This window comes from Bradyrhizobium sp. GW821-FHT13H06, assembly GCF_058803975.1.
In genome coordinates this window covers 741839-797973 of sequence record NZ_JBXAPN010000004.1, presented here as the reverse complement: position 1 = coordinate 797973, position 56135 = coordinate 741839, and the positions used below count along the sequence as shown (strand labels likewise).

The window sequence follows — 56135 nt, the reverse complement described above, 5'->3', positions numbered from 1 at the left end:
GCCCCGAAGGTCCCGGATGTGTGGCGCTCATCCAGGCCACGACTGCGTTTTTCTTGTGCAGCCCAGAGACCGCGGAAAGAATTTATGGCGCCGGGATCGACAGCAGGCTGGAGATGCCGCGGCCGCGGATGTCGTAGACGCGGGCGAACACCACGTCGTCGCGCTTGATCTCGACCATGACGGGCGCGGTGAGGCCCTTGCAGTAGAACTCGCCGAGCGTCATGGCGAAATCGGCCGCGTTGGAATCCCAGCCGATGGTGAAGTCGGGCCCGAGCGCGACCTGGGCCGGGCGTTGCGGACCGCACACGGCGACCTTCCATTTGCGATTGCTGGGCGGCACTTCCTGGCGCTCGACGAGCTGCTCGCGCAGTTCGTCGGAGGCCTGCTTCAAGGCGAGCCCCCAATAGTCCAGCATGAAGCGGTCGTCGGCGCCGCGAACGGTCCCCGCGATATGGTTGAAATGCGTGTATTGGTAGGGATGCAGCCGGATCATCTCGGCGAGCGACAGCGCGAGGCCGAAGCAGAAGGTGGCGAGCACGACCGGCTGCCAGGTGCGGTGATTGGCGCGCAGGCGCTCCATGGCCCAGGCGAACGCGACGCCGCCGAGCACCGCCATCGGCGGGATCACGAAGACGAAATGACGGATGCCGTTGTACAGCGCCGGGCGCTTCACCATCGCGATCGCGAGCGGCAGGGTAGCGGCCAGCGTCAGCATCAAGAGGATGGTCTTGCGGCGCGCCGGAACCCCGCGTCGCGGCAGCATGGCGAAGGTGCTGAACACGGCGCCGGCCGTCAGCACCAGCATGACCTCCGGCAGCTGCAGTGCGAACAGCGTCGGCAGATAGGACCAGGGCATGTCGGGCACCGACACGATCGCGCCGTCGAACATCTCCTTCCACGGCTTCTCGAAAAAATGCGAGAAGTAGGTCAGCGCGTCGAAGGGATTGCCGGGCTCCATGATCGACCACGGCCAGATCAGGCCCATCACGAGATAGCCGAGCACGAGGCCGGGCAGCAGCACATAGACGACATGGGCAAAGCGGCGGACCGACTCGCGCAAACCCTCAGTGCGCAGTTCCTCCAGGAGCAGCGGTATGAAGCCGACCACGGCGTAGACGAGTGCGAGCCCGCCGAGAATGCGGCAGCCCAGCGAAAGGCCGGCACCCAGGCCGACGATGAGGACCGTGCGCGGCGACGGCCGCGGATATTCCTCGGCGAGACGGACGAGGCCGAGCATCAGGATGATCATGGCCACCGCGAAGGGCGCATCCTTCGGGTTCATGAACATGTGGCCGTAGAAGATCGGGCAGAGCGCGAGCAGCAGGAGCGAGGCAAGACCCGCAAGAGGTCCGCCGATGCGGCGGCCGAGCCGCCACGTCACCGCAAGGCCGATCACGCCGACGATGGCGCCGACCAGGCGGCGCGTCTCGAACAATTCGAGCGGGATGACCTTGTGCAGGAGGGCCGCGACCATGTCGAAGCCGCCGCCATACATGTAGAGATTGGCGAAGGAGAGCGCCGCGGTGTCCTTGAAGCCGGAACCGAACATGCGCAGCAGCAGGTCGGCGTATTCAGCGTGGGTGTAGTCGTCCCAGCCGAGCCCGTAGTCGCGGAACGTCAAGCCTGCGATGACGGCGACCGCAGCCAGCACCAGCATGGCGAGATCGTCGCAAGTCCGCTCAACCGAGCGCCGCAGGGGCGTGTCGATCACCGAAGTCGTGATGGATGTCATAGCGGTCGGTGCCCCGGGATCCCCTCTTGGCCCTGCCGGTGCGCGCGGGCCTGCTCCCCGGACTCCCTATAGCGCAGTTCCATTACCAAGTAATTGGGCATTATGGCTAAAATCCTGATGCGACGCAGCAATTCCCATTCCTCGGAGGACCCCTGAGCAGTACCGAGCCGGAGCTGAAGGGAATGTGAATAAGTCCCTGATTTCCTTCCCTTTAGGAACACCGCCTACAATTGGCCGTTGGCGTGGAACATCGTATGACGGTATCGTGGCGTAGCGGTTGTCGCGTGTGGATGCGCGGCCGGGGGTGAGTTCGATGAGCTTGGCATTGTTGATCGTGGGGATTTGCGCCTTCCTGGCGGGTCTCCTTGCGATCATTTTCGGCCTGACGATCAGGGAATTCAGCCTCGGAGGAACTCTCATAATCTCCGGCGCCATCGGCGTCTGCTCCGGAATGTTACTGGTCGGCCTGTATCTCGTGCTGCTCGAGCTCAAGGGCATCGCGCGCCGGCTGGCCGCCGCGATTGCGCCGTCCGATGTTCGGGTCAGGCCCGTGCTGCCGGGCCTCGCCGTATCAGGCACGGGCATGCCCGAGCCGGCGCCGCCGCCACCACCGTCCGCAGGCCCGCGGCCGTGGCAGAGCGAAGCTGCCGCGCGCGAGCGTCCGCGGGTCGAGGGACCGCAGGAGGCGGAAGCTCCTGCGCCGCCACCCGCCCCGGAAGCGCCGCGCCGGCGCAACCTGCTGTTCACCTCGACCTCGCGCAAGGAGCGCGAGCGCGCGGAGAAGGGCACCGAAGGCGCGGCGTCGCAGCTGCCTGCGGAGGAGCCCGGTGAGGCGCCGGACCATCCGCCCGCGAGCTTTGACGTGGCCTGGCCGAAGCCGGATCGTATGCGCCCGCAGGAGCCGCCGGCTCCTCCCCCGCGCCGTCCGCCGCCGCGTTCCCCCTCGACCTTTGCGGAGGCCGCCCCACCGCCTGCACCCGAGCCGCCGCCACCCGTCGAGCCGGCACCCGTGACCGTGCTCAAATCCGGCGTCGTCGACGGCATGGCCTATTCGCTCTATTCCGACGGCTCGATCGAGGCGCAGATGCCGGAAGGCATGATGCGCTTTGCCTCGATCGACGAGCTCCGCGCCCATCTCGACCAGCGCGGTTGAGGCTGCCGCGCGTAAGTAAAGCAGCGCCGTTCACCAGTAATCAGCGCATCATCGTCCGTTATCTTATTTCAGCCGAACGTATTGTTGACATGGAATACTCTGGCGTCGTCAATCCCGTGAGACGCAAGGTGGAGGGAGGGCGGCCGATGTCGGACGCGGGGGCCAGGAATTTCATCGAGCTGACGGCAAGCATCGTGTCGGCCTATCTCAGCAACAATCCGACGCCGGCGGCTGAGATTCCGAACCTGATCAGCCAGGTGCATGCCGCTCTGGTGCGGGTGTCGTCGGGCCGCACCGAGGCGGCGCCGCTCGAGCCCGCCAAGCCGGCCGTGTCGCTGAAGAAGTCGATCGCGCCCGATTATCTGGTCTGTCTGGAAGACGGCAAGCGCTTCAAGTCGCTGAAGCGCCATTTGCGCACGCAGTACAACATGACGCCGGAACAATACCGCGAGAAGTGGGGCTTGCCGGCCGACTATCCCATGGTCGCCCCGAACTATGCGGTGGCGCGCTCGCAGCTGGCCAAGCAGATGGGCCTCGGACAGCAGCAGCGAAAGCGGAAGTGATTTCCTACGACGCCTCCGCGAGCGCCGCTTTCGCGTCTCTCTTGATGCGCTCGACCATCGAGCGCAGGCCATTGGAGCGCTGCGGCGTCAGATGATCGCGAAAGCCGAACTCGTTGAACACGGCGATCGCGTCGGTATCGAGGATCTGCTGCGGCGTGCGACCCGAATAGAGCGCAAGCACGATCGCGACCAGCCCGCGCACGATATGCGCGTCGCTGTCGCCGCGATATCTCAGGATCGGTTCGCCATTGCTGCGGTCGACAAGCTTCTGGAGCCAGACCTGGCTGACGCAGCCCTGCACCTTGTTGGCGGCGGAGTGTTCCGCCTCCGGCATCGGTTCCAGGGTGCGGCCAAGCTCGATGACATACCGGTAGCGGTCGTCCCACTCGTCCAGAAGCTCGAAATTGTCCCTGATTTCGTCGATCGTCGTCATGCTGGCCCGTGTTCGTGTTCAGGCCAATATAAGGTCGCGAAGCCGTGAAATCGATAGGGTTTGGCCGCTAATTCGGGACCTGGGGTCCGCGCCATTCGAGCGCAAGGTCGTCCTGGGTCAGGGTATCGCGCGGCGCCTCGCTTGCGGCATTGTCGCCTTCGCCGGCCATGGCGATCGAGCCGGTATGGTCGGGCGCCTTCTTGTCGGTCTTGTCGGTCTTCTCGTTCTTGTCGTTGGTGATCTGCTCTTTCTTGTCGTTGATGATCTGGTAGAGCTTCTTGGCGCCGTCCTGGGCCCGCTGGCCGATGATGGTCGCGGCCTGTCCGCCGACCTCGCAGGCGGCCGGCTGGCGCTTGCAGAAATGGGTCATGTCGGAGACGGCCGCAGTCGCAGCCTGCACCGCGTCGGCGGCGCCGATCTGCGGCAGCTTCTCCGATTCGGGCGTCTTGTCCCGCGGCAGGAGCACCAGCACCAGCCCGAGCCAGAATGTGATGCGAAGCAGAAAGCGCATCTTGCGACCTGTCCGTTGGATTCCGCCCGCGGCGATCTCCGCGGAAGTCGGACCTAGCAACTCTCGATAAATCGCAAGTGATTGCCTTGAGCTTAATTCGCGGAAAATTTGCGCAGGATTCTTCGAAGCCGACGGTGTCGTAAATTTTCGATTGACGCCCGCGCCCGTGATTCCGCCGGCTGCCCGCATCCACCAATTCGAAACCATGCGGAGGAAGGTGAAACCCTGTGTTCACCATCCTGACCGAAGACGTCGCCAAATCGTCTAAAAAGCTTCGCGATCGCGCGGTGTCCGGCCGCACGCGGCGTCGCCTTAGCACTCGTTTAAGGTCGCTCTGACACGGTGGCTCAACGACAAGGAGGCGTTCCGGCGCGTCTTCCAAGAGACGATTGAGCCGAAGCGCGAGACCCGTGACAGTTTTGAGTATCATCCGCGATTGTCTCGATGCGCTGCTGCATCCCTCCGCGCGCTACGATGCGCTGATGCGAGCGCGCCATCGTGCCTTCATGGCGCCGCGGCTGCTCGGCAGCCTGGCCGCCTTTGCCGCATTCCCGGTTTATCTCGCCATGCGCGGTGCGCCGAGCGCGGTCGAGGTCGCGGCCTTTGCCTGGCTGATCGCGCCCATCATGCTGGCCTGGTTCCTCTCGCGCACCGGACGCTACGAAGGCGCGCATGTGCTGTCGTCGCTCGCGCTCGCCGGCCTGATCATGGCGGTCGCGGTCACGACGGGCGGCATCCAATCATTCGCCGCGGTCTGGCTGATCGTGGTTCCACTCGAAGCTGCGCTGTCGGCCTCGCGCCGCGTCGCGGCCTTCGCCTCGCTGCTCGCGCTGTCCTGTGCCGGAATGCTGATCCTGATCAGCCAGCTCGGTTGGCTGCCGGTGGAGGAGCCGAGCGCGGCCGAGCGCGGCGTGCTGATGGCCTTCGGCATCGCGTCTGCGACTCTCTATGCCGCAGGGCTTGCCTTCGGCGCGGAATCGCTCGCGCGCACCAGTGTCGCGCTCTTGTCGCGCGAGGAGGAGCGTTACCGCCTGCTCGCGCGCAACATGAGCGACGTGATTTCGCGGCATCAGCGTAACGGCGCCGTGCAGTTCATCTCGCCGGCGGTGGAGGCCATGCTCGGCCTGCAAGTGGCGCAACTGCTCGGCCACGGCCTGTTCGACCGCGTCCATGTCGCCGATCGGCCAGCCTATCTCACCGCTCTGTCGGATGCGGCGCGCGGCGATGTCGCAAGCGTCGAGTTCCGGCTGCGGCGGGAGCCCGTTGGTTCCGAGCGCGGTGAGGTCGATTTCATCTGGGTCGAGATGCGCTGCCGCCCGCTCGACCTGGATCTCGGCCGCCAGGATACCGATCGTGACACAACCCGCGAAGCCGAAGTCGTCGCGGTGATGCGTGACGTCACCGACCGCAAGCTTTTCGAGCAGGCGCTGGATCAGGCGCGCAGCGCCGCCGAGACGGCCGATGCCGCCAAGACCCGCTTCCTCGCCACCATGAGCCATGAGCTGCGCACGCCGCTCAACGCCATCATCGGCTTCTCCGAGATGATCGCGCAGGAGCAGAGCCTGATGCTGGGGGCGGCCCAGCGCAAGGAATATGCCCAGCTCATCAACGATTCCGGCCAGCATCTGCTGTCGGTCGTCAACGGCATCCTGGACATGTCGAAGATGGAGTCGGGCAATTTCGAGATTGCCTCCGAGCCGTTCGCACCGCGCGCCTCGCTGCTCCATTGCTGCAATCTGCTGGCGCTGAAGGCGCGGGAGAACGGCATCGACCTGATCACCGACGCGCCGCAGGACCTGCCCGTCATGACCGGCGATCCCAGGGCCTTCAAGCAGATCGTGCTCAACCTCGTCGCCAATGCGATCAAGTTCACCGAGCGCGGCGGCCAGGTCTCCGTATCAGCCGCGGTGTCGGGTTCGCAGCTGACGCTGCGCGTCAGCGACACCGGCGTCGGCATCGCGCCCGACGATCTCAAGCGCATCGGCGCGCCGTTCTTCCAGGCCGGCAGGACCTATCAGCGCCGTCACGAAGGCACCGGTCTTGGACTTTCGATCGTCAAGAGTCTCGTGGCGTTGCATCTCGGCGAATTGACGGTACAAAGCAGGTTGGGAGAGGGCACCGCCGTCACCGTCAAGCTGCCGCTCGTCTACACGCCGCCGCAAGTCAGGCCGGCCGAGGGCAAGATCGCGACGCTGACGCCGGTGCTGCGCCAGGACCTTCACGACCAAACTCACGACCAGCCTCAGGACCAACCCGCTCTGGTGAAGAAAAGTGCCTAGGAAGTCTGCAAAGGACGAAGCCGCTCCGCGCCGTCGTGGCGCCAAGGCTGCGGTCGTCGATGTCGAGACCGAGCGCAACCTCGTGCTGCGCGTGCTGCTGCACAGCCCCAAGGATACGCTGGCCGGCCTCGTCGCCGCCGCCGCGATCAGTGCGATCGTTGCCAATGCGCTGTTCCTCCAGACCGGCCGACATCCCGCGCCGATGTTCGGCACGGTGATCAATCTTCCCGCGCCGTCGTCCGTGCCGCTGGCAAACCCGTTGCCGCGTCCGCGCCCCGTCGGCGCCGATAGCTCGCCGCTCGAGCCGCGCGCGACGGAGTTCCGCGTCGAGCCCAAACCTGCCGAGCGTGCCGTCGAGAAGGCGCCCGAAAAGCCCGTCGAGGCAACCGCCTCGACGCGCGCGAGCGATCCGATGACGAACCTGGTCAAGTCGACGACCTCGGCGCCGCCCTCGGCCCTGCGTCCGCCGGCGCCGATTCCGGCGCAAAGCCCGGCCGCGCGGCGTATCGCCGGCGTGCAGCGCGCGCTGTCCGAATATGGCTACGGCAATCTGAAGATCACGGGCACGATGGGCGGCGAGACCCAGTCCGCGATCCAGAAGTTCGAGCGCGAGCACAAGATGCCCGTCACCGGGCAGGTGTCCGATCGGCTGCTGCGCGAGCTCGGCGCCGCGATCGGCCATCCCGTCGAGTAGCCGTACCGCCTGTCATTGACGTCGATCAATTCCGCATATCGCGCGTCCGCACATCAGCTCGGCGTCCGCGGGCGCGGGGATTTGCTGGGGATCAATGACGGCCGGCGGATTCGGGGAACATGATCGCTCATCCTCATCAGGGAAGAGAGAGGTCGTCATGTTCAAGGTTTCGATTCTGGTCTGGATCATGTTGGGAACCACGTTGGCTGGAATCAGTCTGATCGTGGTGCTGATGGTGCCGAGCCTTGCGGCGGATGCCATCAAGAACATTCCCTACGCCGTGGCCGTGGGATTCGCGCTGGCGATGCCGCTGTCGTATTTCGTCGCGACCCAGATTCGCGGCGGCCAGGAGAGCACGCGCAGGGCGTGAGATGGACGAAGTGAGGCTGGCGTGAGACCTCGCGCTGGCCTATCGTCGAATTCATGCGTTTGAAATCCAACATTTGGGTGGCCGCTTACTTGCGCCGCTGCCAGACCGAGGGCGTGTTCGGCGCCGTGCGACGCCGCGGCGCCGAGGAGGCGGGCGCGGTGTTCGTCAAGGTGTCGCTGCTCGACGGCAATGCGATGCTGTACGCGCCGGCGCCGCAGACCGTCTATGACGACGGCCGGCCCATCGATCGCTTCTTCGTGCCCGTGTCGCCGCAGCCTCTGCCGGAGCACACGATCGAGGAGCGGCTGACCAAGGAGATCCGCTTCGATTCCGACGCCTGGATCGTCGAGACCGAAGACCGTGCCGGACGGCATTTTCTGGAATTGGCAAAGATGTAACTATCGCGCCCCGCCGTCATTGCGAGGAGCAAAGCGACGAAGCAATCCAGAATCTTTCTACGGAGGATTGCTTCGCTGCGCTCGCAATGACGAGCTTGAACAGGCGTTGCGCACCCCACATCCAATGTCGCTGCCTCATGGCCGGCTTTACCGGTCCGACGAACCGGTACCCTTCCGCACCGTCGGGCTGGAGCCGGGCTGCGCGCCCGGCCGCACCTGGCTCGCGCCCGCACGCGCGCGCTGGCGTTCGCCGTCATGCAGCGCTGCCTGGTACTTTGCGCGCGTGACGGCGAGCGTCGAGCCACGCCAGGCCGCCAGCATCACCAGCGCCGAGCGCTCGGCGAGTCGGTCGTAGAGCCGCGACAGCCGGTACACGGCGTTCACGGACGTGCCGATCTCCGGCTTGAAGAACAGCAGGATGCGCTGGAAGACCGGGCTCGGCATATCGAGGGCGCGCGCGGCGACCGCGAGCGCCTCGCCGCTGGTATCGTCGACGATCTGGGCTGCGACGCGCGAGGGCAGGATCAGGCTGTCGCCGAGCTCGAAGGTGAAGTTCTCGACGTCGCCCGCGATCCCTGCCATTTCCAAGATCTGGATCGCGCGCTTGGCGCGCACGGTCGGGATGCGGGGGGCGGCCTTCAGCGGGGTCTGTGCCAGATTGTGCAGGATCAGCGCGCGCTCGGAGGCGCCGGCGCGGAAGAACATGTCGTGGATCTCGGCCGCCTCCTTCGGCTGCATCGCCATGTCGGCGGTCATGCGCTGCTCGGGCTCGGCGGGCGCGCGCGCCGGAGAGGGAGGTAATGGAACCCTGCGGCCTTCCTGTGCCGCGACCAGCCCGAGCTTCTGCAGGACCGGGACGGGCGTGTGCGGATAGACCGCGAGCCGCGCCTTGACGGCCGCGCGCGTCGCATCGTCGACCTGGTCGATCAGCCGCGTGGCGAGCTCGACGAACTGCCGCTGCTCGTCCTCGCTGTGGGTGCCGGTCTGGACATACAGGTCGGTCAGCACGCGCAGCAGCGTTGGACGGACGTCGACACCTTCGCGACGGGACAGGTTCATCAGCCCGTCGAATCCGGGAAACAGCGACTTGGTCATGGAGGCGTACGCAACTCGGAAAAGATACTTGCGAGCGAACCTAGCGCAGGTTCTTTTAAAGCCTCGTTAAGGAAAATGAGGCGTGAAGCCGGCCCTGCAATTCAAGGCGTTGTCGTACCGCAACGGGACGGCGCGGCGCGCCCGTGCGGTTACGGTCCAAGGCCGCGCGTTTACATCCCGTTAACCATGAACTGATCTTAATGATCGCCACGTTGCAGAGGCGCGTTCGGTCGCACGGCAATTGAGAGAGCTGACATGGGGACCATCATCGAATTTCCGGCCGGTCGCCGGGTGGGCTCGTCGGGGGATGTCGCTCCACGCGCGGACATGGGAACGGTCGTGATCCTTCCCGTGATCCGGATCGAGCGTGAGGCGGACGAAACCAGCGGCGATCGCGGGCCGGAGCAGGGCGCAGCGCCGGGGCGCCGTCGTCGCCGCCGCTGACATCCGGCTTCACGCAATGCCGGAATCCATCCGCCAGATCCGGCCTGTCCTTTCGGCCGTGCTGCTCGCCCTGCTTGGCGCGGGGCTGTGCGCCTGCAGCGGCGGCGATTTCGGCCGCACGCGCGCCGACATGCGCAGCGACGACATGCACCGCTGGCTGGGCGCGGAGGTCACCTCCAGCGTCGGCCTGCAGCCCTCGCAATTCCAGCTCACCGACGAAGAGCGCCAGCTTCGCGATCTCGCCTATCCCATGATCGAGCCGCCGCTGTCGCGGCCGGCCTGGAAGAGCGTGTTCGGCGACTACAAGGCGCTGCCCTCGCCCTGGCGGCAGAAGGTCGTGTTCGACCGCACCATGTACGGACGCACGCTGATCGACGAGCCGCACCGCTCGCATTCCTCGCGCTATGCGCAGCTGATCGAGGACGTCCGCAACGACATCACGCGGTTCGAGCCGTTCTTCGGCAGCGCGATCCGCGTCATCGATCTCGACAGGAAGCGCAATGCCAGCATGGCACGCGTCTCCGCGCTCTCACCAAGGGAGAGGGACGATGCGGTCGCTCGCATGCAGGAGAACTCGCTGATCATCCAGTGGGTGCAGCAGTGCCTGGAGCAGCGCATCTCGTCCTACCGCTGGGCGCTGGAACGCCTGGTGATCCAGGCTCCCGACGGCATGGCCGCCGATGCCGACCGCCTGATCGGCGAACTCGCCGCCCAGACCGCCAATCCACCGGTCGCGGCACAGCCGCCCTACGGCCGGGCGGTCGTCTCGAAGGGCTGACCATACAACCCGTTGCCGGCCGAGCGCAGCCATCTCGCCCTTGCAGCCAGGTCAGCGAAGCTAGCCTGAAGCCGCCGCCACCTCATGCCGGCCGCAACCGCCTGGTCCGTTGAGGCATCCGGGAACCGCCTTGATTGCCCTTGTCCTTCCCTACGGTCCGGATAGGATGGTCCCGTTTCTTCAAGTTATTTTTTCAAAGGTTGTTCGAGATGCGCTTGGACACCATTGGTCCGTTTAAGAGCCGTCTGGACCTTAGCCCACGCCAACTGCTGACCTTTGCCCTTCTGCTAGGGTCAACCGGCTCTGCAACCGCGCTGACCAAGGAAGCGGCGCTCGAGAATTGTCGGATGACGGTCGGCAGGCCGATCGTGCAGGCCTGCATGCGCGCAGGTGGAGGGCCGGCCGGCGGTGCCAATCTCGAAGCTTGCCGCGCCAAGGCCTCGCCCCAGGTCAGGGCCTGCGTGATGGCGGCACTGAATGCCGCCAATGGCCGCGCCAATGTCGCAGTCGAGCTTCCCAAGGAAATGGGACCCAAGCTCGAGGCAGGCACCGCGCTCCCGAAGGATTTCGTCGCGCCGCCCCGCAGCATCGCCGACATCACGGCGATCCTCGACGGCGACAAGCCCGACGAGAAGACGATCGCGAAATTGAAATCGGACGCCGAAGCCGCACCGACCGGCAAGGAATCCCGTCAGGATCTCGCCGAGCTTTATTTCGATCGCGCCAACGCGCGCGCGCAGCTCGGCCGGCTCGCCGAGGCGATGTCCGACGCCGACAAGGCCGTGGAAGTCGGGCGCGGCGCCGTCAGTCCGAATTTGCTGGCGCGGATGTTGCAGCTTCAGTCGCTGCAGCACGCTCTTGCGGGGGACCCGAAGCGCGCGCTCGAGATCATGCAGAGGCTTCTGCGCGAAGCGGCCAGTATGCCGGGCGCCAAGGGATGGCAGTTCAACACCAACCGCGGGGTCGCGGCCGTCCTCATCCAGATGGGCGACGTCGCGCAGGCTGAAGCCTATCTGCGTCGCAGCCAGACCGCGATCCAGGAGGCCCGGACCAGCGGCCATCCCAATTGGCGATCGGCTTATTCCAGGTTCGGCCAGAGCTGGGAAGGCGAGCTGGAGCTGGCTCGCGCCCTGATTTTCGAGGCGCGCGGACAGTTTGCCGACGCCGAGACCGCCTATCGCAATGCGGAGGTGCGCAAGCGCGCAAGCACGAAGGCGATCATGGAGTCGGACAACGCGCCGGCGGAAACACTCCTGCAGCAGGCGATCGACGGCACCGTGTTGAACCAGGCGCGGATGAAGGCGAAGCAGGGCCGGCTCGCCGAGGCCGAGGCGGACGCGCGTCGCGCGCTGCTCTCGCGCCTGAAGGACACCGGCAAGTACAATCCCGTCACGCCGCGTTTCGTGATGGGGCTGGCGGGCATTCTGGTCGATCAGGGCCGTTACGAGGAGGCCGAGAAGCTCGGTCGTGTGGCGCTCGAGATCAACAAGAGCGTGGGTGTGCCGGAGGACTCGCAGACGACGGTACAATTGCTGTCGCAGCTCGCCGGCATTCTGACGCTTCGGCGCCAGAATGCCGAAGCGAACGAGATGTTTGCGAGGATCGACAAGGCCGTGGCCGGCTGGGATCCGCAGCGCCGTCAGGTGTTCGAACTCAATCCGTCCCGGATCCTCTCGCTTTACGGCTCCGGTCAGTTGGACGCAGGCATCGCCGCGGCCGAGCAGCTCGTGAAGAAGCAGGTCGCCCGGGTCGGCGAGAATCATTTCGATTCCGCCTCGGCGCGCGGCACGCTGGCGGTCGGACTGATGCGCGCACGCCGCGATGCTGAAGCTATCCGGGAGTTCAAGGCTGCCATCCCGGTCATGGTGGCGAGCGCCGGAGAAAACGCCGACGATGAGAACACGACGGTGGTAGCCGCGCGCAGCCAGCGGCTGCAGACCATCGTGGAGAGCTATCTGCTGCTGCTTGCCAGGGCCGTAGGAACCGGCAAGGAGGTTGGCGAAGAGACGTTCGGCCTCGCTGATGCTGTCCGCGGCCGTTCGGTGCAGCAGGCGCTGGCCGCTTCGAGCGCGCGTGCGGCGGCAAAGGACCCTGCGCTTGCCGAGCTCGTGCGCAAGGAGCAGGACCTCACCAAGCAGGTCAACGCCCAGCTCGGCACGCTCAACAACGTGCTTGCGCTCCCCGCGGCGGAGCGGGACGAGAAGGGCGTTGCACAAATCCAGGCTTCGATTGGCGCCTTGCGCGGGCAGCGCGACAAGGCGCGCCAGGAGATCAAGCAGAAGTTTCCGATTTACGCCGATCTCGTTTCGCCCAGGCCGCCGAGCGTCGCCGAGATCCGCGCCACGCTGGCCGACGATGAGGCCATGCTGTCGTTCTATTTCGGCCAGAACGGCAGTTTCGTCTGGGCCGTGCCGAAGTCCGGGCCGGTGGCGTTCGCCGCCGTGCAGGCCAGGATCGGCGACATCGAGACGAAGATCCGCAAGCTGCGCGAAGCGCTCGAGCCGCAAGCTGCGATGATCTCTGACATTCCGCCCTTCGACCTCAAGCTCGGCCACGAGCTCTACGAACTGCTGCTCAAGCCGGTCGAGAGCGGCTGGAAGCCGGCCAGGAACGTGATCGTCGTGACCAACGGCGCGCTGGGATTGTTGCCGCTGTCCTTGTTGCCGACGGCGCCGGCGGAAGTGTCTGCCGACGAGGACCCGCTCTTCATCGGTTATCGCAATGTGCCGTGGCTGGCGCGAACCCATGCCGTGTCGACGGTGCCTTCGGCGGCGGCGCTGCGCACGCTGCGGCAATTGCCGCCGGGCAAGCCCGGCCGCGGCGACCTCGTGGCCTTTGGCGATCCCTATTTCAACAGCGAGCAGCAGGCCGAGGCGGAAGGCGGAGGCGAGAAGATTCAGGTCGCCGACGCCGGCGGCAACATCACCCGCGGCGGCCCGCTGAAGCGGCGCAACAGTCCCAAGCTCGAAGGCGTCGACAGCGCCGAGCTCGGCCTCTTGCCCCGTCTGCCCGATACCGCCGACGAGTTGAAATCGATCGCGCTGGCCTTGCAGGCGGACCCCTCCAAGGTGCTGTTTCTCGGCAAGAGCGCGACCGAGAGCGCGGTGAAGACCATGAATCTGTCTGGCTTCAGGATCCTCGCCTTTGCAACCCATGGACTGGTCCCGGGCGAGCTGAACGGGCTGACGCAGCCGGCGCTCGCTTTGTCGTCGCCGGCGGTGACGGGTGAGGGCGGCGACGGCCTCCTGACCATGGAGGAGATCCTGGGCCTCAAGCTGGATGCGGACTGGGTCATCCTGTCGGCCTGCAACACCGGCGCCGGTGCCGGAGCAGGGGCGGAGGCGGCATCCGGCCTTGGGCGCGCGTTTTTCTACGCCGGAACGCGCGCGCTGCTGGTGACGAACTGGTCGGTCCACTCACAGTCGGCGCGACAATTGGTGACCGACCTGTTCAAGCGGCAGGCCGACGATCCCAAGCTGTCGCGCAGCGAGGCGCTGCGCCAGGCGGCGATGGCTCTCGTCGATGGGCCGGGCTATCTCAACAGCGAGGGCAAGACCGAGTTCGCCTATGCGCATCCGCTGTTCTGGGCGCCTTACACCATCATCGGCGATGGCGGCTTGCGTTGACGAACGGGGAAGGGGGGCAGGGAAATGAAGCGGAAAGTCTTGTTGGGCCTTGTGGCTGCAGGTTTGTCGTTCTCGGCACCATCGCGCGCCACGCTGTTGATCACGGAGGAGGAAGCGAAATTGCCGCCGCCGAAGGGCGCAGTTGCCGTCGATCAGCGCGGCATCCTGCGCGGTCCCAAGGTCGAGTTCGTCTCGCCGGGCGGCTCGGCGAGCTCACCTCTCCGGCTGGTGTTGAAATTTCAATCCTATGGCGGGGCCAAGATCGATCCGGAGTCGGTCAAGGTGATCTTCCTCCGGACGCCGAACGTCGACCTGACCCCTCGGGTCAAGCCCTTCGTGCAGGCCGACGGCATCAACATGCAGGATGCGGAGCTGCCGCCCGGCGAATACACGGTGCGCGTCGATATCAAGGACAGTGATGGCCGACCGGGTACGGCAATGTTCACCCTCAAGGTGGCGCCCAAGTGACGTGCCCCTACTGCCGGTCCGAAAGTGCAGAGGGCGCGCTGGTTTGCGCCTCGTGCGGGCGCGACATCGCCGTCCCCGCCACGCTGATTGCCGAGCGCGACGATCTCCTGCGCAAGCGCGAGGAGCTGCGCGATGAACTGCGGCGGGCCAGGGACGAGGTCGAAGCCATCATGAAGCGGAGAAAGTCGCGCTAGCGATGGAGTGTCCGTTCTGCTCCGAGACGATCAAGGACGAAGCCATCGCGTGCAAGCATTGTTCGCGAGACTTGCGCGTCGTACGGCCGACGCTGCTCGAGATTGACGAGATCGTCGCCGAGCTGGACAAGCTCAGGCGCGATCTCGATCGCGTCAATGTCCGCCTCGAGCGCTACAACAACCCGCTGCGTTATTATGGAACGCATGCGGTGCTCTATGTCTTGATTCCGTCCCTGCTGCTAGTGATTGCGCATGTGCTCGTGACCATCACCTTCAACGTGTCGCCGATCCCGCTTCGGATTGCATCGATCGTCATCCCGCTCCTGTTCGGATTCGTGGCCTATCCGCTGCACCGGGTCTCCGCCCTGACGGCATTCGTGCTGGCGTTCCTGGCCGCAGGCGTCAGCATCCTGGCGATGCTGACGGTCACCGGCCTGCACGATGATGTCCCGATCCTGCCAACGATCTGGATCGAGTGGCGCGAGGTTTTCGAATATGGCGCCAGCATCCTGCTCGCTTTCGTTTCGGGAAACATTCTCAGCGTCGTGATCTTCCAGATCCTGCCGCGTGTGCTGACCCAGGGCGGCAAGCCGAATGCGTTCGCCTTCCGCGTGGCGCGACTGCTCGGGCAGCACGTCGGCGAGGAGCAGCTGCGCCGCCGGGCTCGCTTGATCCAGGACCTCATGCAGACCGCGGGGCCGCTGGCCGGCGTCGCTGCGACCGGCGTCGGGTCGATCTACGCAGGATTGAAGGGCTTGCTCGGATAGCTCCGCGTTCAACGCGGACGCTTGGTCCGGGCCGGCGTGGCCCCGGGAAAAGATGCAAGCCTATCGCGCCTCGACCACTTCGCCGTCTTCCTTCACGAAGCGGCCAACCGGATTGTCCAGGATATCCATCACGGCCTCCGACGGCCGGCACAGGCGCGTGCCCTTTGGCGTCACCACGATCGGGCGGTTGATCAGAATGGGATGTGCGATCATGAAATCCAGGAGCTCGTCGTCGGTCCATTTGGGATCGTCCAGGCCGAGCTCCTTGTATGGCGTTCCCTTCTCACGCAGCAGCGCGCGGACCGGAATGCCCATCGTTGCGATCAATTCCTCGAGCTTCTCCCGCGAGGGCGGTGTCTTGAGATATTCGATGACGACGGGCTCAGTGCCGCTCTGCCGGATCATCGCCAGCGTGTTGCGTGAGGTGCCGCAAGCCGGGTTGTGATAGATCGTGACGCTCATCGACTTGTCTCCGTGACTGGCAGACCGGCATCGATCGCTGCCGCACCGCCGCCGGCAAATGATGAGTTCATTGGCGGGCCTCGGCAGCCGTCGGGACTTTGCCAGTCCCCGCTTCGTACCAGCCCCGCGTGGCCTTGACGATGCGGACGACGGACAGCATCACCGGGACCTCGACGAGGACGCCGACCACGGTCGCCAGCGCCGCGCCGGAGTCCAGGCCGAACAGGCTGATCGCGGCGGCGACCGCCAGCTCGAAGAAGTTGCTCGCGCCGATGAGGGCAGCTGGAGCCGCGACGCACCAGGCCACGCCGAACCGCCGGCTCAGCCAATAGGCCAGGCCCGCATTGAAATAGACTTGCACCAGGATCGGGACGGCAAGGATCGCGATGACGCCGGGCTGCCTGACGATCTGCTCTCCCTGGAAGCCGAAGAGCAGCACCAATGTCGCGAGGAGCGCGACAAGCGAGAGAGGCTGCAGCATCCGCATGACGCGGTTGAAGCTGGCGTCGCCGCCTCGCAGCAGCATCTTGCGCCACAGCTGAGCGACAATCACGGGAACAACGATGTAAAGCAGGACCGACAGAAGCAGCGTGTCCCAGGGGACGCTGATCGAGGCCACTCCGAGCAGCAACCCCACGAGCGGCGCGAACAGGAAAACCATGATCACGTCGTTGAGTGCGACCTGGCTCAGAGTGTAGTGGGGCTCACCTTCGCACAAATTGGACCACACGAACACCATCGCAGTGCAGGGGGCAGCCGCAAGCAGGATCAAGCCGGCGATGTAGGACGGGATCTGGTCGGACGGCAGCCACGGTGCGAAGACGTGACCGATGAAGAAGGAGCCCAGCAGCGCCATCGAGAACGGCTTCACGGCCCAATTGATGAAGAGGGTGACGCCGACGCCGCGCCAATGCTCCCGGACCTGGCCCAGTGAGCCGAAGTCGATCTTCAACAACATCGGCACGATCATGAGCCAGATCAGTATCGCGACCGGCAGGTTGACCTTGGCGACCTCAGCGGCTGCAACCGCGCCGAAGAAGCCGGGCATGACGTGCCCCAATGCGACGCCGACCACGATGCAAAGCGCGACCCACAAAGTGAGGTATCGTTCGAAGATGCTCATGGTCACGCCACGTCGCTCTTGCCCGAGGTTGCCCCCTCGGAGCGGCCGATTTCCCGCAGCTTGGTCCCCAGCGAAAGCCGGTCGATGCCGCTGAGGGGCAGGTTCACGAACGCGCCGATGCGGTTCTTCAGGTAGCGGAAGGCCGTCGAGAAGGCCGCAAGTCTTTCAATCTCGGTGCCTTCGACGGCCGCAGGATCTTCGATGCCCCAATGCGCAGTCGTCGGTTGACCCGGCCAGACCGGACAGGATTCGCCAGCTGCGTTGTCGCAGACGGTGAAGACGAAATCCATCACCGGCGCATCGGGCGCGGCGAACTCGAGCCAGCTCTTCGAGCGCATCCCGTCGGTCGGATAGTCCATGCTCTGCAGCGTGCGCAGCGCCAGCGGATGCACGGCGCCTTTCGGCGTGCTCCCCGCGGAGTAGGACCGGAAGCGCCCGGCACCGTCCTTGCGAAGGATCGATTCCGCGAGCACGGAACGGGCCGAGTTGCCCGTACAGAGGAACAGCACATTGTAGACGCGGTCAGGCATGGACCTTCTTCCTTCGCTTGGGAGCGCAGCACGATTGCAAAGTCTCGACGACGGGCTCGCAGACTTCCGGCCGTCCGCCGCAGCAATCGCGCAGCAGGAAGACGGCGACGTCGCGAAATTCACCGAGGTTGGCGCGGTAGACGATCGAACGGCTGTGCCGCTCGGACATCACGAGGCGCGCGCGGCTCAGAATCGACAGATGCGCCGAGAGCGTGTTCTGGGGGACTTCCAGCAGACGCGCGAGATCGCCGGCCGCAAGACCGTCAGGCTCGTGTCTGACCAGCGCCCGGAACGCCTCCAGACGGGTCGGTTGAGACAGCGCGGCGAGCGCCAGGACGGCTTCTTCTGTTTCCATATATCCAGATTTATGGAATTATGAGGGTCGCGTCAACCTGAAATCCGGGACCTCGTGAGTCCATATTTCGAATATTCTAGAAATAGCGTTTGACAGATGATGTGGCACGGGTGCATCCTGGCCTCATGAAGATCGATGACGCAGCAGCGCGTTTGGAGGCCCTGGGGAATCGGACCCGGCTTCAGATCTACCGCGCATTGGTCCGGGCCGGGCACGCGGGCATGCCGGTTGGCCGCTTGCAGGACAAGCTGAAGATCCCGGCGTCAACGCTGTCGCACCACATCAAGACCCTGGTCGCGGTCGGACTGGTCAGTCAGGTCAGGGAATCGACGACCCTGATCTGCCACGCCAACTTCGACGCCATGCGGGGCCTGGTCGACTATCTGGTCGCGGAGTGCTGCGCGGACGAAGCCGGATGCAAGGATGCTCAGACGGCAGCCTGATTCATTTGACGATTTATTCCATAATTCTAGAAATATAGGAGAAAACGACATGAGCAAGAAAACGGTGGCCATCATCGGGGCGGGGCCGGTCGGTCTCGCCGCCGCCGCGCACGTGCTCGAACGCGGCATGTCCCCCGTCGTGCTCGAGGCCGGATCCGAAGCCGGGCATGCGGTGCGGCAGTGGCGGCACGTCCAGCTCTTCTCGCCGTGGGAATACAATGTCGACAAGGCGGCGGCGCGCCTGCTCGCGCCGACGGGCTGGAATTCGCCGGACCCGCAATCCTATCCGACCGGCGGCGAACTGATCGAGCGCTACCTCGCGCCGCTCGCAACGCGAACGCCGTTGCGCGAGACGATCCGGACGTCGAGCCGCGTCACGGCGATCAGCCGCGTGGGCTTCGACAAGGCGAAGACCAGGGGCCGCGAGCAGGCGCCCTTCGAACTCCGCTATCAGAACGGCAGGGGCCCCGAGGTGCTGCGCGCCGATGCCGTCATCGACGTGTCAGGCACGTGGTTCTCGCCCAATCCGGCCGGCAGCAACGGTCTGCCTGCGATCGGCGAACGCGAGCGCAGCGATCGCATCGCCTATGGCATGCCGGATGTGCGAGGTGCTGCGCGCGACAAATATGCCGGCAAGACCGTGGCCGTGCTCGGTGGCGGCCATTCCGCGCTGGGCACGCTGATCGAACTCGCACGGCTCGCCGAGGAGGTGCCCGGCACGCAGCCCGTTTGGCTGTTGCGCGGCGACGATCCTGCAAAAGCCTTCGGCGGCGGCAGCAACGACAAGCTTGCCGCGCGCGGCGAGCTGGGATCCACCTTCGCCGCGCTCGTGGCTGACGGAAAGATCAAGGTCGAGACCGACTTCGGTGTCACCCATCTTTCGGAGGTCGAAGGACGTCTCAGGATTTCGGCAGGTGCCTGCTGCGGTGCGCGCAGTGTGGTTGCGGATGAGCTGGTGGTGTCGACCGGTTTCCGTCCCGATCTCTCGTTCCTGTCCGAGCTGCGGCTTCGGCTCGACCCGGCGATCGAGGCGCCCGTCGCACTTGCGCCGCTGATCGATCCCAACGAGCACAGCTGCGGAACAGTGCGGCCTCACGGCGCTCGCGAACTGGCGCATGACGAGCCGGGCTTCTATCTCGCCGGCATGAAATCCTACGGCCGGGCGCCGACCTTCCTGATGACCACTGGATACGAGCAGGTCCGCTCGATCGTCGCCGAGATCGCGGGCGACAAGGAGGCTGCGGCACGGGTCGAGCTCGTGCTGCCCGAGACCGGTGTCTGCACGCGGGCCGGCGTCGAGTCCGCCGGCGCAGCGGGATGCTGCGGCGGTCCGGCCAAGGCCGAACCCTCGGCCTGCTGTGCCGCCGATGAATCCGCCATGAGGGCAGGCAGTGCGGGATGCGGTTGCTCATGACGGGAGGCACTGCGAGCCCGCTCGCTGTCGTCGTCGCGCTCGGCAGCGCCCAGACCATTGCGTGGGCGTCGAGCTACTACCTCCCTGCGATCCTGGCTGCGCCGATTGCGCACGATCTCGGTCTCGCGCCGACTTACCTGTTCGGCGCGCTGTCGGGAGCGCTCGTCATCTCCGGCCTGCTCGGCCCGAGAGTCGGGCATGCCATCGACACGTTCGGAGGGCGCGGCCTGCTTGCCGTCTCGAATCTCGTCTTCGCGGCAGGCTTGCTCCTGCTCTCCGTGTCCCATGGCGTGGTGCTGCTGATCACGGCCTGGATCCTGCTCGGGATCGGCATGGGCATGGGCCTCTATGAAGCGGCGTTCGCGACGCTTGCGCGCATCTACGGCACCAATGCGCGAGCAACGATCACCGGCATTACGCTGATCGCCGGTTTCGCCTCTACCCTCGGCTGGCCTCTCACGACGTGGCTCGCTTCGGAGTACGGCTGGCGCGCAGCCTGCCAGGTGTGGGCGCTAGTCCATATCGGCGTTGCCTTGCCGCTCAATCTTTCGCTGCCCCGTGCCGCTCCATTGGACCAGGAGCCCCGACCGGGCACGGACGCGAGCCAACACTCCGGCCGCCAGAGCGAAAGCTTCGCGATGATGCTGCTGGCGTACATCTTTGCGGCGGCAAGCTTCGTCAGCTCCGGAGTCTCGGCCATCCTGCCGACCATGCTGGTTGCGTTCGGCGCCACGCCGGCACAGGCCTTGTTCGCAGGAGCATTGGTCGGACCTGCGCAAGTCGGCGCCCGCCTTCTGGAGGCAGGATGGCTCAGCCGGTTTCATCCGCTGCTGTCGGCAAGGCTTGCCATGCTCATGAATCCGATCGGCGTGCTTGCGCTGGTCGCGGGCGGCCCTTGGCTCGCGCCGGCCTTCACGGTGCTGTATGGCGCGGGCAACGGCATCATCACCATAGCCCGTGGTACGCTGCCACTGGCGTTGTTCGGGCCGGCGGGATTCGGCAGGCGGGTCGGCATGATCTCGCTGCCGTCGAGGGCAACAGGTGCCTTCGCGCCGCTTGCGCTGGGACTGATGGTGGAGCATTTCGGCAGCAGCGCACTCTGGATCAGCGCGTTGGCCTCGACTTCGGCCTTCGTCGCGCTGCTGCTGCTTCGTGCAGATCGGACGACGTGAGCACCCACGGGATGGGAGGAGAGCATTCGTAGCTTGCGCGGCTGGCCGCTGATTGCGGCAATGTGCATCGGTCAGCTCGGCAATCTCCTGCCGCATGTGACGTTGTCCGCGAATCTGGCGCAGCACCTGATGCCGGCGTGGGGGTTGTCCGCCGCGGAAGGCGGGCTGATGGCGAGCGGCTACGCGTTCGGCTACATGCTGGCGGTGCCCGTGCTCACGACCTTGACCGATCGCATCGATGCACGACTCGTGCTCCTGGGCGGCTCTGTCGTCAGCGGAGTCGCGACCGTCGCGTTCGGGATCTTCGCGCAAGGGTTCTGGTCGGGGACCATCATCTGGTCGCTCGCGGGTTTGGGTTTTGCCGGTGCCTACATGCCAGGGCTCAAGGCGCTGACCGACCGGTTGCCGGCCGGCGACACCTCACGGGCGGTAACGCTGTACACGTCGAGCTTCTCGGTCGGCGTCGGCCTGTCCTTCCTGATCGCGCAAATCCTCGCCGATCGCTGGGGGTGGCGGACGGCATTCTACGTGACGGGTATCGGGCCGATTGCGATGGTGGTCGCGTGTCTTGCGATCGAGGGCCGCCGCCCCACTCCCAGAGCAGGACGCCTGCTGAACTTTGCACCCGTTTTCGCCAACCGCGAGGCGCTCGGCTACATCTTCGGTTACGGCGCTCACTGCTTCGAGCTCTATGGCATTCGCACCTGGCTGGTCGGATTCTGGACCTTCGTCGTTGCGCATCAAGGCGCGCCCTCATGGCTCTCTCCGGTCCTGATGAGCTTCTGCTTCGCGGTGATCTCGATGCCGGCCAGTATCCTCGGCAATGAGGCCGCCCTGAAATTCGGGCGGCATCGTGCGATCACGGTGGTGATGATCGCTTCGGCCTGCGTTGCGCTCGCCATCGGCCTCAACGCGACGGCTCCGGCATGGGGGCTGGCGTTGCTGCTGATGATCTATGGCCTGACGGTGCCGGCGGATTCAGGCGCGCTGACGGCGGGCATGTCGGCTGCGGCTGTTTCCGAGCATCGCGGGGCGACCCTGGCCCTGCATTCGACGGTTGGCTTCGGCCTGTCCGCGATTGGAGCGTGGGGAACCGGGGCTGCGCTCGATGCTGCTGGCGGTCCGCAGAGTGCGAAGGGCTGGTTGCTCGTTTTCATCGTGCTCGCGGCCGGAATCGCGTTGGGCCCGCTCGCATTGCTGTGGGCGCGCATGACTCCGTCGGAGAAGCATCTATCGAGGTCAAGATAGCGAACCCGGGAGTTCGCTGCTCGGTCGGGGGTGATCGCGGTGACAGGTGCCGAACCCGCGGTCACGAATGCTTGACCCGGATCAAAGAATGCTTTCGGCAGCGGGATATGTTACAAACGCTGCGGTTCCAGAAAGTGTCCCAACAGTTAAAAGCAGATTAATGCGGATCGTCCGTACCATCCTGGCATTCGCCATCGCCCTATCCCTGGCGATGCTGCCGGTTGGCGTGTCCGCTTCCAGCCTCGCCATGTCGTCGGACGACATGCCGGCGACCATGGTCATGAGCGGCCACGGAGAAATGTCGATGGACGATTGCTGTCCCGACATGAAGGGAACGGGCTCCGACACCGGCGGCTACAAGTGCGGGATGGGGTTCTGCTGTGTCGGCAGCACCATCGCACTTGCGGATATCCGTCCTCTGGCTTTCGCATTCCTTGCCATAGCGTCGGGGGAAACCGTCATTCCCGACGATCAGGTCGTCGCCTTCCGCGGCGGCAGTCCTCCCTTCCGGCCCCCTCGAATCTGATCTCGCCAATTTGACGACGCGTGCGCACGGCTGCGCGCGTCGATGGCTGACGTGCGCGCGTCATGCGTCACGGCGGAAGATCAATTCATGAGGACAGGACAATGCTTTCCAGATTCAGCGCTGCGGCTCTTGCCGCCACCCTTTCGCTTGCCGCTTCGATCGCCATGGCGGGCGCGGGCGATTACGCTTTCGAGCCGGTCAATCCCGAGATGAAGAAGGGCGACGACGTCACGCTCGCCGTTCGCCTCACCAACAAGCAGACCGGCAAGCCGGTCTCCGACGCGGTGATCTTCAGGACTCGCGTGGACATGGCGCCTGACGGCATGGCCGACATGGAGTCGGCCGTCGCGCCGCTGCCGTCCCAAGAGCCGGGCGTCTATGCCTTCAAGACCGACCTGCCGATGGCCGGCCGCTATCAGGTCACGCTCTCGGCGAAGGTGCAGGGCGAGCCTGAGACGGTCACCAGCAAGGTCATCGTCAAGGCGACGAAGTGAGCCTTCGGGCGCCGCCGGACGGCGCCCGAACTTCTCTTTCCCGTTTACATGGACGCGCGCCCGCGGCGCGCGGTATCTGGCGATGAACACGCAACGTCTTCTCACCGCACTCGCGCTCACTGGCAGCCTGGCCCTGGGCGTTTTCTGGCTCATGAACGACGGCGGCTCGTCCGTCCATGCCGAGGTCGTCTCGGCCACGGCAGGCGGTGCCAAAACTCCGTTCTATTACCGCGATCCGAGCGGCGCGCCGCTCTGGTCGGCCGGGCCGCGGAAGGACGAGCGGGGGCGGGACTATCTGCCGGTCTACGATGACGATCAGGCAGCCCCTGCAGAGTCGAAGCCATCGCAAGCGGCCGCGTCGCGAAAAATTCTCTACTACCGCAATCCCATGGGGCTGCCCGACACCTCGCCCGTGCCGAAGAAGGATCCGATGGGAATGAACTACATCCCCGTTTACGAAGGTGACGACGTTGACGACGGGACGGTGAAGCTGTCGCCCGGCAAGATCCAGCGCACCGGCGTGAAGTCCGAGCCGGTGGCGCGGCGCGCGATCCGCGTCGCGGTCAAGGCGCCCGGCACAATTCAGCTGGACGAACGCCGCGTCTCGGTGATCGCGATGCGCGCCGAAAGCTTCGTGCAGAAGGTCGCGGACGTCACCACCGGCACCCGCGTGAAGGCGGGCCAGCCGGTGATGGAGATCTACAGCGCGGCGGTCGCGTCTGCGGCTGCCGAGTATCTCGCGACGATCACCTCGAAGACCGTCGGCGGCGTCGAGTCGTACGGCCGTGGCTCGCGGCAGCGGCTGGTCAATCTCGACGTTCCCGAGCAGGTGATCGCCGAGATGGAGAAGACGCGCGTCGCGCCCGTCACCATCCATTGGTCGGCGCCGCGCGACGGGATCGTGCTCGAGCGCAACGCGATCGAAGGCATGCGTGCCAATCCCGGCGACGTGCTGTTCCGGATCGCTGACACCTCGCTGGTCTGGGCGCTGGTCGACGTCGCCGAGCGCGATCTCGGCAATATCGGGGTGGGGCAGTCCGTTGCGGTGCGCGCGCGAAGCTTTCCCGGCCGCGCGTTCACCGGCAAGATCGCCGTGATCTATCCGCAGGTGAACCGCGAGACCCGGACGGTTCGCGTCCGGATCGAGCTCGCCAATCCCGACGCGGCGCTGCTGCCGGACATGTATGTTGATGCCGACATCGACACGGCAGATGGCGCGCCGGTCCTGGCGGTACAGGATAGCTCGGTGCTCGACACCGGCACGCGCCAGGCCGTTCTCGTCGACAAGGGGGACGGGCGCTTCGAGCCGCGGGACGTGAAGCTCGGCCGGCGCGGCGGCGGTTATATCGAGGTGCGGGACGGTCTTGCGGACGGCGAGGCGGTGGTCACATCCGCCAACTTCCTGATCGATGCGGAGAGCAATCTAAAGGCCGCGCTCAAAGGCTTCGCCGAGGCTGCTCCTCAGGCCTCCGACGCGGGCCATGCGGCGGGAGAGCACAAATGATCGCCCGCATCATCGCCTGGTCGGCGCGCAACCTGCTGCTGGTGCTGTTCGGCACCGGTTTTGCGGCCGCCGCCGGCCTCTACGCGCTGCTGCACCTGCCGCTGGATGCGATCCCGGACCTCTCGGACACCCAGGTCATCGTCTACACCGAATATCCCGGCCAGGCGCCGCAGGTGATCGAGGACCAGGTCACCTATCCCTTGACGACCGCGATGCTGACGGTGCCGAAATCGAAGGTGGTGCGCGGCTTCTCCTTCTTCGGCGTGTCATTCGTCTACGTCATCTTCGAGGACGGCACCGACATCTACTGGGCGCGCTCGCGCGTCATGGAATTCCTGAACGGCGCGTCGTCCAGGCTTCCCGCCGGCGTCACCCCGACCATCGGGCCAGACGCGACCGGCGTCGGCTGGGTCTACCAGTACGCCGTGATATCGAGGGAATTGAACCTCGCCGACACGCGCACGATCCAGGACTGGAATCTGAAGTTCGCACTGGCCAAGGCGGAAGGCGTCGCCGAGGTCGCCAGCATCGGCGGTTTCGTCAAGCAATACAACGTTGTCCTCGATCCGCAGCGGATGCGCGATCGCGGCATCAGCATGCAGAAGATCCGTGAAGCCATCCGCGCCAGCAATGCCGATGTCGGCGGGCGCACCGTCGAGCTGTCGGAGTTCGAATACGTCATTCGCGGCAAGGGCTACGTCAAGAGCGTCAACGATCTCGGCAACATCGTGCTGAAGACGAGCAACGGCACGCCGGTGCTGCTTCGGGACGTCGCCAATGTCGAGCTCGGGCCGGATGAGCGGCGCGGCATCGCCGAGCTGAACGGCGAAGGCGAGGTCGCAAGCGGCATCGTATTGCAGCGTTTCGGCGTCAACGCCCTCGACGTGATCGAGAACGTCAAGAAGCGCTTCAAGGAGATCGCGAGCAGCCTGCCGAAGTCGGTCGAGATCGTCCCGGTCTACGATCGCTCCAACCTGATCTACGCGGCCATCGACACGCTCAAGCACACGCTGGTCGAGGAGAGCATCGTCGTCGCGCTCGTCTGCATCGTGTTCCTGCTCCATGTCCGCAGCGCGCTGGTCGCCATCTTGATGCTGCTGGTCGGCGTGCTGATGGCGTTCGGCGCCATGAAGTTGCTGGGGCTGGGATCGAACATCATGAGCCTGGGGGGCATCGCGATTGCGATCGGTGCCATGGTGGATGCCGCGATCGTCATGATCGAGAACGCCCACAAGCACCTCGAACGCGCCAAGCCCGATCAGTCGCGCGTCCAGATCCTGATCGACGCGGCCTCCGAGGTCGGCCCTGCGCTGTTCTTCAGCCTGCTGATCATCACCGTGTCGTTCATGCCGATCTTCACGCTGGAATCGCAGGAGGGGCGGCTGTTCAGCCCGCTGGCGTTCACGAAAACCTTCGCGATGGCTGCTGCGGCCCTGCTGTCCGTCACCCTGGTGCCGGCGCTGATGGTGATCTTCGTCCGCGGCAGGATCGTGCCGGAGCACAGGAATTTTATCAACCGCTTCCTGATCTGGATCTACCGGCCGGTCATCAAGGGCGTGCTGCGTACCAAGACGCTGGTGATCCTGGCCTCGCTTGTCGTGCTCGCCGTCACGATCTGGCCGGCCCGGCAGCTCGGTACCGAGTTCATGCCGACGCTGAACGAGGGCACGCTGCTCTACATGCCGACGACGCTACCCGGCATCTCGGTCACCAAGGCGGCCGAGCTGATGCAGACGCAGGACCGCATCATTAAGTCGTTCCCGGAGGTCGCGTCCGTCTACGGCAAGGCGGGACGGGCGGCGACCGCGACCGATCCGGCGCCGACCGAGATGTTCGAGACAATCGTCAACCTGAAGCCGAAGGAGCAATGGCGTCCCGGCGTCACGGTCGACAGCCTGGTCGCGGAGATGGACAAGGCGCTGCAGTTTCCGGGCGTCTCCAACGCCTGGACCATGCCGATCAAGGCGCGCATCGACATGCTGTCCACCGGCATCCGCACGCCAGTCGGCGTCAAGGTGATGGGCACCGACCTCGTCGAGATCGACCGGCTGGCGAAGCAGGTCGAGCGGGTGATCAAGGCCGTTCCGGGCACGTCCTCGGCTTACGCCGAGCGCGGCATCGGCGGGTACTATCTCGAGATCGTGCCGGACCGCGAGGCGCTTGCCCGCTATGGCATCCTGATCCAGGACGTCCAGGACACCATCGCGGCCGCGCTCGGCGGCCAGACGGTCACGACGACGGTCGAAGGCCGGCAGCGGTTCACGGTGAACATGCGCTATCCGCGCGATCTGCGCGACAATCCGAAGGCCATCGCCAGCGATATCCTGGTGCCGATGCCGGCGGGCGGCGCGGTGCCGCTCGGCGAGGTCGCGAAGGTCGAGCCGGCGCGGGGGCCGACGTCGATCCGGACCGAGAACGGCCAGCTCGCGACCTACGTCTACGTCGACATCCGCGACCGTGACATCGGCAGCTACGTCGCCGACGCGCAACGCGCGGTGTCGGAAAGCATCGCGTTCCCGCCCGGATACTATGTTGTCTGGAGTGGTCAGTACGAGTATTTGCAGCGCGCCGCCGCCCGCCTGAAGATCGTCGTTCCGGTAACGCTCACGATCATCTTCCTGCTGCTGTACCTGAACTTCAGGGCCATGACCGAGACACTCATCGTGATGCTGTCGCTGCCCTTCGCGCTGGTCGGCGGCATCTGGATGATGTGGTGGCTCGGCTTCAACCTGTCGGTGGCCGTCGCCGTCGGCTTCATTGCGCTCGCCGGTGTCGCCGCCGAGACCGGCGTCGTGATGCTGATCTACCTCGAGCACGCGCTGGCCGAGCTGAAGGCGAAGCGCAGCGCCGAGGGCAGGGTCTTCACCCGGCGCGATCTCCACGAGGCCATCATGGAGGGCGCCGTCGAGCGCGTCCGTCCCAAGATGATGACGGTGGTCGCCATCATGGCGGGCCTGTTGCCGATCATGTGGAGCACCGGCACCGGGTCGGAGATCATGCAGCGCATCGCGGTGCCGATGATCGGCGGGATGATCTCGTCGACGCTGCTGACGCTGATCGTGATCCCCGCGATCTTCGGGTTGGTCAAGGGCTTCCACCTGTCTCCCGAGTCCGAGGACAAGGGACAACCGACCGAAATGTCAAAGCCGATCAGTCCGAGATTGCGGGTGCTGCAGTCTGCCGAATGAGGTCAGTCATGTTGAACGGCTGTCAGGAACGTTGGGGCGATGGAATTGATCACCGCATTGGTCGTCATCGCGCTAATATTGGGGACGGCGCTGGCATGAGAGGCGAACGTGCGGCGGTGACCTTTGCCGCACCTGAGGAGATCGGCTGGACCATTGAGCGGCGATGCCAGGAGATGCGCGCATGGGCTTCTACAACGACGTCATTCTGCCACGGCTTTGCGACCTTGCGATGCGCAACAAGGAACTTGCGCCCTACCGGCAGCGCGCGGCCCGTGCGGCCCAGGGCCGGGTCCTCGAGATCGGCGTCGGGTCCGGCCGCAACCTGCCGTTCTACGGAGCTACGGTGACGCAGCTTGTGGGTCTCGAGCCCGCTCCAAGGCTTCTCGAAATGGCGCGGCACGCGCCGCATCCGGACACTCCGGTCGATCTCGTTGAAGCGTCGGCCGAGGCTATGCCGATCGAGGACCGCAGCATCGACACGGTCCTGACGACCTGGACCATGTGCAGCATTCCGGACGTCGATCGCGCGATGACAGAGGCGCGGCGCGTGCTGAAACCGGGAGGGAAGCTGGTCTTCGTCGAGCATGGCCGCGCGCCCGAGCCGAACGTGCGCTGGTGGCAAGATCGCCTGACCCCCGCATGGATGCGCATCTCGGGCGGTTGCCATCTCAACCGGGACATCGCTGACGTCTTGACCCGGAACGGCTTTCGCATCGACGAGATGCGCACCGGCTATATGAACGGGCTGAAGCCCATGACGTTCATGTACGAGGGCCAGGCGAGCCCTCGTTGATGCCTTGAGATCCAGCGATGAGGAAAGGAATCCGAAGATGAGGGAACGCGGACATGTGATGACCCGTCGGTCGCTTGCAGGGCTGATGGCGGCGGCAGCGGCGGCAGTCCTGGCGAGGCCTGCCGTTGCGGCGCAGGCCGGAGAAACGACCGTCATGGTGCATAGGGATCCGAGCTGCGGCTGTTGCGCGGGCTGGGTGCAGCATCTCCGGGACGCAGGATTTGTCGTCCAGGTGGAGGAGACTGCCGATCTCGACGCGGTTCGGAATCGTCTCGGCATCCCCTCGGACCTGGCCGCGTGTCACACGGCAGAGGTCGCAGGTTATCTCATCGAGGGACATGTGCCGGCCGCAGCCGTGCGGCGCCTCCTCTCGGAGCGCCCCATTGCGAAAGGGCTCGCTGTGCCGGGCATGCCGGTCGGATCGCCCGGGATGGAAGGCGGCAAGCCGGAGCCTTACACGGTCGTGCTGTTCGGTGCCGATGGTCAAAGGCCATTCATGCGCTTTATCGGCTCGCAGGCGATCGGTTGAGAGCGCCTTGATCAGGGAGCGCTCCCAGCCGCCGCCGTCATGGAAACCGAGATCGCAACCTGCAAGGTCCCGCGTAGATCACCGGCGATGTTGCCGTTTACGCCATCGCCGAGTCATGATTGGTTGACGTCCTGCAACATGGGTAGAAAGTCATGAAGATCGTCGTTTTGATCATCGCCTTGTTCGCGCCCGCTGCCGCTTGGGCGCAGACGCCGTACGCCGGCATGCAGTCCCGCCACGTCAAGGCGCTTTCGGACCAGCAGATCGGCGATCTGCGGGCGGGGCGCGGCATGGGGCTCGCACTCGCGGCCGAGCTCAATGGTTATCCCGGGCCCTCCCACGTGCTCGAACTCGCGGACCAATTGGGATTGAACCCGGAGCAGCGGAGCAAGGTCGAGGCGATGTTCTCCGAGATGAAGGCCGAGACCACTCCCATCGGCGGCAGATTGATCGAGAACGAGGCGGAGCTGGATCGGCAGTTCGCCAGCCGCACGATCACCGACGAGAGCCTGGGATCCGCCACCGCGGCGATCGCGAAGACTCAGGGAGAGCTGCGGCAAGCCCATCTCAAATATCACCTGCGCACCGCGGCGGTTCTCGATCAGGCGCAATTGGCAAGATACGCCGAGCTGCGCGGGTACACGTCCGGCGGCGCGTCGCAGCGCCATCGTCACCATCAATGAGCTGGCGCACGGGCCGAGCGTTGCCGATCCCTGGATGACGCCAAAAGAGCCGGTGTCATCTTCCGCCGCTACGGCTGTGGAGGATAGCGGTCGAACGCCGGCAGTTCGTGCGCATGCTCCATCCAGCGAAGACGCTCGGCGACCTGGATCTGCATCGTTGCCGGCACGACCTCGGGATCGTCATAGGTCGCGCTCTGGATGTCGATGATTCCGGGCATGATGTTGGCATTGAAATAGAACAGGCCGGTGCCGCAGTCGCCGCAGAAGTGCCGCCGGCCATGTTCCGAGGAGTGGTACACCTTCGGCTCGCCCTTGGTCACCTTGACGGCATTGTCCGGATACATCGTCCAGCCGACGACCGGGGCGCCGGCGTGAAGTCGGCAGTCGCGGCAGTGGCACAGCGCGTGCACGATCGCGTCACCCTCGACCTCATAACGGATTGCGCCGCAGTGACAGCCGCCGGTGATGGTGCTCATGCGTTCCTCCGATCGAAAATGGTTTTGCCGATCGATAGCTCTCGAGGCGAGCCGCTTCAACGCCGCAATCGATCTGTGGTTGCGTCCTACTGTCGCCTGACAGCTGCTGCCATCACTCGCTAGAGCATGATCCGGACCCCAAGGGCCGCGTTAACGCATAGTGTGCAGCGGTTTTCCGAAAAGATCATGCTCAAGCAACAACCCAAAGCACGATGACGATTCATCCCGATCTCATCGCGCTTTGGTGTCAGATTGGACCGTGAGTTCAGGCTTCCGCGGATGCATCGCTTCTTCCATCCTCGTCGGCCTGGAGGATGGTTTCCGAAAGGAGTTCCGCGGCCTTCTGAAGCGGCGCGATGAACCGATCGAGTGCGGTGAAGCTCACCCGCGCCACGGGAACGGACACGCCCAGGCACGCGATCAGTTCGCGATCCGGGGACAGGATGGGAACTGCGCAGCCGACGACGCCTCTCACATATTCTTCGTTGGTCTTGGCCCAGCCCCGTCTGCGGGTTTCATCGAGCACCTTCATCAGGCTCTCGACATCGACGATCGTCGTTTCGGTATATCTGGTCAGAGCAAGGGCACGGCACAGCTTCTCTCGCGCGCGCTCGGGCAAGCGGCTCATGTAGATCTTGCCGGTCGACGTGCAGTGGAGTGGCGCCGCTTCTCCCGGATTGAATTGCAGGCCTTGAGGTTGCGAGACGCGGACGCTGTCGACATACGAAACGACATTGTCACGCACGACGCCGATCTCGCATTGCTCGCCGATCTCCGCGGCGACAGCGCGGAGCACGGCGTGCCGGCGAGCGGTCCGGAACGCTGCGCCGATCACCCGGGCCGACAACGTGACCAGTTGATTGCCGACCACATAGCGCTTTGTCCCCAGGGCTTTCTGCAGAAGCCCGCGCAGCTCCAGATTGCCGATCAGCCGGTGCGCAGTCGGCAGCGGCAGTGACAAGGCGCTCGCGATTTCCGCGACCGAGGCCGCTCTGGTCTGGCCGGCGACGTAACCGACGATCGCGAAGGCGCGGTCGAGCGGTCCGTTGAGGCTGGCTTCCGACATCTTCTTTCCCTCTATCAAACTTCGGAATCAAAAATTATCATTTTTCGGAATAAAAACTACTGAAATATGAAAATCAAAGTAGCCGGTTCGACGCTCTGCCCATATCGTTGGCGCTGCCCGGCGGTGAGCAGGAATTGTGCAGTGCGAGCCGCCGCGGACGCGCTCAGGAGAATGGGATGTCAGGACATTACGATGTTGATGCCGTGCGGAAGGAGTTTCCGGCTGCCGAGCGGATGACCTATCTCGACTCCGGCTTCCAGACGCCGCTCGCACGTCCCGTCAAAGCCGCGATCGACCGTTTCCTGAGCGAAGGTCTGGAGAGCGCAGGCCCCAAGAGCGTGTGGCTCGATCGCGTCGAGCAGACCCGCGCGAAGCTGGCGCGGCTCCTCGGTGCAGCGGCAGATGAGATCGCCTTCACCAAGAACACCTCGGAGAGCATGAACATCGCCGCGAACGCGCTGCCCCTGCACGCTGGCGACAAGGTCCTCATGATCCACGGCGATCATCCGAACAACGCGTACGCATTCCTCAATCTGCGACGCAAGGGCGTCGCGGTCGAATTTGTGCCGATGACCGAGGTCGTTGACGCCGCGAGCCTTCGTCCGCACGTCGATGCGAACACGAGGGCGATCTCGATGTCGCAGGTGACATTCCATGCCGGCCACCGCTTCGACGTCGAAAGCATCGGCGCGCTGTGCCGGGAGAGAGGCCTCTATTTCGTCGTCGACGTGATGCAGGCGATCGGCGTCGTGCCGATCGACGCCAAGGCGATGCACGCGACCTTCATCGGTTCGGGCAGTCACAAGGGACTGCTCGTGCCGCAGGGGCTGGGTCTGTTGTATTGGGACAAGTCCAGGACCGAACTCGAGCCGGCCTATCTGGCGGCTGCGAGCCTGGCGGAGATACCGGGCGATCTCATCGCCCGCGTCGACAGGCTCGATCCGGCCCCAAGCGCGCGTCGCTTCGAGCTTGGCAATTTCAATCTTCCGGCGATCCATGCACTCGGTGCCTCGCTCGACATGATCGAAGCGTTAGGCGTGCAGAACATCCGGAACCATTGCTTCGATCTCGGCGATCATCTCATCGCCCGGCTCGACGCGCTGGGCGTTCGTCTCGTCGGTCCTCGCGAGCGGCAGCATCGCGCGCCGCACATCTACGTCATCGCGCTGCCTGCCGCCGAATGGCTGGGCCATTTCGAGGAGAACGGGGTCCGCGTGTCGCCGGAGCGGGGCGGCATTCGCGTGTCGTTCGGGATGTTCAATACGTTCGCGGACGTCGACCGCCTGATCGAGATCATCCAGCGGCGCGGCGTGAAGCCATCATCGAGGGCCGCATAGGCCGTCCATCAAGGAGACGTACATGACGAACGTTGCGCGTGTCTTGAGCATTCTGTCCGGCCTCGCGGTCCTGGCCGCCATCAGCGGACCCTCGGTTGCCGCCGACAGTCCCACGCTTGCCAGGATCAAGTCGACCGGCGCCATCACCATCGGCCACCGCGAAGCCTCGATACCGTTCTCCTATCTCGGTCCTGACCAGAAGCCGATCGGCTTCTCGCTCGATCTCTGCGCAGCCATCGTCGAGCGCATCAAGGCGGAGACCGGCCTGCCCAATCTGAGGGTCAATTACGTTCCGGTGAACTCGTCCAACCGCATCCCGCTGATCCAGAGCGGCACCGTCGATATCGAGTGCGGAGGCACGGCGAACGACAGGAAGCGGCAGGAGCAGGTTTCGTTTTCCGTCGCCACTTTCGTGAGCCAGCCGCGCTGGCTGATCAAGGCGGACAGCGGCCTGAAGACGGCCGGCGATCTCAAGGGAAAGACGATCGTGGTGACCCAGGGCTCCAATGCCGTCGGCTTCGCGCAGGGCGTGAATGCGAGGGAGCAGCTCGGCTTCAACATCGTCCAGGCCAAGGATCATGCCGAATCCTTCTTGATGCTGAACACGGGCCGCGCGGCCGCCTTCATGGAAGACGACATCCTTCTCGCGGGCCTGAAGGCCGCTGCGCCGAAGCCGGATGCGCTGATATTTCTCCCCGAGGGCTACGCCAAGATCTATTATGGCCTGATGTTCACGAAGGGCGATACCGGCTTCAAGGCGCTCGTCGATGATGTCCTCTCCAATCAGATGGCGTCGGGTCAGTTCGAGAAGACCTACGCCAAGTGGTTCACCAGGCCGATCCCGCCCAAGGGCGAGAACTTGGCGTTCCCGCTGACGGTCGAGCTCACGGAACGGATCGCGCATCCCAGCGACGCCGTCGACTAGAGCGTCTTCGAGCGAAATGGATTCCGGTTCGTGTCAAGAAACGCGTGAAAACAAGAATCCACTTCGCGGCAAGGCGGAGAGTGTCCCGCAAACCGAGCCCTGAGGTTCGCCATGTTTGCAGTGCTTCTTGAACAGACGGCGGATGGCCAACGCTATATCGACTGGCTTCTGTCGGGCCTCGGCTGGACTCTGGCGCTGGCGTTCTTCGGTTGGTGGATCGCCTTCGCGGTCGGGGTCATCGTCGGCATCGGCCGCACCGTTCAGAACCGGATCGTTGCGGCCGTCGCGCGGTTGTATGTGGAAATCTTCCGCAACGTTCCTGTGCTCGTGCAGATGTTCCTCTGGTACTTCGTCCTGCCGGAGATTCTGCCCGTTGCGCTCGGAAATGCCATCAAGCAGATTCCTCCGCCTTGGGGATCATTCTTCCCGGCGCTCGTGTGCCTGGGACTCTACACTGCCGCCCGCATCGCCGAACAGGTTCGTGCCGGGATAGAGGCGTTGCCGAAGGGGCAAGTCGAGGCGGCAAGCGCGCTCGGGCTCAGCGGATATCTGCCCTATCGCCATATCATCCTGCCGCAGGCGCTGCGCTTGATCATACCGAGCCTGACCAGCGAGGTGATGGGCATCTACAAGAACACCTCCGTCGCACTCACGATCGGGCTGATGGAGCTGACGGCGCAGGCCCGGCAGATCAGCGAAGCGACGTTCCAGACCTTCACGGCTTTCGGCGCCGCGACGCTGATTTATCTCGCGCTGGCTCTGATTGCCTATCAGGGAATGGCGCTGATCGACAGGGCCGTGCGCATTCCGGGCACCGGGCGTGCGGAGAATGCGATCGAACCGGCCCCGACGCGCGCTGCCCAACAGGTCAGCTCCTTGCCCGACGCAATGGAGGTCGTGAAATGAACAGCCTCGATTTCTCCGTTGTTCTTCAGGCGTGGCCTTACCTCTGGTCGGGCCTGTTGTTTTCGCTGGCGCTGACCGCCATTGCATTCGTGGTCGGCCTGATCCTCGGGACCTGTTTCGCCCTGGTGCAGCACTTTGAAGTGCCTGTGATCGGTAAGCTCGTACGTGGCTATGTCGCCTTGATGCGCTCTATCCCGCTGATCCTCGTCCTGTTCTGGTTCTTCTTTCTGGTGCCGATCGTGCTTGGCCATCTCGGCGGGAGTGGCCGCCCCGTCCCGATCGGTGCCACCTGGACGGCGTTTATCACTTTCGGCCTGTTCGAGGCAGCCTACTATTCGGAAATCATCCGCGTCGGATTGAGGGCCGTGAACCGGGGGCAGTTCGAGGCGTGCCAGGCGCTCGCATTGTCCACCTTCGACACCTATCGCTCTGTGATCCTGCCGCAGGTGCTTCGCGTCGCGAGCCCGATCATTCTGAGCCAGACCATCATCCTGTTCCAGGACACCTCGCTAGTCTACGTTCTGTCGCTCACCGATCTACTCGGCGCAGCCTCGAAGCTTGCGCAGCTCAACGGCCGTCTCGTCGAGATGTATCTGGCCATTGCAGTGGTCTACCTCGCAATCAGCTCGGCGGCATCGCAATGCGTGGCATCCCTGCGCAGGCGCTATGCGATTGCGGGAACGCACCGGTAGCGGACCGAACGAAAAATCCTGTTCTTGGGAGAGGAAAATGCTTCAGCACACTGCCGGGAATGAGTCCAGCCGGTCGGCGTCGATCGTCGTCGTGGAGCATCTGGTGAAGCGGTTCGGCCACTTCACGGCCCTGAACGATGTCAATCTCAATGTCGCGGCAGGGGAGAAGATCGTGCTGTGTGGCCCCTCGGGCTCAGGCAAGTCGACGCTGATCCGCTGCATCAACCATATCGAGAAGCACGACGGCGGCCGGATCGTCGTCGATGGCGTCGAACTGACGGGCCGAATCCACGACATCAATGGCGTCCGCCGCGAGGTCGGCATGGTGTTCCAGAGCTTCAATCTGTTTCCGCATCTCTCGGTCGTCGAGAACTGCATGCTGGCGCCGATGAAGGTGCGGGGCTTGTCCCGCACGGATGCGCATGAGCGTGCGATCGCTGTTTTGCGGAAAGTGCGCATCCACGATCAGGCGAACAAATATCCGGGACAGCTCTCCGGCGGTCAGCAGCAGCGCGTTGCCATCGCGCGTGCGCTGTGCATGCAGCCGAAGATCATGCTGTTCGACGAGCCCACCTCTGCGCTCGATCCGGAGACGGTCAAGGAAGTGCTCGACACCATGGTGGCGCTCGCGCGTGACGGCATGACGATGGTTTGCGTCACGCATGAGATGGGCTTTGCCCGCGAGATCGCGGATCGGGTGGTGTTCATGGATCGCGGATCCATCGTCGAGGAAGCCGATCCTGAAACTTTCTTCCGTGCGCCCAGGACTGAGCGCGCGCGGGATTTTCTCGGCCAGATTATCCATTAGGTCGAATGACGTCAGGTCCCGGCCTCCGGCTTTGCATGCGCCTCGCAGCCCGCGCTGCCAAATGAAAAAACCCGCGGCGGATGGCTCCGCGCGGGTGTGACGAACTTTCGATGATGCCAGTATGCCGGTGTTTTGCCCGACGAGTCAAAGGTGCGCAAGCGTCGCCCGGTAGCTTCGTTATCGCCGACGGAAGAACGCAATGATTTCAACGCCCCCGCTACTGTGCATGGGGTTGTTTTCGCAGTTTTTGTTTTGCGCTGCTGAAATGGCCGCGCTCAGCGCCGGCTGCGTGGTGCTTCGGCCTTCGCTGGCGGCTCGGTCTGCGGCGCGCAGGTCGCCGCTGCCAGCGAGGCCTGCGCCTGTGGCATCAGGCCGGGCTCGGGGGCGAGCGCCTTCATCAGGATCAGGCCGGTGGTAGCAGGGGAATCGATGATCAGCCGGTCGGCCGCGGTGACCTCTTCGTCCTCGGGCAGCTCGCTGTGCTGCGCTTCGGTCATCAGGTCGAGTTCGATCACCTTGCGGCCCGCGGAGCGGTCGTTGATGGCGTAATAGGCGATCTCGTTGCGGGTGTAGAACGAAACAGAGGTGTAGGCCTGGCTCACCGGCACCGTCAGCTTGATCGGTCCGCCCGACAGATCGTAGCGGCAGATCGCCAGCGCGAAGGCCGGATCCATGAACGGCATCGGCGAAGTGTTGGGGTCGGCGAGGGGAAGCTGAGTGACGGCGTTCACCTTCGTCATCGGCGTCAGCCGCGAATAGGCATCCTGCGTCGCGATCCGCGGCAGCGCCAGCACGCTGACGAGATGGACCACGAGGCCCAGCACCACGCCGGCAACGATGGTGAACGCGAGCCGGATCATGAGCAGCCCGCCGTCGTGATGCTTGGCATCGGCGCATCGCGCTGGGTGCGCGTTGCGACCCCGACCGGGGTGTCGTAGAGGCGCAGCATCAAGGCGTAGCGCTCGATGCCGCCGGTCGGCAGCCAGTTGCCGGCACGGGAGCGCGAGGCGATGCGGATCTCGAACGAGCCGTCGGACTGCCGGACGATCTCCTGGCTGGTGAAGCCGTAGCGCTGCAGCGAATTGGCGACGAGATGGCCCTTGCGATCATACAGCGTCAGCGTCCAGAACCGCGCCGGCGGCGTCACGCCGGAGACGACGACATCGCAGCGGCCGTCGAGCGCCTTCTTCTTGTCGTCGGTGGTGGCGGTGAAGGCGACGCCGTCGCCGGTGCCGATCGGCAGCTCGCCGTTGCGCACGATGGTGGCGCGCGAATAGGGGTCGGCGTCGGCGGTGCCGGTGCGCGGCCGCGCGGTCCAGGCGCCGATGGTCAGCGTGCCGATCTCGGTGCCGCGCGTCGTCGTCATCCAGGTCGCGCCGACGCCGACCACCGTTGCGAGAAGAAGCGCCGTCAATGTGATCAGGATCAGCCGCACGGGTTTCGATCAGTTCTTGCGCGGAGCAGAGGCGTTGACGTTCTCTTCCGCGTAGTTTTGCGGGAAGGCGAGCGCGCTCGTCGCCGAGGACGGCTTCGCCAGCTTGCTGTCGTCGGCCGCGGATTTATTCGCGGTCCTGGCCGCATCATCGAGCAACTTCTCGACGCGCACCAGGACGTCGGCACCGCGCTTGGTCAGCACCGGCGGCGGACCCGGCTTGGTCTCCAGCACCTTCGCCGCCGCATTGGCCTGCGCGTTGGAGACGTGCTGCGGCGGCAGCTTCTGGCCCATGCCGATGCCGGGGATCTCCCGGACCTCGACGCCCTGATGGGCCGCGAGCATGATGTCGTGCCAGGTCTGCGCCGGCAGCGAGCCGCCGGTCATGCGATTGGTCGGCGAATAGTCGTCGTTGCCGTACCAGACCGCGCAGGTGAAGTTGCCGGTGTAGCCGACGAACCAGGCGTCGCGATACGCATTGGTCGTGCCGGTCTTGCCCGCGGTCGGAATGCCGTCGAGCGCGGCGCGGCGCGCGGTGCCTTCGCTGACGACGTGGCTCATCATGCCGGCCATGTCGGCGGCAACGGACGCGGGGATCGCCTGCCGCGGCTTCGGACCGTCGCGGTCCCAGCGCCAGACGAGGTCGCCGGCGCCGGTGCGCACTTCGAGCACCGCATGCGGCGTCACCGCCTTGCCGCGGTTGGGGAAGGTCGCGTAGGCGACGGCATGCTCGAGCACGGTGACTTCGTCCGAACCGATCGGCAGCGACGGCGTGTCGGGCAGCGGCGCCTTGAGACCGAAGCGGCGCGCGACCTCGACGATCTTGGCGCGGCCGATCTTGGCCGGGTTCGGCGCCTTCGGCTGCTCCCGCCGGCCGATCTCGATCGACAGCTTCACCGGCACGACGTTGATCGAGCGCGTGATCGCCTGCGTCAGCGTCACCGAGCCGGAATAGGAATGGCCATAATTCTGCGGGCACCAATTGCCGATGCAGACGGGGCCGTCGACCACGATCGAGTTCGGCGTGTAACCGTTCAGCAGCGCCGTGGTGTAGACGTAGGGCTTGAATGAGGATCCGGGCTGCCGATAGGCGTCGGTGGCGCGGTTGAACTGGCTGGCGCCGTAGTCGCGGCCGCCGACCATGGCGCGGATGCCGCCGTCGAGATCGGCGACGACGGTCGCAGCCTGCGTCGCGTGATAGTCGCGGCCGAACTGGCGCAGCTGGTTCTCGACCGCGTCCTCGGCCGCCTTCTGCACATTGGCGTCGATGGCGAGACGCACCACGAAGACGCGCTCGATATAGGACTTCGGGAAGGTGTCGACCAGCTTGCGCATCTCGTCGAAGGCGTAGTCGAGATAATAGTTCGGCGAAGCCTCGTCGCGGCGGTCGACGGCGAAGGCCGGATTGCGGCGGGCGCCGAACACCTGGCCCTCGGTCATGAAGCCGGCATCGACGAGGTTGTCGAGCACGACGTTGGCCCGGGCGCGGGCGGCGGGCAGGTTGATGTGGGGGGCGTATTTCGTCGGTGCCTTGAACAGGCCGGCGAGCATCGCAGCTTCCGCCAGCGTCACGTCGCGCGCCGACTTGTTGAAGTAGAAATGCGCCGCGCCGTCGACGCCGAACGTGCCGCCGCCCATATAGGCGCGGTCGAGATACAGCTTGAGGATCTCGTTCTTGGTCAGGCGCCATTCCAGCCAGATCGCGAGGAAGGCCTCGTTGACCTTGCGCTCGATGGTGCGCTCGTTGCTCAAGAACAGGTTCTTGGCGAGCTGCTGGGTGATCGAGGAGCCGCCCTGGCGGACGCCGCCGGCCTGGGCGTTGGTGACGAGCGCGCGCGCGGTGCCGGCGATGTCGATGCCGAAATGCTCGTAGAAGCGGCGGTCCTCGGTCGCCAGCGTCGCCTTGATCAGGACATCGGGAAAATCTTCCAGCGGGATCGAGTCGTTGTGCTTGATGCCGCGGCTGCCGATCGGATTGCCGTAGCGGTCGAGGAAGCTCACCGCGAGATCGGACTTCTTCAGCCAGTCCTCGTCCGCGGTCTCGCGAAAGGCAGGGATGGCGAGGGTGAGCATCACGACCAGGCCGCCGAGCCCGAGCGTGGCGGCCTCCGACAGCGGCTCGATGAACACCCAGCGCTTCCAGCGCCCGACATAGAACCGGTCCATGAAGGTCGAGTAGCGCTCGTAGAGCTCGCGGATGCCTTTGGCCGAGGAGAACAGCGAGGAGTCGATACGCGCATCGAGGTCGAGGAAGAAATTCCGGACCCCCTGCTTCCAATGCGGTGGTATGATCTGTCGCACCTAGAACCCTTGAGGCTTGCTTCGAGCGTTCAAGCACCCGGCCGGGGCGGCATCGAGACGTCTTGGGGGAATCTTGCGGCAAACCCAAGGCGCCCGGCCAGCATCCGAGGGACTTGCTGTTCCTTCTAGCCGAGCGGGGCCCATAAACCAATGGCCACGCTCGCGATTTTGAACAACAGGCCTAATTGACCCCGGGTCATTACGGGCTTCAGAGAGGCCTCGCTTGCACCCTTGCGGCCGCGCCCCCTAGATGGCGTCGCCGTAGCTCTTTCGAATTCTTGTTGAGGCGCATGACCGCAGCTCCCAAACGACCTTCAGGCCAGGAAGAATTCTTCTGGAAAACCAAGACGTTGGAAGAGATGTCGGCGGCCGAATGGGAAAGCCTGTGCGACGGCTGCGGCCGCTGCTGCCTGAACAAGCTCGAAGACGAGGACACCGGCAAGATCTACTTCACCCATGTCGGCTGCAAGCTGCTCGACGGGGCGAGCTGCGCCTGCAAGGACTATCCGAATCGTTCCGACAAGGTTCCGGATTGCGTCCGCCTGACCCCGGCCAATGTCCGCAGCCTGAACTGGCTGCCGCCGAGCTGCGGCTACAAGCTCGTCGCCGAGGGGCGCGACCTCTATTGGTGGCATCCGCTGGTTTCGGGCGATCCCAACACCGTGCATGAAGCCGGCGTTTCCGTCCGCGGCCGCGTCGAGGGGAGCGAGGAGGAGATCCCGGACGAGGAGCTCGAGAACCACATCGTGCAATGGCCGGCCGTGCTGCCGAAACGGGCCCGTCTGAAGCGACGCCCAAGGGACTGATCCGTCGCCCCTCGCGATCACGTGTTCGGGATGACCCCGGGGCGGGATGCACCCATGCGCCGTGGTGCCTGCCCGGGAAGAACTTTGCTGTCTACATTGGATTGCATAGAACGAATCCTTCGCGGCGTTGCGCCGCCACATGACGTCCGATGAGATGAACAAAATCGAACGGCAGAGTGCTGCCGACGTCCAGACATTGCCTGACGACATTGCCGACGAGCTTTCCCGCCTTCCCAGCGAGGTGTTGAGCGTCGATGACGCGCCGTCCATCGCGCCGCCGGTGCCGCTGACTTCCGACGAGGTCCGCACCATCGTCATCAGCCTGATGCTGACGATGTTCCTGGCAGCGCTCGACCAGACCATCGTGGCGACCGCGCTGCCGACCATCGGGCGACAGTTCCAGGACGTCTCCAATCTCTCCTGGGTGATCACAGCCTATCTGCTCGCCTCGACCGCGGTCGCGCCGGTGTTCGGCACGCTCAGCGACATCTATGGCCGCCGCGTCATGATCATCATCTCGCTCAGCCTGTTCGTCGCGGGCTCGGTGCTGTGCGCGATCGCGCCGAACATGCCGATGCTGATCCTGGCGCGCGGACTTCAGGGCCTCGGCGGCGGCGGCATCATGCCTGTCGTGCAGACCGTGATCTCCGACGTGGTGAGCCCACGCGAGCGCGGGCAATACCAGGCCTATTTCTCCAGCGTCTGGATGGTCGGCGGCATTCTCGGCCCGGTCATCGGCGGCGTGTTCGCCGAGCATCTGCACTGGTCGATGATCTTCTGGATCAACCTCCCGCTCTCGGCTGCCGCGATCGCGCTTCTGCTGCCGAAGATGAAGAAGATCCCGGTGTTCCACCGCAAGCGCAAGGTCGACTGGCTCGGCGGCGTGCTGCTGATGGCCTCCGCCGTCGTCTTCATGCTGGTGCTGACCTGGGGCGGCACGCGCTATCCGTGGCTGTCGCCGACCGTGCTCGCGATGGTCGGTGGCGCGGTCGCGCTCGTCGTCAGCTTCGTCTGGCACGCCCGGCGCGCGGACGAGCCGTTCCTGCCGCTGCCGCTGCTCGGCGGAAGCGTCGTGCCATTCGGGCTGATGGCGGGCGGTTGCGCGCTCGGCGCGATCACGGGCCTCACGGTCCAGCTGCCGCTCTACTACGAATCCGTCTATCACCTCAGCGCCAGCGAGGCGGGGCTTGCGCTGATCCCGCTCGCGGCGGTCTCGACCATCGGTGCGGCCGTCGCCGGCCGTACCATGGCGCGGGCCAAGCACTACAAGCGCGTCGCCATCATCGGCACGTCCTGGGCCGCGCTGTGCGGCCTTGGCCTGACGCTGACGACGCTGCCGCTCTGGGGCCTTTTGACGCTGATGGCTGCGTTCGCGCTCGGCCTCGGCACCACCTTTCCGGTCTGCGTGGTCTCGGTGCAGAATTCGGTCGCGCGGCCGCAGGTCGGCACCATCACCGGCGCCTTGAACTTCTTCCGCTCGCTGATGTCCTCGTTCACGGTCGCGGCTTTCGCAGCCATCCTGCTGATCGCGCTGGGTGCCGACATCCCGCTCGCCGGCGAGCATCATGCCGCAGGCGTCGTCAATGCCATTCCCGCCGAGGACATGCGGCATGCGTTCCGTTACGTCTTCGGCGCCGCCACCGCGCTGATGACGGGTGCTGCGCTGTGCCTGATCGCGATGGAGGAGCGGCCGCTGGCCGGCCCCACCGTGACCAAGCACGTCGAGATGGCGGAGTGAGCGGCTTTAGCCGCCGCGATCGGGATCGTCATTCCCTGCGTTCGTCTGCCGCGCTTTCGCCGCAAGCTGCCCCTTCAGCCGGGCGAGCGCCTCGGCCGACCAGTCACGAACATCGGTCACCGCGACCCAGGCGTCGACGTAATGCTCGGGTGCGTAGACATGGCCAAAGCCCATCGGCGTATGGGTCGCGACCGCCATGTCGAGGGCGAGCTGCAGCATCGTGACGATGGGATACCACTGCAGCTCAGGTGAGACGTCGGGTCCGCGCGGCACCGTCATCCAGGCCGGCGCCTGGTAGGCGTCGCGGTAGGAAAAGAACGTGATCGCGTCACTGGCATATTGCAGATAGACGACGCGCATCGCCCCCCAGGGCGCATCTGCCGGCACTGTCGCTCCATTCTGGTTCATGAAGCGGACGAAGCGGCCGTCGCGAAATTTCGGCAGCCACGCCGGCGTGCCCGGGTTGCGGTTCGCGGTGATCGAGCGCCAGATGCGGCTTTCGAACGGCGGCCCGCTCCAGAGCGCGCCCGCAATCGGATCGCCGATCGTCTCGAACAACTCCGCAGATTTTTCCGAGTTCATGGCGCCGAGACTGAGTCCGTGCAGATACAGCTGCGGCCGGCCGTCCTTCGGCAGCGTTGTCCAGTAGCCATAGATTTCAGCGAACAGCGCACGCGAGGCCTCTGCTCCGTACTCCGGCTGGAAGAGCAGCGACAGCGGGCTGTTGAGATAAGAGTACTGTATCGCCACGCTCGCGACATCGCCATGGTGGAGGCATTCCACCGTGTCCATCGCGGCCGGATCGATCCAGCCGGTGCCGGTCGGCGTGATCACGACCAGGACCTTGCGCTCAAAACCGTGCTGACGCTTCAGCTCGTCGAGCGCGAGCTTGGCGCGCGCCCGCGGCGTGTCGCGGCCGGCGAGTCCCACATAGACGCGCACGGGATCCTGGGCGGACCGTCCCGTGAAGGCGCTGATCTCGGCTGCGGTCGGGGCCGAGGCAATGAACCGGCGCCCCATGCGCCCGAGCTCCCGCCACTTCACGAGGGAGTCCGGGCCACCCGTCCGGTTCGACGCGGTCGGCTGCGGCCGCTCCGGCTCGAGCAGAATGTCGAGCTCGCGAAAGGAGGAGTCGAGCGCGTTGAATGCGGTGCGGATCAGGACATTGCTGGCGATCGACCAGAACAGCAAGCCCGCGATCAGCACGCCGATGACGTTCGCCACTTTCGGCGGGATGACGTGCCGCGCGCGGGCGGCGAGAAAGCCGGCGACCAGCGTGAACAGCCGTCCCAGCACCAGTAGCACCACGAACGTGACCAGGGCGATCGCGCAGACCTTGAACGGATGCGCGGTCTCGACCGGTGCCATCTTCATCACGGCGCGGATCGAGTTCTGCCATTCGGTGCTGCGCCATAGGCATACGATGACGACCAGCAGGCAGATGGCGGAGGCCAGCGCGTTCGCAATCGATCTCGCCCGCGCCGACGGTTCGGGCAATTCCAGATAGTGCCACAGCCGCCGCCACAGCACGCCGGCGAAATAGCCGATCGCAAAGCAGCCGCCGGCGAGGGCACCTTGCGTCAGATAGCTGCGCGGGATCAGCGTCGGCGTCAGCGCGGCCGCGAAGAGCAGCGCGCCCAGCATGACGCCGACGCCGGAGAGCGAGAGCAATTGGCGCCGAATGAACCACGCGAGACTCTTCAATGAATCCTCCGAGGTGATGCTATCCCTTGTCGCTCTTCATGGATCCGCTCTTGCGCGGCAGGAGAATCGTGAATTCGGCGAACTCTCCCGGCGCCGTCGCGACGTCGATCGTGCCGCCGTGCTGCTTCACCACGATGTCGTGGCTCATCGACAGCCCGAGGCCGGTGCCTTCGCCGGCCGGCTTGGTGGTGAAGAACGGATTGAACATCTTCTCCTTCACCTCGTCCGGAATGCCGGTGCCGTTGTCGCGGATGCGGATCTCGACGGCGTCGCCGCGGTCGCGCGTCGCGGCAAGCACCACCGGCGCGTAGTCGGCGGCGCCGTCCGCACTGCGCTTTGCGACCGCATGGAAGCCGTTCGAGATCAGGTTCAGCAGCACCCGGGTGATCTCCTGCGGAAACACTTCGGCTTGTCCGGCCGCGGGATCGAGCTCGCGCTCGAGCGTCACGTTGAACCCCGGCTTTTCGGCGCGCGCGCCGTGATAGGCGAGGTTGAGGCTTTCCTCGACCAGCGCGTTGATGTCGCTCGGCCCATGCTCGCCGCCGCTCTCGCGCGAATGCAGCAGCATGTTCTTGACGATGGAATCGGCGCGGCGGCCGTGCTGCACGATCTTTGCCAGATTGTCCTTCAGGAGTCCCGTCAGCTCCTCGACGTCCGCGCGCACGTTCTCGGCGAGCGATACCGGCGCAAGCACATCGTTCAGCTCCTCGGTCAGCTCGGCACACAGCGAGGCGAAATTGTTGACGAAGTTGAGCGGGTTCTTGATCTCGTGCGCGATGCCCGCGGTGAGCTGGCCGAGGGATGCGAGCTTCTCGGTCTGGATCAGCCGGTCCTGCGCGGCGCGCAAATCGTCCAGCGATCTGGCGAGCTCGCTTGTGCGGTCCTGCACCTCGTTGAACAGGCGCGTGTTCTCGACCGCGATCACTGCCTGGTCGGCAAAGGTCTTGAGCAGGTTGATCGCCTTGTCAGGGAAATGACCGGGCTCCGGCCGCGTGACGGCGATGGTGCCGATCGCGACGCCGTCGCGCAGCATCGGCACCACCAGGATGCTGCGGTAACCTCGCGTTCGCGCCAGCTCCTTCATGGCTTCGGTGAGGCCAGGTTCGCTCTGCATGTCGCCGCGGAAGGCATATTGTCCGCTTCGGGCCACCCGGCTGTGAATGCCCGAGCCCGACAGCGGCGCCGGGAAGGAGCTGAGCAGATCGGCGTTGCCGGCTTCATTGTCGGTGGTGAAGGCCGCCAGATGCAGCATGCCGTCGATGACGCGGGTGACCGTAGAGGAGTGTCCGCCGATCAGCGCCTTGGCGCTGTCGGAGATGGCCTGGAACACCGGCGTGACGTCTGATGGTGAGGCCGCGATCACCTTGAGGATATCGGCGGTCGCGGTCTGACGTTCCAGCGCTTCCCTGGTCGCGTTGAACAGGCTGACATTCTTGATCGCGATCACCGCCTGGTCGGCGAAGGTCTGGAGCAGCCGCACATGATGCTCGGCGAAGCTGCCAGTCGCACGGCGCGTGGCGATGATGATGCCGATGGCTTCGCCCTCGCTCATCAGCGGGGTAAACAGCATGCTGCGATAGCCCCGTGCACGCGCGATGTCGCGTGCGGCCGGCTCGAGCTCGGTGTCGGGCAGTTGCGCGGCGGTACCATTGGCAACGAGCTGGTAGGGCGGGAACTGTGCGAACGGCACGGGGAACGAGGCCTGGAGCACGCGATCGCCGGCCGGATCGGTCGGCGTGAATGCCGCAAGGTGGGCGGCGCCGTCGATATAACGCAGCACCGCGGTGGAGAAGCCACCGATCAGCCGGTTGGCATTGACGGCGATCGCCTCGAACACCGGCTGCACGTCGGACGGCGAGCCCGCCATCACCTTCAGGATGTCCGCGGTGGCGGTCTGGCGTTCAAGTGTCTCCTTCGTCTCATTGAACAGTCGTGCATTCTCGATCGCGATCACCGCCTGGTCGGCAAAGGTCTGGAGCAGCTGCACGAGGTCGGGCGCGAATGCGCCTGTTACAGCGCGCGTGACGCTGATCATGCCGACCGGCGCGCCCCGGTTCATCAGCGGCATGAACAGCACGCTGCGGAAGCCGCGCAGCCGCGCCAACTCCCGGTTCAGCGCCGGAACGTCGGCCGCCTCGCTGTCCGGAAACTGGATCGTCTCGCCGTCGCGTACCAGGGCAAAGGTCGGGAAGTCCGCGATCTTGCGCGGGAACGACGCCCTCAGCCCTTCGTCCGCCTCCGGGCTGGTCGGCGTGAACGCCACGAGGTGCAGCTCATCGCCGATGAACTGGAGCACCGTGGCGGAGAAGCCGCCGAGCAGGTGCTTCGAGCTGGACGCGATCGCCGCGAACACCGGTCGCGCGTCGGAGGGCGAGGCCGCGATGGTGCGCAGGATCTCGGCGCTCGCGCTCTGGCGATCCCGCGCGATCGCAAGCTCGCTGAGCAGCCGCGCGTTCTCGGCTGCAAGTTCAGCGGCGATATCCTTCGGAGGGTTGGTCATTCGCAATCCGGCTTGATGCCGCGACAGGCGCAGCACCGAGCCGGATTATCACATCCCGTGCGCGAGGGGCCAGCGTCGACGACAGCGGCACCGAACCGAGATGAACTTGATTGAAGCGACGAAGCCGGCAGGCGGGATCACGTCTCCCCGCTGGGGAGAGGTGGACGGCGGCGCAAGCAGTTGGACTCCATCGAGGGCGCCCGCCTCACGTGCCCGGTCGCGACACCTCGGTCTCCTTGCTGGTGATGAACTCGAGCAGCACCGGGACGCCTTCCTGCGTCTTCTGGATGCCCCGCTTGATCGCGGGCACGATGTCCTCCGGCCTGGTCACCCGCTCGCCATAGCCGCCGAAGGCGCGCGCCATCGCGGCGTAGTCGCCGGAAATGTCGGTCGAGCGATACTTTTCGGTCGAGACCGGCATCACCTTCAATTCGATCGCCATCGAGAAATTGTTGAGCAGGATCGACATGATCGGGATGCGCTCGCGCACCGCCGTCTCGAAATCCATGCCCGTGAAGCCGATGGCCGCATCGCCCCAGACATTGATGCAGAGCTTGTCGGGCCTTGCCAGCTTGGCGCCCATCGCCAGCCCAAGGCCGTAGCCAAGCTGCGTCGTCTTGCCCCAGCCGAGATAGGTGAGGGGCGCGACCGCTTTCCAGAACGGAGAAAGCTGGTCGCGCGGACTGCCGGCATCGTGGGTGATGATGGTGTTCTCGATGTCGACGGTGTGCTGGAGGTCCCACAACACGCGGTACGGGCTCAACGGTGCGTCGTTGCTGGTCAGCTTCGGCATCCATTTCGCCAGCCACTCCTTGTGAGAGGCCGCGATCTCGGCCGCGACCGCCGAGGCATCGCGATCCGTGGTGACGCTCTTGCCGATCTCCTCCAGTAGCACGTCGAGCACGAGGGCGGCGTCGCCGACGAGGCCGATCTTCGCTTCCACGTCCTTGTTGAGATGATTGGGATCGAGCGTGGAGTGAATGATGGCTTTGCCCTTCGGCATCGCGATGCCGAAATTGGTCTCGGTGAAGGAGCAGCCGATGCCGAAGATGACGTCGGCCTCGCTCAGGAACTTCGGAACCGCGCGCGGCACCGCAAGGCCGCCGGAGCCGAGCGAGAGCGGATGCGTTTCCGGAAACGACGATTTGCCTCCGAGGCTGGTGGTGACGGGGATCGCCAGCCGCTCGGCGAGCCGTTTCAGTTGTGGCCACGCCTGTGCGTAATGGACGCCCTGGCCGGCATAGATGACCGGCCGCTTCGCGTTGACGAGGAGGCCGGCCGCTTCCTTCACATGCACGGGGTCGGCGCCGTAGCGGGTGCGCAGCACCGGCGTGTAGTCGAGCGGCTCCGGCACCTCCTCGTTCCACATGTCCGAGGGGATCTCGACGATCACAGGCCCGCCGCGGCCGTTCTTCAGCTTGGTGAAGGCGCGGCGGAAGATGTTGGCGACTTCGGTCGCGAGGATGATCGGCTCGGACGATTTCGCAAATGGCTTCATCGCCTCGCTGGAATTGAAGTTCGGCTCGATATGCGCCAGCCGGCGTTGATAGCCCATCGGCAGCACCAGCACGGGTACGGATTCGCCAAAGCACTGGGCGACGCCGCCCATCGCATTCTCCGCACCCGGCCCGTGCTGCATGCAGAACGCGCCGATGCGTCGCCCCGACGTGACCCGCGAGATCGCATCCGCCATGTGGATGCCGACGCGCTCCTGCCGCACCATGACGGGGCGGATCTCGGCTTTCGCCGCGTGCTCGATCAGATGGTTGACCGGATAGCCGCAGAGGATCTCGATCCCCTCGCGCCTCATGATTTCCGCGATCGCGGTCCCGAGCTTCATGGCGTCTCTCTCCCTGGGGCATGGCCGGTTGGTCCGGCTGGTTGGGGAGAGAGGATCAGGAATTACGCGAGGCGTAAAGCACGCGCGGCTGGCGCGGCGGTAGGCCAGCTATGCATCGCGGGCGTGCACTGGCTTCGGCTGGCGATAGTGGCCGCAGCCGCTCGCCGTCGGCGGCGCGCACCGCAGCAGGTGCGAAGCCGCAGCCAGATCCGGCGTCTCGAAGCCCTCGGCGAAGCCTTCATAGATCGGGGCGAGCAGTCGGACAGCCTTGACCTTGCGGCCGGTCCCGATCCAGTGTGCGGCGAGATCGGTGGCGATGCGCAATTCAAATGTCGCCGCTCCTATGGCGCGTGCTTCGGCGAGTGCCTGTTGCAGCCGCTTTTCAGCGCGCAGCGGCTCGCCGGCGTGGAGAAGGACCGCTGCGTCGACCCGCAGAAGTTCTGGCCGGCACCAGCGCTCGCCCTGACGTTCCTGATGGCCGATCGCCCGCGTGATGGCCTCGCGCGCCTCCGCGATCCGCCCTTGCCGCAAATAGGCGCGGGCGAGGACCGCGAGATAGCTGCCGATCCGCATCAGGAAGCGACATTCGATCAACTCCTCGATCGCCGCTCGCATATCCTCCACCGCGCGCCGATCGCCACGCAGGTCACGAAGGCAGGCGGAGAAATAGCGTTCGACCGGAACCCAGCGCGAGATGCGCTCACGTTCCAGGTTGCGACGCAGACGCTCGGTGAAGCTCGCGAGCGCGTCCAGATTACCGGTTTCGAGCGCGACGGGAAGCGCGGCGAGCCCGAGCGCATTCGACTGTGACACCCAATGGCCGCTGCGATCCGCGGCCTCGACGGCGTCGCGGGCCAGCCTCGCAGCGTAGTCGGCTTGCCCCTGCATCCACGCCACGAACGGCAGGTTGAAGCGGACGGTGATGAACCGGTAGACTTCGTTCGCATCCTTGCGCGAACGGCCCTTGGCGAGCGAATAGGTTGCCGCGAGACGATCCAGAACTGCGCGGCTCTTGCTCAATTCACCGGCAAAGGCGCAGGCCCAGGCCAGCGCGCGGTCGGCTTCGGACGTTGCCGTCAAATCGCGGTCGCGGTCGGCTAGCTCCGTGGCCTCCTCGAGATAGGTTATGGCGCGCGGGACCTGGCCAATCTGCAGCAGGTAGAAGGCAAAACCGACCAGCGCGCGCTGCTGATACTCGATGTTGCCGGCGCTCCTTGCAAAAGCGATGGCATCGAGCCAGGCGACCTCGTTCTCATTCGACATCTTGCGGGCGTAGAACAGGCTCCATCCAAGGGCGCAGGCGAGCTTTGCCTTCAACAGATCGTCGCACGCGACGGTCTCGGCCAAGGCGAGCGCGTCCTCCAGCCGCGCCTGCGCTTCCGACAGGATGGAGGTTTCCGACCACAAGGTGATCGCTGCAACCGTGAGCTTGATTCCGAGGACAGGATCGCCTTCCTCCCCGAATGCCCATGAAAGAGCGGCGCGCAAATCGGCGATGCGACCAAGGTAGCGCTGTGTCCAATCGGCCGGCTCGCGCCAGTTCCATTCCTCCTCGGATTGTTCGAACAGCGCGAGGACGCGTTGCGCATGGCGGGTCAGCGCCTGGCCGCAGGCAGGATCGGCCCGGCGCCGCTCGGCGGCATAGCGCCGAGTGCTGTCGAGCAATCGGTAGCGCAGGCTTGAGCCTTGGGCCTGCGCGCTCAAAAGCGATTTGGCGACGAGACTGCCGAGTCCAGTGACGACGTCGACCGGCGTGAGCCCTGCCGCCTCGGCGACGAAGACCGCGTCCTCAACCTCGAAGGCGTCGCTGAACACCGACAGCAGGCCGAACAGTCTGGCTTCCCTCTGCGAAAGCAGCCTGAAGCTCCAGTCGATCGTCGCCATCAGGGTTTCCTGGCGTGGCGGCGTGCCATCGGCGGCGGGAGCGCGAAAACCCAGATTGTGGTCGAGGATTGCCACCAATTCGCGAGGATTGAACCTGCCGATCTGGGCTGCCGCCAACTCGATGGCAAGCGGAAGGCCGCCGAGCGAGTGGCAGATCCAGGCGATGGCCTCGCAATCACGATCGACGAACTGGTAGTCCGACCATTCGGCGGCGCGGCGAACGAACAACTGCACCGCGGGAAACCTGACGGCCTGATCGACGGTCAAGGCGTAGCCGGATTTCGGTGAGGCCAGCGAACCCAGCCGGACGACATGCTCGGTGGCGGTGCCGAGCGGCTCGCGGCTCGTGGCAAGCAACCTGGAAGGCGATGTGTCCGCCATGAACCGGCCGGCGAAGATCGTCGCGGCGGGCAGCACATGCTCGCAATTGTCGAGAATGAGCAGCATCTGCCGCGGTCTCAAATAGTCGAGGGCCGCAGCCAGACTGTTGTCCGGATTGCCTCTGATGCCCAGCGCCGTCACCAGTGCCGCCCCGAACAGCGTCGGATCGGAGATCGTGGCGAGATCGACGAAGCAGACGCCGTCGCGACACCGTGGCGCAAACGCCTGGGCGACCGCCACGCCAACCGTCGTCTTGCCGATTCCTCCGGCGCCAGCCAGGGTCACGTGCCTGTTGTCGGCCAGCAGGCCGGCGATCTCGACGACCTCCGCTTCACGACCAACGATGCCGCGCGGCAATGGCGGATTGGACAACGGGAGCGGTTCGGCGAGCGCCAGATCATCCTCGATCTCGCCGATGCTGATTTGCACCTCGGCGATGAACTTGTACCCGCGGCGCGCCACGGTCGCGATGTAGACGGGCTCGATCTGGGTATCTCCCAGCGAACGCCGCAAGCTCCACATGTTGACCTTGAGATTGCTGTCGTGGAGGAAGGTGCCCGGCCAGGCCGCGGCCATCAGCTCATTCTTGCTGACGAGTTCGCCGCAGCGCTGCACCAGCACTTGCAAGAGTTCGAATGCGCGCCCGCCCAGTTTGACCGGGCGTCCGTCGAGAAGGAGCAACTGGCGGCGGGGAGCCAGTCGAAATGGGCCGAAGCAGTATGTGAGTTCCTGTCGGAGTGTGGCCCGTTGCCGTGTCTCCGTGGCAGCCCGCATTGATCCATGCCAATCGATCGAACAGATCGCCTGCCATTATCATGCACTGCAAACTGGTTGAAGAGAGTCATTCTGAATTCGCACGATCGCCGCGGGATCTGCCGCGGGATTGCTGCGACAAAATCGCTCATGCGCCGGCCGGAGGTGCCGGCGCGCGGGACGGATTCTCGACCGAGCTCGCTATTTCTGGCGTTTGGCAAGAACCGCCATGCGCATGACTTCGACGCCGCCGTCGGCAAGTTCCGGCAGCTTGGCGAACCAGTCCTTCACATAAGGCATCGCGTTGTGCGCGTCGAAATCGGCCTGGTTGGCGAACACCTCGTAAAAGATGAAATGACCGGGTTTGGCGCGGTCTTCCTGAAGGAAATAGACCAGGTTCTTGGGATCGCCGCGAACCAGCTCGATCAGCGGCAAGGTGGCTGCGCGCAACGCGTCTTCCTTCCCGGGCTTGGCTCTCACCTGCGCCACGACCGAATATGCGCCATCCGGAATCTCCCGATAGCGCACGCGCGGCGCTTCCCCGGCGACCGCGGACGGCGCCGTCATGGCCATCGAGGCGGCGGACAGCAGGACGCAAAGCGAATTGCGGACGAGACTTTGCATGATGAGCTCCTTCACATGTGATTGTGAGTTCGGAGCGACCGGCATCGAACGGTCGCCCGCCACATTTGAGGCGTCAGCGCACGACTTTCTGCTGCCGCTTTGCCAGGGCCTCGCTGAAGCGCTTCTTGACCGGGTCGAGCGCTTTGACGAATTCGAGTTGCTCGCCCTCGGGACCCTTGCAATAGATCAGTTCCCAACCGTTCGAAGGCTCCGCCGTCACGCGGTTCGTGTTGGCGCTGCGGGGAGCCGCCTTGCGGTCTGCTTCCGTCATGACGCGGATGGTGCGGTTCGCTCTCACCTGTGTCATGCCGCGGCGCGCGGACTCGGCTTCGAGGTCGGCGATGAACTTGTTGAAGTCGACGTCGTCGCGAACGTAGAAGCAGATGTGCATCATGCGCGGAAAAGCCGGGCTCATGTGCTCCAGCGGCTCGGCAAAGCTCTTCGCGCTGCCCATGGGTTGATCGGCCTCGCGATATTGCAGCAGTTCGAGCACCATGTTGTCGAACTGGATGAAGCGGACATCGAGCCGCTGCGCTCCGCTTCGCAGGTCGGGAACGCCGATCGTCCGCGGATTGACCCCGCGTGCGTTCGCCTCGATCTCCTGGTCGGCCAGCAGCGTGTTCTGCACCCCGTCGCCCTGGAAGTCGCCATGACGAAAGACCTCGGTGCCGCCGAGCACCTCCGTATAGAATTCGTAAGCCCGCTCCATGTTCTGGACCGTCAACCCGAAATGCTGCACGCCCTGCAGCCGCGCGCCGAGCGGCGCCTCGTTGCGCTCGGCTGGGGACATGCCGTCCGGCGCCGCGGACGCGGCTGACGGCATGCTGCCGACCGCAAGACCGGTGATCATCGCGGCGCCTGCCGTGCGAAGCAGGTTGCGGCGTTCGATTTCGGCAACGTTGCTGCTTTCGTCGGTCATTCTCGTCTCCTCGGTCTGTGGGTGATGTCGTGTGCCGGTCAGCCGGCGTCCGGAAGCGGAGCAGCTGGATTGACGAGACCGGCCGATCGAAGTTCGCGCCAGAAATCGCCGGGTATTGATTGGTCAAGCGCCGCGCGGTCCTCGGCGATGCGGCCGGGCCGGCTCGCCCCCGGGATCACGGCGGCGACCACCGGGTTTGCCAGCGCGAACTGCAGGCCTGCGGCCTTCATGCTGATGCCATAGCGATCGGCGATCGCCTTGATCCGCGCCACCTTGTCGAGGATTTCCGGAGGCGCTGGCGCATACTCGAAGTTCGGACCGCCGACGAGCGCGCCCGAACTGTAGGGTCCGCCGACGACGATCGCGAGCTCATGCTCCGCAACCATCGGCATCACCCGCTGAAGCGCCCGGGCATGGTCCAGCAGCGTGTAGCGGCCCGCGAGCAGGAAGCCGTCGGGGCGCGGCTCTTCGAGCGCGAGCAGCAGCTCGATCGGCTCCACCCGGTTGACACCCAGCCCCCATGCCTTGATCACGCCCTCGTCGCGCAGCCTGTCGAGCGTCCTGAACGCGCCCTTGCGCGCACTTTCGAAGATCGAAAGCCACTCGTCTCCGTAAAAATCCTGCGCGACGTCATGCACGAAGGCGATATCGATATGGTCGGTACCCAGCCGCTTCAGACTGTCTTCGATCGAGCGCAACGTCCCGTCCCGGGAGTAGTCGTTCACGATCCTGTTCGGACGACCATGTTTGAAGACGCCGCCTTTCTCGCCGAGATCGCGGGCACTGACATCCTCGACCTCGTCCAGGATCAGGCGCCCGACCTTCGTGCTGACGACATAGTCGCTCCGCGGTCGGCCGGCGAGCGCTGCACCCATGCGGATCTCGGCAAGTCCTGCGCCATAGAAGGGCGCCGTGTCGAAATAGCGGATGCCGTCGTCCCAGGCCGCATTCACCGTCGCGAGGGCTTCCTGCTCAGGGATGTCGCGAAACATGTTGCCGAGCGGCGCCGCACCGAAACCCAGTCTTCCCGGCAGAATATCCTTGAGAGCCATGCTGCATATCCTTCGCTGGTAACGGACGGGACCATCGTCGGCGACTGCGGCAACGTCGACCTCGGCGATCGCGCTTTCGGTCTTCGTCACATCGATCCGGCAGGACTGCCGTTCGATGGACCATCACTGGCTCATCCGGCCATTGCGGTATTTCCGGTTCCTGCGCGATGACGGACGCATCTTGCTGATCGGGACTGGATCAGCCGTTCGAGCCAATCGAGCGCATCGTCCAAGCCTTTGCTTTGGCAGTCTTTTACCTCTTTTAACCGCGCCGGCTCTGGACTTCGCTCCAGCGGCTTGTGAGAAGTTCGCATCGGTGTGGCAGCGATCGGGCTGCAACTCGTCACCGGATGGAATGATGGCTCGCTCGCGAGACGGGGCCGGGATTCGCCGCAACTGAAGCGGAGGTCGTGATGGCGCTCGTGACGCATGGAGATCAGAAATATCAGAACAGCGAGAAGCTCGCGGCGGCCAGCGACTGGCCGGGGCTGAGCATCGAGCATCGCAAGTTCGAGGCGGGACGCCAGGCAACGCCCGTTCCCATCTGCACCGAGCTCGTCATGCTGCTGTCAGGCGGCGGGATGGTGTGCCGCGCCGGCAACGGTGAGGTCCAGAAGAGCCTGGCGCGGCCGGGGATGAGCTACCTCGTGCCCGTGGGAACGCAGGAGAGCCATCTCGAGCTTGCGGACCGGATGGAATGTCTGCATCTTTATCTGCCGCCGGCGCTGCTCGACCACAGCGCCCTTGCGGATTTCGATATCGACCCGGCAAAGATCGAGATCGCCTACGCTCACGGTCTGGCGGACCAGGTGCTCTTCCACATCTGTTCGCCGCTTCGCGACCTGCTCCATCGTCCCCGCCAGCCGACTGACGCGCTGTTCGTGGAGGGAATCCAGGTCGCGCTCGCAGCGCATCTTCTGGGAAATTATACGATCGAGCGCTGGCGCGCGCCCGAAAGGTCGCCGTCGCTCGATCCGCGGCGTCTTCAGCGCGTGCTTGACTATATCGAGGCCTCTCTTGGCGGCGACATCAGGCTCGAGGATCTGGCTGCGCAGGCCTGCCTCAGCCCCTATCATTTCTCACGGTTGTTTCGTGAAGCAACCGGACTGTCACCGCACCGCTACGTCACCGATCGCCGCGTCCAGGCTGCGCGGCACGAGCTCGGACGCGACCGCCTGTCCCTGGTCGAAATTGCCCTGGAGTTCGGTTTCGGCTCGCAGGCCAATTTCACGCGCGTATTCCGCAAGGCCGCAAGTCTCACGCCGGGGCAGTATCGCGAACTGTGCTGTGGCCAGGCGGCCGTGAATGCCGATCGCAACGATACGGCATTCCGCAGAGATTGCGCATGATCCCGCAGGATTCGGGAATACGGCTCGGTTTGCATCGTGCAGTGCTGTCACGACGACCAGATACGCGAGGGGATATACCGACATGATCGAGATCACGGTGAACGGGATCAAGCGCCAGGTCGACGTCGTTCCCGAGATGCCCTTGCTGTGGGTGCTGCGCGACGAGCTCGGCATCACCAGTGCCAAATATGGCTGCGGAGTCGCGCAATGCGGCGCCTGCACCGTTCACATCGACGGAATGGCGGTGCGGTCCTGCCAGTCGCATATCGGCGAGGTCGCGGGCAAATCGGTCGTCACGCTCGAAGGCCTGGACAACAAGGATCACCACCCGGTCTTGCAGGCCTGGATCGAGCATCAGGTCCCGCAATGCGGCTACTGTCAGACCGGACAGATCATGCAGGCCATCTCGCTTCTTGGATTGATCCCTGAACCAAACGACGAGCAGATCAATCAGGTGATGTCCGGCAATCTCTGTCGCTGCGGTACCTATCCGCGCATCCGCGCGGCGATCCATGCGGCGGCGAAGAAGAAGATGGCGGAGAAGTGACATGGGCCACATGCAGACCCTTTCGCGTCGAGCGTTTGTCGTCGGCTCCGCCGCCATCGCCGGCGGCATCGCTTTCGGTGCCTACGCCAGTGCCGAAGCGGCCACCAGCGCAAGCGACAATCCGTT

The 56135-nt window shown here is 65.1% G+C and carries 53 protein-coding genes (1 of these 53 cut by a window edge); 33 read left to right on the top strand and 20 right to left on the bottom strand.

Annotation, left to right across the window (positions count from 1 at the left end):
* Positions 1-82: 82 nt before the first annotated feature.
* Entirely contained in the window at positions 83-1732 is a 1650-nt protein-coding gene (locus tag AC1RQP_RS21070; RefSeq protein ID WP_239622382.1) for a glycosyltransferase family 39 protein, read from the bottom strand.
* 313 nt (positions 1733-2045) lie between these two features.
* Here AC1RQP_RS21070 and AC1RQP_RS21065 point away from each other — a divergent pair, with 313 nt between their 5' ends.
* Together AC1RQP_RS21065 and AC1RQP_RS21060 are read left to right on the top strand one after the other, a co-directional pair.
* Positions 2046-2885: a DUF308 domain-containing protein gene (locus AC1RQP_RS21065; protein ID WP_492938358.1), complete on the top strand. Its 840-nt coding sequence runs from the start codon at positions 2046-2048 to the stop codon at positions 2883-2885.
* A gap of 146 nt (positions 2886-3031) precedes the next feature.
* Positions 3032-3448: a Ros/MucR family transcriptional regulator gene (locus AC1RQP_RS21060; protein WP_239622384.1), complete on the top strand. Its 417-nt coding sequence runs from the start codon at positions 3032-3034 to the stop codon at positions 3446-3448.
* Between the two features lie 4 nt (positions 3449-3452).
* Here the strand turns inward: AC1RQP_RS21060 and AC1RQP_RS21055 are convergent, their stop codons facing one another.
* A complete protein-coding gene (locus AC1RQP_RS21055; RefSeq protein WP_492938357.1) occupies positions 3453-3881 on the bottom strand; it encodes a SufE family protein in 429 nt (142 codons plus the stop codon).
* A 67-nt stretch (positions 3882-3948) separates the two neighbouring features.
* Positions 3949-4392, bottom strand: a complete 444-nt coding sequence (locus tag AC1RQP_RS21050) for a DUF5330 domain-containing protein (RefSeq protein ID WP_492938356.1) — start codon at positions 4390-4392, stop codon at positions 3949-3951.
* Positions 4393-4802: 410 nt separating this feature from the next.
* On the opposite strand from AC1RQP_RS21050, the gene AC1RQP_RS21045 reads away from it, so the two are divergent.
* From AC1RQP_RS21045 to AC1RQP_RS21030, 4 genes are all read left to right on the top strand, one after another.
* Positions 4803-6671: a PAS domain-containing sensor histidine kinase gene (locus AC1RQP_RS21045; protein WP_239622387.1), complete on the top strand. Its 1869-nt coding sequence runs from the start codon at positions 4803-4805 to the stop codon at positions 6669-6671.
* The gene (locus AC1RQP_RS21040; RefSeq protein WP_239622388.1) at positions 6664-7365 is read left to right on the top strand and encodes a peptidoglycan-binding domain-containing protein; all 702 of its coding nucleotides are present in this window, start codon (positions 6664-6666) and stop codon (positions 7363-7365) included. Before AC1RQP_RS21045 ends, AC1RQP_RS21040 begins: the two co-directional genes overlap by 8 nt.
* Positions 7366-7522: 157 nt before the next feature.
* Positions 7523-7735 (top strand): hypothetical protein, encoded by a 213-nt coding sequence (locus AC1RQP_RS21035; RefSeq protein ID WP_492938355.1) that lies wholly within the window; start codon positions 7523-7525, stop codon positions 7733-7735.
* A gap of 53 nt (positions 7736-7788) precedes the next feature.
* Positions 7789-8133, top strand: coding sequence for a DUF1491 family protein (locus AC1RQP_RS21030; RefSeq protein ID WP_061878014.1), 345 nt, complete (start codon positions 7789-7791; stop codon positions 8131-8133).
* A 147-nt stretch (positions 8134-8280) separates the two neighbouring features.
* On the opposite strand, the gene AC1RQP_RS21025 is transcribed toward AC1RQP_RS21030, so the two are convergent.
* Positions 8281-9228 (bottom strand): DUF2336 domain-containing protein, encoded by a 948-nt coding sequence (locus AC1RQP_RS21025; RefSeq protein ID WP_492938354.1) that lies wholly within the window; start codon positions 9226-9228, stop codon positions 8281-8283.
* Between the two features lie 255 nt (positions 9229-9483).
* Between AC1RQP_RS21025 and AC1RQP_RS21020 the strand changes: the two genes are divergently transcribed.
* The 6 genes from AC1RQP_RS21020 to AC1RQP_RS20995 all read left to right on the top strand — a co-directional run bounded on the left by AC1RQP_RS21020 (position 9484) and on the right by AC1RQP_RS20995 (position 15505).
* A complete protein-coding gene (locus tag AC1RQP_RS21020; RefSeq protein WP_131874317.1) occupies positions 9484-9672 on the top strand; it encodes a hypothetical protein in 189 nt (62 codons plus the stop codon).
* Between the two features lie 16 nt (positions 9673-9688).
* Positions 9689-10450, top strand: coding sequence for a hypothetical protein (locus AC1RQP_RS21015; RefSeq protein WP_239622391.1), 762 nt, complete (start codon positions 9689-9691; stop codon positions 10448-10450).
* Between the two features lie 347 nt (positions 10451-10797).
* Positions 10798-14076 (top strand): CHAT domain-containing protein, encoded by a 3279-nt coding sequence (locus AC1RQP_RS21010; protein WP_492938353.1) that lies wholly within the window; start codon positions 10798-10800, stop codon positions 14074-14076.
* A gap of 24 nt (positions 14077-14100) precedes the next feature.
* Entirely contained in the window at positions 14101-14544 is a 444-nt protein-coding gene (locus AC1RQP_RS21005; protein ID WP_239622393.1) for a hypothetical protein, read from the top strand.
* The gene (locus AC1RQP_RS21000) at positions 14541-14738 is read left to right on the top strand and encodes a hypothetical protein (protein WP_035680234.1); all 198 of its coding nucleotides are present in this window, start codon (positions 14541-14543) and stop codon (positions 14736-14738) included. Before AC1RQP_RS21005 ends, AC1RQP_RS21000 begins: the two co-directional genes overlap by 4 nt.
* Positions 14739-14740: 2 nt before the next feature.
* On the top strand, positions 14741-15505 hold the full coding sequence (locus tag AC1RQP_RS20995) for a hypothetical protein (protein WP_492938351.1): 765 nt from the start codon (positions 14741-14743) through the stop codon (positions 15503-15505).
* Between the two features lie 60 nt (positions 15506-15565).
* On the opposite strand, the gene arsC is transcribed toward AC1RQP_RS20995, so the two are convergent.
* From arsC to AC1RQP_RS20975, 4 genes are all read right to left on the bottom strand, one after another.
* Positions 15566-15967 carry an arsenate reductase (glutaredoxin) gene (gene arsC / locus AC1RQP_RS20990; RefSeq protein ID WP_239622395.1) on the bottom strand — a complete coding sequence of 134 codons (402 nt, stop codon included), beginning with the start codon at positions 15965-15967 and terminating at the stop codon, positions 15566-15568.
* Between the two features lie 67 nt (positions 15968-16034).
* Entirely contained in the window at positions 16035-17090 is a 1056-nt protein-coding gene (arsB, locus tag AC1RQP_RS20985; protein WP_131874312.1) for an ACR3 family arsenite efflux transporter, read from the bottom strand.
* A 2-nt stretch (positions 17091-17092) separates the two neighbouring features.
* On the bottom strand, positions 17093-17620 hold the full coding sequence (locus tag AC1RQP_RS20980) for an arsenate reductase ArsC (protein WP_492938350.1): 528 nt from the start codon (positions 17618-17620) through the stop codon (positions 17093-17095).
* Positions 17613-17975 carry an ArsR/SmtB family transcription factor gene (locus tag AC1RQP_RS20975; protein ID WP_061878004.1) on the bottom strand — a complete coding sequence of 121 codons (363 nt, stop codon included), beginning with the start codon at positions 17973-17975 and terminating at the stop codon, positions 17613-17615. Before AC1RQP_RS20975 ends, AC1RQP_RS20980 begins: the two co-directional genes overlap by 8 nt.
* Before the next feature lie 125 nt (positions 17976-18100).
* Between AC1RQP_RS20975 and AC1RQP_RS20970 the strand changes: the two genes are divergently transcribed.
* The 11 genes from AC1RQP_RS20970 to AC1RQP_RS20920 all read left to right on the top strand — a co-directional run bounded on the left by AC1RQP_RS20970 (position 18101) and on the right by AC1RQP_RS20920 (position 29969).
* Complete coding sequence (locus AC1RQP_RS20970; RefSeq protein ID WP_061878003.1) at positions 18101-18418, top strand: ArsR/SmtB family transcription factor; 318 nt, start codon at positions 18101-18103, stop codon at positions 18416-18418.
* Positions 18419-18467: 49 nt separating this feature from the next.
* A complete protein-coding gene (locus tag AC1RQP_RS20965) occupies positions 18468-19832 on the top strand; it encodes an NAD(P)-binding domain-containing protein (protein ID WP_492938349.1) in 1365 nt (454 codons plus the stop codon).
* Complete coding sequence (locus AC1RQP_RS20960; RefSeq protein ID WP_492938348.1) at positions 19817-21004, top strand: MFS transporter; 1188 nt, start codon at positions 19817-19819, stop codon at positions 21002-21004. The genes AC1RQP_RS20965 and AC1RQP_RS20960 overlap by 16 nt, the downstream gene beginning before the upstream one ends.
* Positions 21005-21064: 60 nt before the next feature.
* Positions 21065-22252: an MFS transporter gene (locus AC1RQP_RS20955; protein ID WP_448046250.1), complete on the top strand. Its 1188-nt coding sequence runs from the start codon at positions 21065-21067 to the stop codon at positions 22250-22252.
* Between the two features lie 160 nt (positions 22253-22412).
* Complete coding sequence (locus AC1RQP_RS20950) at positions 22413-22778, top strand: hypothetical protein (protein WP_492938435.1); 366 nt, start codon at positions 22413-22415, stop codon at positions 22776-22778.
* 101 nt (positions 22779-22879) lie between these two features.
* Positions 22880-23272 (top strand): FixH family protein, encoded by a 393-nt coding sequence (locus AC1RQP_RS20945; protein ID WP_492938347.1) that lies wholly within the window; start codon positions 22880-22882, stop codon positions 23270-23272.
* Between the two features lie 82 nt (positions 23273-23354).
* Positions 23355-24776 (top strand): efflux RND transporter periplasmic adaptor subunit, encoded by a 1422-nt coding sequence (locus tag AC1RQP_RS20940; RefSeq protein ID WP_492938346.1) that lies wholly within the window; start codon positions 23355-23357, stop codon positions 24774-24776.
* Positions 24773-27964: an efflux RND transporter permease subunit gene (locus AC1RQP_RS20935; protein WP_492938345.1), complete on the top strand. Its 3192-nt coding sequence runs from the start codon at positions 24773-24775 to the stop codon at positions 27962-27964. Before AC1RQP_RS20940 ends, AC1RQP_RS20935 begins: the two co-directional genes overlap by 4 nt.
* Positions 27965-28145: 181 nt before the next feature.
* Positions 28146-28757: a class I SAM-dependent methyltransferase gene (locus tag AC1RQP_RS20930; protein ID WP_492938344.1), complete on the top strand. Its 612-nt coding sequence runs from the start codon at positions 28146-28148 to the stop codon at positions 28755-28757.
* A 58-nt stretch (positions 28758-28815) separates the two neighbouring features.
* Positions 28816-29286, top strand: a complete 471-nt coding sequence (locus AC1RQP_RS20925; protein ID WP_492938343.1) for a DUF411 domain-containing protein — start codon at positions 28816-28818, stop codon at positions 29284-29286.
* Positions 29287-29453: 167 nt separating this feature from the next.
* Positions 29454-29969, top strand: a complete 516-nt coding sequence (locus AC1RQP_RS20920; protein WP_492938342.1) for a Spy/CpxP family protein refolding chaperone — start codon at positions 29454-29456, stop codon at positions 29967-29969.
* 68 nt (positions 29970-30037) lie between these two features.
* On the opposite strand, the gene AC1RQP_RS20915 is transcribed toward AC1RQP_RS20920, so the two are convergent.
* Both AC1RQP_RS20915 and AC1RQP_RS20910 read right to left on the bottom strand, forming a co-directional pair.
* Positions 30038-30445, bottom strand: coding sequence for a GFA family protein (locus AC1RQP_RS20915; RefSeq protein ID WP_492938341.1), 408 nt, complete (start codon positions 30443-30445; stop codon positions 30038-30040).
* A 265-nt stretch (positions 30446-30710) separates the two neighbouring features.
* The gene (locus AC1RQP_RS20910) at positions 30711-31511 is read right to left on the bottom strand and encodes an IclR family transcriptional regulator (RefSeq protein WP_239622407.1); all 801 of its coding nucleotides are present in this window, start codon (positions 31509-31511) and stop codon (positions 30711-30713) included.
* Positions 31512-31687: 176 nt separating this feature from the next.
* Between AC1RQP_RS20910 and AC1RQP_RS20905 the strand changes: the two genes are divergently transcribed.
* From AC1RQP_RS20905 to AC1RQP_RS20885, 5 genes are all read left to right on the top strand, one after another.
* On the top strand, positions 31688-32848 hold the full coding sequence (locus AC1RQP_RS20905; protein WP_239622408.1) for an aminotransferase class V-fold PLP-dependent enzyme: 1161 nt from the start codon (positions 31688-31690) through the stop codon (positions 32846-32848).
* Between the two features lie 22 nt (positions 32849-32870).
* Positions 32871-33773 carry an amino acid ABC transporter substrate-binding protein gene (locus AC1RQP_RS20900; RefSeq protein ID WP_239622409.1) on the top strand — a complete coding sequence of 301 codons (903 nt, stop codon included), beginning with the start codon at positions 32871-32873 and terminating at the stop codon, positions 33771-33773.
* 111 nt (positions 33774-33884) lie between these two features.
* A complete protein-coding gene (locus AC1RQP_RS20895; RefSeq protein WP_492938340.1) occupies positions 33885-34679 on the top strand; it encodes an amino acid ABC transporter permease in 795 nt (264 codons plus the stop codon).
* Positions 34676-35371, top strand: a complete 696-nt coding sequence (locus AC1RQP_RS20890) for an amino acid ABC transporter permease (RefSeq protein ID WP_239622411.1) — start codon at positions 34676-34678, stop codon at positions 35369-35371. The genes AC1RQP_RS20895 and AC1RQP_RS20890 overlap by 4 nt, the downstream gene beginning before the upstream one ends.
* A gap of 37 nt (positions 35372-35408) precedes the next feature.
* On the top strand, positions 35409-36179 hold the full coding sequence (locus AC1RQP_RS20885; RefSeq protein WP_275973688.1) for an amino acid ABC transporter ATP-binding protein: 771 nt from the start codon (positions 35409-35411) through the stop codon (positions 36177-36179).
* 275 nt (positions 36180-36454) lie between these two features.
* Here AC1RQP_RS20885 and AC1RQP_RS20880 read toward each other — a convergent pair whose 3' ends face one another.
* From AC1RQP_RS20880 to AC1RQP_RS20870, 3 genes are read right to left on the bottom strand one after another with little or no spacing between them, the layout of a single operon-like run.
* A complete protein-coding gene (locus AC1RQP_RS20880; RefSeq protein ID WP_239622412.1) occupies positions 36455-37039 on the bottom strand; it encodes a DUF1254 domain-containing protein in 585 nt (194 codons plus the stop codon).
* Positions 37036-37614 (bottom strand): DUF1214 domain-containing protein, encoded by a 579-nt coding sequence (locus tag AC1RQP_RS20875; RefSeq protein ID WP_239622413.1) that lies wholly within the window; start codon positions 37612-37614, stop codon positions 37036-37038. The genes AC1RQP_RS20880 and AC1RQP_RS20875 overlap by 4 nt, the downstream gene beginning before the upstream one ends.
* A 9-nt stretch (positions 37615-37623) precedes the next feature.
* Positions 37624-39912, bottom strand: coding sequence for a transglycosylase domain-containing protein (locus tag AC1RQP_RS20870; protein ID WP_492938339.1), 2289 nt, complete (start codon positions 39910-39912; stop codon positions 37624-37626).
* A 290-nt stretch (positions 39913-40202) separates the two neighbouring features.
* On the opposite strand from AC1RQP_RS20870, the gene AC1RQP_RS20865 reads away from it, so the two are divergent.
* Positions 40203-40718 (top strand): YcgN family cysteine cluster protein, encoded by a 516-nt coding sequence (locus AC1RQP_RS20865; RefSeq protein ID WP_239622415.1) that lies wholly within the window; start codon positions 40203-40205, stop codon positions 40716-40718.
* A gap of 154 nt (positions 40719-40872) precedes the next feature.
* Positions 40873-42456 carry an MDR family MFS transporter gene (locus AC1RQP_RS20860; RefSeq protein WP_492938338.1) on the top strand — a complete coding sequence of 528 codons (1584 nt, stop codon included), beginning with the start codon at positions 40873-40875 and terminating at the stop codon, positions 42454-42456.
* A 6-nt stretch (positions 42457-42462) separates the two neighbouring features.
* Here the strand turns inward: AC1RQP_RS20860 and AC1RQP_RS20855 are convergent, their stop codons facing one another.
* The 7 genes from AC1RQP_RS20855 to AC1RQP_RS20825 all read right to left on the bottom strand — a co-directional run bounded on the left by AC1RQP_RS20855 (position 42463) and on the right by AC1RQP_RS20825 (position 54113).
* The gene (locus AC1RQP_RS20855) at positions 42463-44100 is read right to left on the bottom strand and encodes an alpha/beta hydrolase (protein ID WP_492938434.1); all 1638 of its coding nucleotides are present in this window, start codon (positions 44098-44100) and stop codon (positions 42463-42465) included.
* A 79-nt stretch (positions 44101-44179) separates the two neighbouring features.
* Positions 44180-46660 carry a GAF domain-containing protein gene (locus AC1RQP_RS20850; protein ID WP_492938337.1) on the bottom strand — a complete coding sequence of 827 codons (2481 nt, stop codon included), beginning with the start codon at positions 46658-46660 and terminating at the stop codon, positions 44180-44182.
* A 205-nt stretch (positions 46661-46865) separates the two neighbouring features.
* On the bottom strand, positions 46866-48563 hold the full coding sequence (locus AC1RQP_RS20845) for a thiamine pyrophosphate-requiring protein (protein ID WP_492938433.1): 1698 nt from the start codon (positions 48561-48563) through the stop codon (positions 46866-46868).
* A gap of 45 nt (positions 48564-48608) precedes the next feature.
* Positions 48609-51539, bottom strand: coding sequence for an ATP-binding protein (locus AC1RQP_RS20840; RefSeq protein ID WP_492938336.1), 2931 nt, complete (start codon positions 51537-51539; stop codon positions 48609-48611).
* A 180-nt stretch (positions 51540-51719) separates the two neighbouring features.
* A complete protein-coding gene (locus AC1RQP_RS20835) occupies positions 51720-52091 on the bottom strand; it encodes a putative quinol monooxygenase (protein WP_492938432.1) in 372 nt (123 codons plus the stop codon).
* A gap of 124 nt (positions 52092-52215) precedes the next feature.
* Positions 52216-53061, bottom strand: a complete 846-nt coding sequence (locus AC1RQP_RS20830; protein WP_492938335.1) for a VOC family protein — start codon at positions 53059-53061, stop codon at positions 52216-52218.
* A gap of 38 nt (positions 53062-53099) precedes the next feature.
* Positions 53100-54113: an aldo/keto reductase gene (locus AC1RQP_RS20825; protein ID WP_492938334.1), complete on the bottom strand. Its 1014-nt coding sequence runs from the start codon at positions 54111-54113 to the stop codon at positions 53100-53102.
* A 413-nt stretch (positions 54114-54526) separates the two neighbouring features.
* Here AC1RQP_RS20825 and AC1RQP_RS20820 point away from each other — a divergent pair, with 413 nt between their 5' ends.
* The 3 genes from AC1RQP_RS20820 to AC1RQP_RS20810 all read left to right on the top strand — a co-directional run.
* Positions 54527-55462, top strand: coding sequence for a helix-turn-helix domain-containing protein (locus AC1RQP_RS20820; protein WP_492938333.1), 936 nt, complete (start codon positions 54527-54529; stop codon positions 55460-55462).
* Positions 55463-55544: 82 nt separating this feature from the next.
* Entirely contained in the window at positions 55545-56009 is a 465-nt protein-coding gene (locus tag AC1RQP_RS20815) for a (2Fe-2S)-binding protein (RefSeq protein ID WP_492938332.1), read from the top strand.
* Position 56010: 1 nt separating this feature from the next.
* On the top strand, positions 56011-56135 hold the beginning of the coding sequence (locus AC1RQP_RS20810; protein WP_492938331.1) for a xanthine dehydrogenase family protein molybdopterin-binding subunit. It continues 2128 nt past the right edge of the window; only the first 125 of its 2253 coding nucleotides appear in the window; the start codon lies at positions 56011-56013; the stop codon falls past the right edge of the window.

Coding starts and splice junctions, on each gene's coding strand:
- AC1RQP_RS20895 (WP_492938340.1), top strand. CDS start 33,885: ATGTTTGCAGTGCTTCTTGAACAGACGGCGGATGGCCAACGCTATATC.
- AC1RQP_RS21025 (WP_492938354.1), bottom strand. CDS start 9,228: ATGACCAAGTCGCTGTTTCCCGGATTCGACGGGCTGATGAACCTGTCC.
- AC1RQP_RS20900 (WP_239622409.1), top strand. CDS start 32,871: ATGACGAACGTTGCGCGTGTCTTGAGCATTCTGTCCGGCCTCGCGGTC.
- AC1RQP_RS20885 (WP_275973688.1), top strand. CDS start 35,409: ATGCTTCAGCACACTGCCGGGAATGAGTCCAGCCGGTCGGCGTCGATC.
- AC1RQP_RS20830 (WP_492938335.1), bottom strand. CDS start 53,061: ATGACCGACGAAAGCAGCAACGTTGCCGAAATCGAACGCCGCAACCTG.
- AC1RQP_RS20915 (WP_492938341.1), bottom strand. CDS start 30,445: ATGAGCACCATCACCGGCGGCTGTCACTGCGGCGCAATCCGTTATGAG.
- AC1RQP_RS20905 (WP_239622408.1), top strand. CDS start 31,688: ATGTCAGGACATTACGATGTTGATGCCGTGCGGAAGGAGTTTCCGGCT.
- AC1RQP_RS20820 (WP_492938333.1), top strand. CDS start 54,527: ATGGCGCTCGTGACGCATGGAGATCAGAAATATCAGAACAGCGAGAAG.
- arsC (WP_239622395.1), bottom strand. CDS start 15,967: ATGAGCGTCACGATCTATCACAACCCGGCTTGCGGCACCTCACGCAAC.
- AC1RQP_RS21050 (WP_492938356.1), bottom strand. CDS start 4,392: ATGCGCTTTCTGCTTCGCATCACATTCTGGCTCGGGCTGGTGCTGGTG.
- AC1RQP_RS20880 (WP_239622412.1), bottom strand. CDS start 37,039: ATGATCCGGCTCGCGTTCACCATCGTTGCCGGCGTGGTGCTGGGCCTC.
- AC1RQP_RS20910 (WP_239622407.1), bottom strand. CDS start 31,511: ATGTCGGAAGCCAGCCTCAACGGACCGCTCGACCGCGCCTTCGCGATC.
- AC1RQP_RS20995 (WP_492938351.1), top strand. CDS start 14,741: ATGGAGTGTCCGTTCTGCTCCGAGACGATCAAGGACGAAGCCATCGCG.
- AC1RQP_RS20825 (WP_492938334.1), bottom strand. CDS start 54,113: ATGGCTCTCAAGGATATTCTGCCGGGAAGACTGGGTTTCGGTGCGGCG.
- AC1RQP_RS21015 (WP_239622391.1), top strand. CDS start 9,689: ATGCCGGAATCCATCCGCCAGATCCGGCCTGTCCTTTCGGCCGTGCTG.
- AC1RQP_RS20975 (WP_061878004.1), bottom strand. CDS start 17,975: ATGGAAACAGAAGAAGCCGTCCTGGCGCTCGCCGCGCTGTCTCAACCG.
- AC1RQP_RS20835 (WP_492938432.1), bottom strand. CDS start 52,091: ATGGCCATGACGGCGCCGTCCGCGGTCGCCGGGGAAGCGCCGCGCGTG.
- AC1RQP_RS20980 (WP_492938350.1), bottom strand. CDS start 17,620: ATGCCTGACCGCGTCTACAATGTGCTGTTCCTCTGTACGGGCAACTCG.
- AC1RQP_RS21005 (WP_239622393.1), top strand. CDS start 14,101: ATGAAGCGGAAAGTCTTGTTGGGCCTTGTGGCTGCAGGTTTGTCGTTC.
- AC1RQP_RS21020 (WP_131874317.1), top strand. CDS start 9,484: ATGGGGACCATCATCGAATTTCCGGCCGGTCGCCGGGTGGGCTCGTCG.
- arsB (WP_131874312.1), bottom strand. CDS start 17,090: ATGAGCATCTTCGAACGATACCTCACTTTGTGGGTCGCGCTTTGCATC.
- AC1RQP_RS21035 (WP_492938355.1), top strand. CDS start 7,523: ATGTTCAAGGTTTCGATTCTGGTCTGGATCATGTTGGGAACCACGTTG.
- AC1RQP_RS20945 (WP_492938347.1), top strand. CDS start 22,880: ATGCTTTCCAGATTCAGCGCTGCGGCTCTTGCCGCCACCCTTTCGCTT.
- AC1RQP_RS20855 (WP_492938434.1), bottom strand. CDS start 44,100: ATGCTGGGCGCGCTGCTCTTCGCGGCCGCGCTGACGCCGACGCTGATC.
- AC1RQP_RS20815 (WP_492938332.1), top strand. CDS start 55,545: ATGATCGAGATCACGGTGAACGGGATCAAGCGCCAGGTCGACGTCGTT.
- AC1RQP_RS20840 (WP_492938336.1), bottom strand. CDS start 51,539: ATGCGGGCTGCCACGGAGACACGGCAACGGGCCACACTCCGACAGGAA.
- AC1RQP_RS21065 (WP_492938358.1), top strand. CDS start 2,046: ATGAGCTTGGCATTGTTGATCGTGGGGATTTGCGCCTTCCTGGCGGGT.
- AC1RQP_RS20860 (WP_492938338.1), top strand. CDS start 40,873: ATGAACAAAATCGAACGGCAGAGTGCTGCCGACGTCCAGACATTGCCT.
- AC1RQP_RS20960 (WP_492938348.1), top strand. CDS start 19,817: ATGCGGTTGCTCATGACGGGAGGCACTGCGAGCCCGCTCGCTGTCGTC.
- AC1RQP_RS20970 (WP_061878003.1), top strand. CDS start 18,101: ATGAAGATCGATGACGCAGCAGCGCGTTTGGAGGCCCTGGGGAATCGG.
- AC1RQP_RS20890 (WP_239622411.1), top strand. CDS start 34,676: ATGAACAGCCTCGATTTCTCCGTTGTTCTTCAGGCGTGGCCTTACCTC.
- AC1RQP_RS20935 (WP_492938345.1), top strand. CDS start 24,773: ATGATCGCCCGCATCATCGCCTGGTCGGCGCGCAACCTGCTGCTGGTG.
- AC1RQP_RS21030 (WP_061878014.1), top strand. CDS start 7,789: ATGCGTTTGAAATCCAACATTTGGGTGGCCGCTTACTTGCGCCGCTGC.
- AC1RQP_RS20940 (WP_492938346.1), top strand. CDS start 23,355: ATGAACACGCAACGTCTTCTCACCGCACTCGCGCTCACTGGCAGCCTG.
- AC1RQP_RS20950 (WP_492938435.1), top strand. CDS start 22,413: ATGCGGATCGTCCGTACCATCCTGGCATTCGCCATCGCCCTATCCCTG.
- AC1RQP_RS21055 (WP_492938357.1), bottom strand. CDS start 3,881: ATGACGACGATCGACGAAATCAGGGACAATTTCGAGCTTCTGGACGAG.
- AC1RQP_RS20965 (WP_492938349.1), top strand. CDS start 18,468: ATGAGCAAGAAAACGGTGGCCATCATCGGGGCGGGGCCGGTCGGTCTC.
- AC1RQP_RS20955 (WP_448046250.1), top strand. CDS start 21,065: ATGTGCATCGGTCAGCTCGGCAATCTCCTGCCGCATGTGACGTTGTCC.
- AC1RQP_RS20925 (WP_492938343.1), top strand. CDS start 28,816: ATGACCCGTCGGTCGCTTGCAGGGCTGATGGCGGCGGCAGCGGCGGCA.
- AC1RQP_RS21070 (WP_239622382.1), bottom strand. CDS start 1,732: ATGACATCCATCACGACTTCGGTGATCGACACGCCCCTGCGGCGCTCG.
- AC1RQP_RS20930 (WP_492938344.1), top strand. CDS start 28,146: ATGGGCTTCTACAACGACGTCATTCTGCCACGGCTTTGCGACCTTGCG.
- AC1RQP_RS20850 (WP_492938337.1), bottom strand. CDS start 46,660: ATGACCAACCCTCCGAAGGATATCGCCGCTGAACTTGCAGCCGAGAAC.
- AC1RQP_RS20865 (WP_239622415.1), top strand. CDS start 40,203: ATGACCGCAGCTCCCAAACGACCTTCAGGCCAGGAAGAATTCTTCTGG.
- AC1RQP_RS21060 (WP_239622384.1), top strand. CDS start 3,032: ATGTCGGACGCGGGGGCCAGGAATTTCATCGAGCTGACGGCAAGCATC.
- AC1RQP_RS21010 (WP_492938353.1), top strand. CDS start 10,798: ATGACGGTCGGCAGGCCGATCGTGCAGGCCTGCATGCGCGCAGGTGGA.